The sequence below is a fragment of the Bradyrhizobium sp. AZCC 1693 genome, from assembly GCF_036924745.1.
Lineage (GTDB): Bacteria > Pseudomonadota > Alphaproteobacteria > Rhizobiales > Xanthobacteraceae > Bradyrhizobium.
In genome coordinates, this window is record NZ_JAZHSD010000001.1 from 3,919,609 (window position 1) to 3,975,871 (window position 56,263).

Here is a 56,263-nt window from a genome sequence, read left to right on the forward strand (position 1 = left end):
CGACCGCGTCCTGCCTTCCATCCAGGATCCAATCCAGAAAAGCGATCCGCGCATCGCGTTCTGCGTCGCCTGGGCCAAAGGCGGTTATCTGCCGACCCACAATCCGAACTACCGCCTGCCGCAGGGCAAGGACCCGGTCTGGAACAACGCCAATTGCCGCAACCGCCGCCTGTTCAACGACCGCGCGGTGAAGAAGGTGGCGGCGAACACAAAACCGTTCCTGCTGCAGACCTACCGGCGCGACATGGGCGGCGGCAATTTCGTGCTGATGAAGGACCTGTCGTCACCGATCTTCATCCGCGGCCGCCACTGGGGCGCATTCCGGATAGGCTTTCGGCAGAGCTAGCTACCGGTAGATTGTGGCACCGGAAGACGGGTCATGTCTTGCGTGACGCGGACGCGTACATGTCGCGCGTTCCGCCTGCGGCTCGGCCAGCAAATCCCGAGCGCTAGCGCAGGCTCGCCGGCAGTTCGAACCCCTGATACTCGCGCGTCAGCAACGCCTTCAGCGCCGGCATGTTCGGCGCCGCATCCTTGGCCGGCATCGGGTCATTATCCGCCTTGACGAAGTCCGGCGGCGTACCCGGCAGCTTATAGAGATTGAAATTGGTTCGCCTGATCGCGAAGTCGGCCTGCAGATAGCCATCGCTCATCATCAGGCCGGCGGGCGCGACATAGAATCCATCCTCGCGAAACGGGCCGAGGATCGAGAACGTGGTCGATCCTTTCCTGACGTCGCGGCGCTCGCTTGAGAGCCTGACCAGTTCGGTCTGCTCGCCGTTAACCGTTACGTAGACGCGGCGCAACGGCAGTTCGGCCGCGTCCTGGGTGACCACGCTGACCAGCACCAGCACGTACTTGCCGATGTCCCGATATTCCTCGACGTTCGACGGCCAGCAGAAATCGATCGACGATCCACGCGCTGCGCCTTTTGGCGCCTGCCCTTTGGTTCGCACCGCGGCCTTCTCGAGCCGCTCTGTCATCTCAGCAGGCGTCACCTCGCCTTGCGAGACCGGCCGCTGGTTGAGCGTCTGGGCGTCGACCGCGGTAGATAGGAAAAAAGCCAGCGCAACAGTCAACAGCCAGCGCATCGACATTCTCTCCACGTTCGTACTCGTCAGACCCAGAATCCCGGCACGGCCGGCTCGAGCCTGCCGCCGGCCCGCACCGGCGCAACACGCAGCGCAAGGCCGGTGGCATCATCGGTCTCGACCGCAACGCCGCTGAGGGTCGCCACACCGGCCGCCGGTTCGAAGCGCCCTGAGGGAATGCCCGTTGTGAAGCGCCGCAGCGGCTCTTCCTTCTGCATGCCGATGATGGAATCATAGTCGCCGGTCATGCCGGCATCGGTCATGTAGGCGGTGCCGCCGTTGAGGATCTGATGATCGGCGGTCGGCACATGGGTGTGGGTGCCGACGACGAGGCTGGCGCGGCCGTCGCAGAAGAAACCGATGCCCTGTTTCTCGCTCGACGCCTCGCCGTGGAAGTCGACCACGATCGCGTCAGCCGCCTCGCGCAGCGGGCAGGCCTCGAGTTCGCGATTGAGAACCTGGAAGGGATCGTCGTACGGCGTCATGAAGACGCGGCCGATGGCGTTGATAACAAGCGCGCGCTTGCCGTTCTTGGTATCGACCAGCGCCGCGCCGCGGCCCGGCGTCCCCTTTGGATAATTGGCGGGACGGACCAGCTTCGGCGCGCGCTCGATGAACACCAGCGCCTCGCGCTGGTCCCAGGCGTGATTGCCAAGCGTGATGGCATCCGCTCCCGCATCGAGGAATTCCTGATAGATCGTCTCGGTGATGCCAAAGCCGCCGGCGGAATTCTCGCCATTGACGACGACGAGATCGAGGGCCCAGTCTCTGACCATGCCGGGCAGATATTCTGCGATCGCGGCGCGGCCTGCCCGGCCGACCACGTCGCCAACGAAGAGAATGCGCAAAGTTCAGCTCCGGAAATCGAACACTTTCTTTTCCGTTAGCACATAATCCAGCGCCACGTCGTGCGGCAGCGCGGGAACGGCTTTTATTTCCTGCAGCGAGAAGGCGGTGCCGACCGCCGTGATGGCTTTCACCTTGCGCAAATGGGCGAGCGTATAGTCGTAATGTCCGGCGCCATAGCCGATGCGGTGGCCCTCGCGGTCGAACGCCGCCAGCGGCACCAGCATGATATCGGGAATGAGCTCTTCCGCCGCCGGCGACGGCTCGAGGATGCCGAGCGGCCCCATCATCAGCCGGTTGTCTGGCGACCAGGCGCGAAACGCCAGCGATTTTCCGCGCGCCATCACCGCCGGCAGCGCCAGCTTCGCGCCCTGTTCGGCGAGCTTGCGCATCAAGGGCGCGGGATCGATCTCGCTGCGGATTGGCGAATAGCCTGACACGACCATGCCGGGAAGAATCGCGAACGGCACGCCGTGCTTGGCCATCGCCTGCGCTGCGGCGGCGCGCTGCTCGTCGCTCAACGCATCGCGCTTTGCGAGCGCGGCGGCACGGAAGTCGGCTTTCGACAGGGTTGCCGTCATGCAGTATCTTTCCGCTGTCATCACCCCGCCTTGTGCGCAATTGCGCACTGGAGCGGGTGATCCAGTATTCCAGAGACTTCAGTGATTCAACCGAGACGCCGCGGCGTACCGGATACCCCGCATTCGCGGAGTATGACGGGACGTGCGCGGGTAGGACAAAGTCGCAGGCAACCAAAAACAAAGCGCGAAGCCGCGAACGCCGTTGAAGCACTCGATCCCGGAGTTCCCTACGAAAGTAGGTGGGCACCATATGTCCGGATCCACGGACCCGGCCAGGGACAGTTCCCTAAAGGATCGATAAGGCCCCGGGGATATATGGCTCCTGACGCACGACGCAGCTTCGCGGAACCAATGTAGGGCTTAAGGACCGAATCCGCCAGCACTAACCCAGCCCGTCACCCGATCGCGACGCCACTGCCGATGGTGCGGTTCAGCATCTGCGTGGTCTTCTCGATGCGGTCGGCGGCGGCGTTGAGTGCGTTGGCGACCGCGACCTGCGTGGCCTTGGCGCGGTCGGCGGCGGCGACGCGAACGTTGCGCAGGGTTTCGAGCTCGCCCTCCAGCGCGCGAATCCGCGCGTTGGCGTCGAGCAGCTCATCGCACACAGTGAGCGCCGCCATCACCGTCAGCCGCGCATCGCCGATCTCACCGAACTTGCCGCGCAACTCGCCGACCCGCGTTTCCAGGCTCTCGGCGAGCTTTAAGAGCCGCACTTCCTGCCCTTCCTCGCAGGCCATGCGGTACTGCCGGCCGTTGATGGTGACGTTGATGTGGCTCATTCATCCTCTCCGGCATCGAGCACCGCACGGATGGTGCCGATCGCGACATCCAGTTTTTCGGCGATCTCGCGGTTGGTTCGCTCCAGCCGCCGCGTCTTCACCAGCGAGCCGTCGAGTTCGTCGGCGAGCCGCGAGCGATCGGCGCCGAGCGCCTGGATCCGGCTCGCCAGTTCGTTCTCGTCGCGGTCGGCATCGCGTCGCCGCTCCGCCGCCGCCTCGAGCGCATCGAGCGCCAGCATCAGGCGCCGTGTGGCGGCGTCGATGTCGACTTGGACCGGCTCGGCATTGCCGACACCGTTAGTGTGACGATCGCTCATGAGAGGCAGCGCGCACCTTCGCGTAGGCCCGCCGCACGGCAGCAAAATCCGCGGTTCGGCAAGCGGTTAGAGCACGAAATTTACGTGGCAAGCGAGCGAATCGCAACGCCCGCGCGAAGCTATGCACTGCTAAGCAACTTTTCGCACCAAAAGGGCGATTCCTCGCCTTGGACTCACGGGGATTGAGGTGCTATCCAGCCCCGACTTTCCCCTAATCCACGCCCGTATTGCGGCCCTTCGCCCGGTACGTACCCCGTAACCAAGCACCTCATTTCAGGCGGAATTTCATCATGACGCAGGTCGATCATACCCGTATGGCCAATGCGATTCGCGGGCTTGCCATGGATGCCGTCGAAAAGGCGAAATCTGGCCACCCGGGCTTGCCGATGGGCGCGGCCGACGTCGCGACCGTGCTGTTCACACAGTTCCTCAAATTCGACGCCAGTGCCCCGAACTGGCCGGACCGCGACCGCTTCGTGCTGTCGGCCGGACACGGCTCGATGCTGCTCTATGCCTTGCTGTACCTGACCGGCAACAAGGACATGACGCTCGATCAGATCAGGAATTTCCGTCAGCTCGGCTCCAAGACGCCGGGACACCCCGAGAACTTCGAGACCAGCGGCGTCGAGACCACCACCGGCCCGCTCGGCCAGGGCATCGCCGCCGCGGTCGGCATGGCGCTGGCGGAGAAGATGCTGGTCGCCGAGTTCGGCAAGAAGGTGGTGGGGCATCACACCTACGTGCTCGCGTCCGACGGCGACCTGATGGAAGGCGTGTCGCAGGAAGCGATCGCGATGGCCGGACACTGGAAGCTCAACAAGATGATCGTGCTGTACGACGATAACGGCATCTCGATCGACGGCCCGACATCGCTCGCCGATTCGGTCGACCAGGTGAAGCGCTTCAAGTCCGCCGGCTGGGCAGCCGAGCTGATCGACGGCCATGATCCGAAGGCGATTGCAGCGGCAATCACCCGCGCGCAGAAATCCAGCAAGCCGTCGCTGATCGCCTGCAAGACCACCATCGGCTATGGCGCGCCGACGCGGGCGGGCACCGCAAAGGCCCATGGCGAGGCGCTCGGCGCCGACGAGCTCAAAGGCGCCAAGGAAAAGCTCGGCATTTCGCTGGAAGCCTTTTCGGTGCCCGACGACGTGCTGAAAGCCTGGCGCGCCGCCGGCAGCCGCGGCGCCAGCGCACGCGAAGAGTGGCAGGCCCGCTTCGACGAACTCGGCAGTCGCAAGCGCGCCGAGTTCGAGCGGCGGATGCGGCACGAGCGGCCGGCTTCGCTTGCGAAGGCGCTGCGGGCGCACAAGAAGGCGCTGCTGGAAACGCCGCAGAATGTCGCCACGCGGAAATCCTCCGAATCGGCGATCGAGGCGATTGCATCGGCGATGCCGATGGAATTCCTCGCCGGCTCCGCCGACCTCACCGGCTCCAACAACAACAAGGCCAAATCGGCGGTGGCGTTCTCGGCCAAGACGCCGAAGGGCCGCTTCATCCATTACGGCATCCGCGAGCACGGCATGGCTGCATGCATGAACGGCATCTTCCTGCACGGCGGTTTTGCGCCGAACGGCGCCACCTTCCTGGTGTTCACCGACTACGCGCGGCCGGCGATACGGCTGGCCGCGCTGATGGGCGCGGGCGTCGTCTACGTGATGACCCATGATTCGATCGGGCTCGGCGAGGACGGCCCGACGCATCAGCCGGTTGAACATCTCGCCGCCCTGCGTGCGATTCCCAACATGCGCGTATTCCGGCCCTGCGATGCCGTCGAGGTAACCGAATGCTGGGAACTGGCGCTCAATCGTGTGGACGGTCCGACGGTGCTGGCGCTGACCCGCCAGAACCTGCCGCAACTCCGCACCTCGGCGCCGAACGATAATCCTTGCGCGCATGGCGCCTATGAGCTGGTCGCGGCACAGGGCGAGGCCAAAGTGTCGCTGTTCGCCTCGGGCTCCGAGGTCGAGATCGCGGTGGCCGCCCAGAAACAGCTCGCTGAGCGCGGCATCGCGTCGCGGGTGGTCTCGGTACCCTCGCTCGAATTGCTGCTGGCGCAGCCGGCGGACCGGCGGAAGGCCATCATCGGCAACGCGCCGGTCAAGGTCGCCATCGAGGCCGCGGTACGCTGGGGCTGGGACGCCGTGATCGGCCAGGATGGTGAATTCGTGGGCATGCACGGTTTCGGCGGCAGCGCCCCCGCCAAGGACCTTTTCAAGCACTTCGGAATTACCGCCGAGGCCGCCGTTAATGCTGCCCTGAAGCGCTTGGGGTGACGGTTGAGATTGCTGGGAAAAAGGATTACCTAGACCCCCATCTTGACCGTTCCCGCCCGGCCGAACCGGGCGTTCCGCCGTAAGCACCTCCGTGGAACGTCTCCGCGGGGCCGGCACCGGCTATAAGAGGAGAAACGAGCATGGCAGTCCGGGTCGCGATCAACGGATTTGGCCGCATCGGCCGCAATATCTTGCGGGCCATCGCGGAATCCGGCCGCAAGGATATCGAGGTGGTCGGCATCAACGATCTCGGCCCGGTCGAGACCAACGCCCATCTGCTGCGTTTCGACTCCGTGCATGGCCGGTTCCCCGGCATCGTCACCGTCGACGGCGACTCGATCAGCGTCGGCAATGGCAGGATCAAGGTTTCCGCCGAGCGCGATCCGTCAAAGCTGCCGTGGAAAGAACTCGGCGTCGACATCGCGATGGAATGCACGGGTATCTTCAGCGCCAAGGCCAAGGCCACCGCGCACCTGACCGCCGGCGCCAAGCGCGTGCTGGTCTCGGCCCCCTCAGACGGCGCCGACGCGACCATCGTCTACGGCGTCAATCACGACAAGCTGACCAAGGATCATCTGGTCGTCTCCAACGGCTCCTGCACCACCAACTGCCTGGCGCCGGTCGCCAAGGTGCTGAACGACACCGTCGGCATCGAGACCGGCTTCATGACCACGATCCACGCCTATACCGGCGACCAGCCGACGCTCGACACCCTGCACAGTGATCTCTACCGCGGCCGGGCTGCTGCGATGTCGATGATCCCGACCTCCACCGGTGCGGCCAAGGCCATCGGCCTGGTGCTGCCGGAATTGCAGGGCAAGCTCGACGGCGTCGCGATCCGCGTGCCGACCCCGAACGTCTCGGTGGTCGATCTGAAGATCGTCGCGCAGCGCAAGACCGACGTGAAGGAAATCAACGAGGCGATGAAGCGCGCCTCGGAGCAGCAGCTCAAGGGCATCCTTGGCTACACCACGGCGCCGAACGTCTCGATCGACTTCAACCACGATCCCCACTCGTCCACGTTCCACATGGACCAGACCAAGGTGCAGAACGGCACGCTGGTGCGGGTGATGTCCTGGTACGACAATGAATGGGGTTTTTCGAACCGCATGGCAGACACCGCCGTCGCAATGGGCAAGCTCCTGTAAGTCTCGTGTCCCGGACGCGGCGCGGCACGAAGTGACGCGACGCAGAGCCGGGACCCATGCAATGTAGGTCCCGGTTCTGCACAGCGGCACTTCGTGCCGCAGTGCGCCGGGACAAGAGACCCGCCAATGACAAAATCATTCCGCACCCTCGATGACGTCGACGTGAAGGGCAAGCGCGTCCTGCTGCGCGTCGACCTCAACGTGCCCATGGAGAACGGCCGCGTCTCCGACGCGACCAGGCTCGAGCGCGTCGCGCCGACCATCACCGAAATTTCGGACAAGGGCGGCAAGGTCGTCCTGCTCGCCCATTTCGGCCGGCCGAAGGGACGCGACGCCAAGGATTCGCTCAAACCCGTCGCAGCGGCGCTGGGACAGGTCATCAAGAAGCCGGTTGCCTTCGCCGAGGATTGCATCGGCGAGGCCGCGGCCAAGGCCGTGGCCGCAATGAAGGACGGCGACATCCTCTGCCTGGAAAACACCCGCTTCCACAAGGAGGAAGAGAAGAACGATCCGGCGTTCGTAGCCGAACTCGCCAAGCTCGGCGACATCTGGGTCAACGACGCGTTCTCGGCCGCGCACCGCGCGCATGCTACGACCGAAGGCCTCGGCCACAAGCTGCCCGCCTATGCCGGCCGCACCATGCAGGCCGAACTCGACGCACTTGGCAAAGCGCTGGACGCGCCGACCAAGCCCGTGATCGCGATCATCGGCGGCGCCAAGGTATCGACCAAGATCGATCTGCTGGAAAACCTGGTGACAAAGGTCGATGCGCTGGTCATCGGCGGCGGCATGGCCAACACCTTCCTGCACGCGCAGGGCGTCGGCGTCGGCAAGTCGCTGGCGGAGAAAGATCTCGCGGCAACCGCGCTGCGCATCATGGAAAAGGCCAGTGCGGCGAACTGCGCCATCATCCTCCCCGTCGATGCCGTGGTCGCGTATCACTTCGCGGCCAACTCGCCCTCGCACGCCTATGGCCTCGACGCCATTCCGGCCGACGGCATGATCCTCGACGTCGGCCCGCAATCAACCGCGCGGATTCATGCCGCGATCGACGACGCCAAGACGCTGGTCTGGAACGGCCCGCTCGGCGCGTTCGAAATGACGCCGTTCGACCGCGGCACAATGGTAGCGGCCAAGCATGCGGCCGAGCGGACCAAGGCCAAGAAACTGATCTCGGTTGCCGGCGGCGGCGACACCGTCGCGGCGCTGAACCAGGCCAGCGTGGCCGACGATTTTTCCTATGTTTCGACGGCTGGCGGCGCGTTTCTCGAATGGATGGAAGGCAAACCGCTGCCCGGCGTGGAAGTTCTGAAACTGCGTTAGACCAGGACTAATGGAGCGCCAAAGGCGCGGCAACTACAGGAGAATTTGAATGGCTCGCATTACCTTGCGTCAACTGCTCGATCATGCGGCAGAGCACGATTACGGGGTGCCGGCGTTCAACATCAACAACATGGAGCAGGCGCTGGCCATCATGGAGGCCGCCTCCTCGCTCGATGCTCCCGTCATCATCCAGGCTTCGCGCGGCGCGCGCTCCTACGCCAATGACGTGATGCTCAGGCACATGATGGACGCCGTCACCGAAATCTATCCGCAGATCCCGGTCTGCGTGCATCTCGATCACGGCAATGAACCCGCCACCTGCATGACTGCGATCCAGTCCGGCTTCACGTCGGTGATGATGGACGGCTCGCTGAAGGCCGACGGCAAGACCCCCGGCGACTGGGACTACAATGTCGGCGTGACCAAGACCGTCACCGACATGGCCCATCTCGGCGGCATCTCGGTGGAAGGCGAACTCGGCGTACTCGGCTCGCTCGAGACCGGCATGGGCGACAAGGAAGACGGCCATGGCGCCGAAGGCAAGCTGTCGCACGACCAGTTGCTCACCAATCCCGATGAAGCCGTGAAGTTCGTCAAGGAGACAAAGGTCGACGCACTGGCGATCGCGATGGGCACTTCGCACGGCGCCTACAAGTTCACTCGCAAGCCGGACGGCGACATCCTCGCCATGAAGGTGATCGAGGAAATCCATCGCAAGCTGCCGAACACGCATCTCGTGATGCACGGCTCGTCCTCGGTGCCGCAGGACCTGCAGGAGATCATCAACGCCAATGGCGGCAAGATGAAGCCGACCTGGGGCGTGCCGGTGTCCGAAATTCAGCGCGGCATCAAGAACGGCGTGCGCAAGATCAACATCGACACCGACAACCGCATGGCGATGACTGGGCAGATCCGCAAAGTGCTGAAGGACAATCCGGAAGAGTTCGATCCGCGCAAATATCTCAAGCCGGCGATGGAAGCGATGGCCAAGCTGTGCAAGCAGCGGCTGCAGGAATTCAATACCGCGGGCCAGGCCGGCAAGATCAAGAAGGTGCTGACGACGGCCGAAATGGCCAAGCGCTACACCAAGGGTGAACTGGACCCGCGGGTTGCCTGAGCAGGCCGCCGGCGCCTCGCAAACACCCCCGCTGCGACGAACGTTTTCTAGGCAATTGCCCGAGAACCGCCTATTTTGGTGCGCAAGGGCATGATGTTTCTGGAGAACTTCGATGAATCTTGCTGACCTCAACAAGGTTGCCCTCGCCATGGTCACCCCGGGCAAGGGCATTCTCGCCGCCGACGAATCCTCGGGCACGATCAAGAAGCGTTTCGACGCCATCAAGGTCGAATCGACCGAGGAGAACCGCCGCGACTATCGCGAGATGCTGTTCCGCTCCACCGAGGCGATGAGCAAGTACGTCTCGGGCGTGATCCTGTACGACGAGACGATCTGGCAGAACGCAAAGGACGGCACGCCGCTGGTCAAGCTGATCGAGCAGTCCGGCGCGATCCCCGGCATCAAGGTCGATGAGGGGACGCAAGCGCTGCCGCAATGTCCGGGCGAACTGGTGACTGTCGGCCTCGACAAGCTCGCCGAGCGCCTGAAGAAATATTACGAGCGCGGCGCGCGCTTTGCCAAATGGCGCGCGGTGATCGATATCGGCGGCGGCACTGACGGCCGGGGCATTCCGACGATGACCGCCATCAGCGTCAACGCGCACGCGCTGGCGCGCTATGCGGCGCTGTGCCAGGCGGCGCAGATCGTGCCGATCGTGGAACCGGAAGTGCTGATGGACGGCGATCACGATATCGACCGCTGCTATGACGTGACCCAGCGTGTGCTGAACGAGACGTTCCAGGAATTGCGGGTGCAGCGCGTCGAACTCGAAGGCATGGTGCTGAAACCCAACATGGCGATTTCAGGCAAGAAGTGCGCGAAGCAGGCTCCCGTCGAGGAAGTCGCCGACAAGACCGTGCGGCTGTTGAAGGCGTGCGTTCCCGCGGCGGTGCCGGGCATCGCCTTCCTCTCCGGCGGACAGTCCGACGAGGACGCGACCGCACATCTGAACGCCATGAACCGGATCGGCGGCTTGCCCTGGAAGCTGACGTTCTCCTATGGCCGCGCGCTGCAGGCGGCGCCGCAAAAGGCGTGGTCGGGTAAGGCCGAGAATATCGCCGCGGGCCAGCGCGCCTTCACGCACCGTGCGCGGATGAATGCGCTGGCGAGCAAGGGCGAGTGGGAAACCGGCCTTGAAAAGAAGGTCGCCTAGACTTGGCTAACAAACACTTGGCCAACAAACCCGTTCCGCCGCGCCCGGCGCCGCGCCTCTATCTCGCGACTTCAGAGGTGGACGATCCGTCGCAGCTCGCAAGCCTGCTTCCGGAGCTGTTGGCGGCGGCCGACGTCGCGGCGGTGCTGCTGCGACTGAAGCCGACCGATCAGCGCACCATGATTTCGCACGTGAAGACACTGGCGCCCGTGATCCAGAATGCCGGCGCAGCGCTGCTGCTCGACGGTCATACCGAACTGGTGGCGCGCGCCGGCGCCGATGGCGCGCATCTGAACGGCCTCGCCGCGCTGGAAGATGCGTTGCCGTCGCTGAAGCCTGACCGCATTGCCGGCGTCGGCGGCCTTGCGACGCGGCACGATTCGATGGCCGCGGGCGAAAGCGGCGCGGACTACGTGCTGTTCGGCGAGCCCGACGCCAAGGGGCAGCGGCCCTCGACCGAGGCGATCGCCGAGCGCCTGCAATGGTGGGACGAACTGTTCGAACCGCCTTGCATCGGCTTTGCCGCATCGCGCGAGGAGGCTGCCGAATTCGCCGCCGCCGGCGCGGATTTTGTGCTGGTCGGCGATTTCATCTGGACCGATCCGCGCGGCGCCAAGGCGGCGCTGACCGATGCCGGGCAGGCAATCGCGCAAGCGTACGACACAGCGTTCGGAAAGGCCAAGGCTGGTACGGACAAGGCTGGGCACGGATAACGCCGGACCATGAAACTCCTGCGTCCCATATCGCTGCTTGCGAGCCTGTTGATGACGATGGCCGGCGCCACCGCGCAGATCTCGCTGACGCCGCCTGCCGCGCAGCCGCCCGCGAGCCCTCCGGCTGCGAAAAAGGAAGCGCCCAAACCAAAGGCGCCGACCGCTGCGAAAAAGCCCGCTGCGACACCGACGCCGACGCCGGCACCGGCACCGTCGGCGCCGCTCAAGCCGGCGGTAACGACCAAGCCCGCGGCAACGCCTGCGCCCTCCCCCTCGCCGACGGCCGCCTTCGAGGATCCGAACGTCGACAGCGTCTACGGCGCCTATCAGCGCGGCCTCTACAAGACGGCCTTCGATCTCGCCATCACGCGCGCGCAGTATAACGGCGACGCCAAGGCGATGACGATGCTGGGCGAGCTCTATGCCAACGGGCTCGGCATCAAGCGCGACTATGCGAAGGCCACTGACTGGTACCAGCGCGCGGCGGACGCCGGCGACCGCGAAGGCATGTTCGCGCTCGCCATGATGCGACTGTCCGGCCGCGGCGGCGCCACCAACCGCGACCAGGCGGTGAAGCTGCTGGCCTCCGCGGCCAAGCTCGGCAGCCCCAAGGCGGCCTACAATCTGGCGCTGCTCTATCTCGACGGCAACACGCTGCCGCAGGACGTCAAGCGCGCCGCCGAGCTGCTGCGCGCCGCGGCCGACGCCGGCAACCCGGAGGCGCAGTACGCGCTCGCGACCTTCTACAAGGAAGGTAATGGCGTGCCGAAGGACCTCGAGCGGGCGGTGCGGCTGTTGCAGGCGGCTTCGCTGGCCGACAATGTCGACGCCGAGGTCGAGTACGCCATCGCGCTGTTCAACGGCACCGGCACGCCGAAGAACCAGGCCGCGGCGGTCGCGCTGCTGCGCAAGGCGGCACGGCAGAACTCGCCGATCGCGCAGAACCGCCTCGCCCGCGTGCTGGTGAGCGGACTGGGGGTGCCGGTGGACAAGATCGAAGGCCTGAAGTGGCACCTTGTCGCCAAGACCGCCGGCAAGGGCGACCCCGAGCTCGATGAGCGGTTCTCGGAGCTCAGCCCCGAGGATCGCGCCAAGGTCGAGGCGGCGGCGAAAAAATGGACCGGCACCGCCGGCAAATGGACGCCTTGACGGCGGCACATCTGCAGGGCACCCAGTCCCCAACCCCCTGACGGCATTGGGCCGTTCCCTCGCACCATAAGCTCACATCATGCTGTATTCAGCCCTTATCAACGTCATGGTGAAAGCCGCGCGCCGCGCCGGCCGCAACCTCAAGCGCGACCTCGGCGAGATCGAGCATCTCCAGGTGTCGCTGAAGGGACCCGCGAACTTCGTCACCAAGGCCGACAAGCGCGCCGAGGAAATGCTGTACGAGGATCTCGCCAAGGCGCGGCCGGGCTACGGCTTCATCGGCGAGGAAGGCGGCAGCCGCGAAGGCGCCGACAAGACCCACACCTGGATCGTCGATCCGCTGGACGGCACCACCAACTTCCTGCACGGCATCCCGCAATTTGCGATCTCGATCGGCTTGCGGCGCGAAGACACCATCATTGCCGGCGTGATCTACAACCCCGCCAATGACGAGCTCTACATCGCCGAACGCGGCAAGGGCGCGTTCCTCAACGACCAGCGGCTGCGCGTCGCCGGCCGCCGCCAGCTCAACGAATGCGTGGTTGCCTGCGGCCTGCCGCATATCGGCCGCGGCGATCATGAGCTGGCGCTGAAGGAAATGGCGGCGCTACAGAACAAGGTCGCCGGCTTCCGCCGCTTCGGCGCCGCCTCCCTCGACCTCGCCTTCGTCGCCGCCGGCCGCCTCGACGGCTACTGGGAACGCAATCTCTCGCCTTGGGACATCGCGGCGGGGCAGATCATGGTGCGGGAGGCGGGCGGGACGATCTCGGACATCGGCGGCAAGGACGACGCGCTGAAGACGGGGAATGTGTTGTGCGGGAATGAGTTCGTGCACGGGGAATTGGTGAAGATTCTGGGGCCGCTGGGGAAGTAGGGCGACGGTTCCAAGCCACGCGCCGTCGTCATCACCCGCGATCGGGTGATGCATCCCTCCGGGAGCGGCGAAAGGACACGGAGGAGCCTCGGCGCTCCCAGCCAAAATATTGAAAACAACCCCATGCACAGTAGCCGGCACTCGTCGAGTGCCGAAGTAGTCATTTGACACGTCGGGCAAATCAGCGAGACAAGATCATCATCCACCGAACGAAGCGATTGTAACAAGTCGTGCGGGGACCATCGGTCGCTGGCAGGTCGCGTCATGGCGCGCCTGAACGCAGCACCCAAACGATGGCATCGAGCACGCGGCGGTCATCTACCCACCGAACGCCGCGCGGCTTGTTCGGCAGCATCGGCTTAATGGCGGTCCACTCATGTTCGCTGAATTCGCAGCGCATGATTTGAGGCTCCGGTTTCGAAGCTTGAATCACGTCTGCGGTAGCGCCATCAACCCGCACCGGCCTATAGCGAAACCGCTCTGAATTTACTTCCGCTTTGGGGGCATAGCCGAAATAGCCGGACTTGCCGCTGGGTCGCTCGTGTAGCCATTGACCCAAATAAGACTCTCGGCGGCGGCGCCTTCTCGCATCTTTCAGGGCAGCCTGTGTGCTCAATGGCAACCCATTGGCGGTCTACATTGCGCGCGGATGGCGCCTCGTCGAGTACGCCATCCGCACCCGCAATGGGTCTCTTAGGAAGAAACGAGCCTTAAGCCTTCAGGTCCGTGATCCGCATGATTGCGACCACGTTCCCATCGTTGAACGCCTGCTCTTTTGTGTCCTTGTTGCAGGTCCAGACAAAGTTCTTCTTGGCCGTAAAGGTCTTTCCCTCCTGCTCGAGCCGCATCTCCCCTTCAGTGATATGGCAGACCATGGCATTCTCCATCGGGGGACCCATAGTCTTCGATCCCGGCTGCATAATGACATCGCGCATTGAGACGGTCTTAAAACCGGGGATGATGGATGGTGTCTCGCCATCGTAAGCGCGCACCACGACACCTGGCCACGGCGTCGCATCCTTGTAGCCCGTGGTTTGAGCAGCGGCGGGCTTCATCATAGCCGCCGAAGCCGCTGCCAACCCGATTCCCAATGCTGACCTTCGATCGATCTTGTTCATCGCTTTTCTCCAGAGGTCACGCGACAGCCGCCGCAGAAGCGGCGTGCGCATTTCGTGGAATGTGAATGGTGGTGCGAAACCGAAAAAAGGGTCGGTCTCTTCAGAGCGCGCGCCTGCCGATGGCACCAATGCTGCTTGTCCGCCCCGAACGATGATTTCGGCACGTCCCGCTTCAAGGGCAACTACATTCTGCGCGACTTAACGCGCCTGAGAAACAGGTGGTTCCGCCCGGAGATCCGATTGCCATCCCGTCCGAGGCGATGACTGCGGCTCCCAGGAATGTCGGGAGTTGGCACATAGCGTCGTTTCGCTGCTATGCAGCAGCACGTAGGCTAATGTGAAGGTTTGCGGATGCCGGCCCCATGAAGGTGGCGCGGCGCACACGGGGGCCGGCGTACGCAAACCTCCGAGGGAGGAAACCGCGGGAGGGGGACGTGGATGGCGCGGCGTGAGCTATGGGGATTTGAGTGCCGCGGATGAGGTGCTGTGGCACTTCTCGGACCTCCAATGATGTCCGCGTTCGCGCCGCTTTTAGGAGCTGAGCGGACATCGACCCGAGTTTCATGTTTCTGATTTGTGAAAGCACGCCCCAGTTCGCGCGATCGCCCGATCTATTCGGCGGCGTTGGCCCGGAGCGGCGCGGCGCCGGCCTCGCTGCGCGCCCGCAGACGCTAGCGCTCGCGCCAGGCGCGCATCAGCTGATCGGAGAGCGGCTTGGCGAGGTAGGACATCACCGTGCGCTGGCCGGTCTGAATGAAGGCTTCGACCGGCATGCCGGCGATCAGCCTCAAGTCGCCGAGGCGCGCGAGCTCCACCTCGGGAACGGCGATGCGGACCACATAGAAGCTCACCCCGCTCTTCTGGTCGACTGCGACGTCGGCGGACACGTTGCTCACTGCGCCGTTGAGCTGCGGAGTGGTGCGCTGGTTGAAGGCCGTAAAGCGCAACAGCACCGGCTGGCCGACCGACACGCGGTCGATCTCATGCGGGGGGATGCGCACCTCGACGACGAGCGCGTCGTGGGTGGGGACGATGAGCATGATCTGCTCGCCGGCGCTGATGACGCCGCCGACGGTGTGCAGGGCCAGCTGATGCACGGTGCCGTCCTGCGGCGCGCGGATATCGATGCGTTTGAGCTGATCCTCGGCGGCCACCCGTTTCTCGACCAGCTCCGAGGTTTTCGCGCGAATCTCCGCGAGGTCCCGTCCCACCTCGCTGCGCAGGTCCTGATCGATCTGCATGATCTGCAGCGCGGTCTCGGTGATTCGGCCCTTGGTTTCGGCGGTGGCGGCAATTAAAGCGCCGCGTTCGCCATGCAGGCGCGCCGCATCGCGCTCAAGCGCCGTCAGGCGCGAGATCTGGACCAGGTTCTTGCGCCACAGGTCGCGCACGCCCACGAGTTCCTGGTCGATGAAGGTGGTCTCGCGGTCTTTCGCCAGGATCTGCTCTTCGAGCCCGCGGATCTGCTCCCGAAGCTGGCCGACGCGCTCGTTGAGCTGCGCCTTCTTGCCGGCGCGGGCGGCGCGGCGGAGCTCGAACAGCTTGTGCTCGCCGACGATCAGCCGATTGACGTCCGGATCGGACGCACGCGCGGTGAGGTCCGCGGGAAAGTCGAGACGGTCCTGGTCGTCGCGTTCCGCCTCGAGCCGTGCCCGGCGCGCCGCCAGCTCGTCGAGGCTTTTTACAACGATCAGGAGATTGGCCCGCGTTACCGTCTCGTCGAGGTGCACAACCACGTCGCCGGCCTTCACCTTGGCGCCCTCGCGGACGTTGAGTTCGCCGACCACGCCGCCGGTCGGGTGCTGCACCTTCTTGGTGTAGCTGTCGACCACCAGCGTGCCGGAGCCAATGACGGCGCCGGCCAGTTCCGTGGTGGCGGCCCAGCCGCCGACGCCGCCGGCGAGAACGATGACCGCCGTGAGGCCAGCGCGCAAATGCTGGCGGATCGTGGTCGGGATCGCGCTCACCGGCTCGCGGATCATGGGTTCGCCCCCTCGGCCACGACCTTGAGCGGCACCGGCGTTGGCCGCGGCTGCATCATCTTGGCCAGCAGCGTGTCCTTGGGTCCGAACGCCTGCACGCGCCCTTCGGCCATCACGATCAGCTGGTCAACGCCGGCGAGCACGCTGGTGCGATGCGCGACGACGATGATAATGCCGCCTCGCGCGCGTACGCCCATAATGGCTTGCGTCAGGGCCTGATCGCCGTCGGCGTCGAGATTGGAATTGGGCTCGTCGAGCACAACCAGGAAGGGATCGCGGTAGAGTGCGCGGGCGAGCGCGATGCGCTGCCGCTGTCCGGCCGAGAGCGCCGTGCCGCCTTCGCCGATCTGTGTATCGTAGCCGTTCGGCAGTCGCAGCACCATCTCGTTCACACCGGCGGCGCTCGCTGCGGCGATCATCGCCTCCGCATCGGGCTCAGGCTCGAAGCGGGCGATATTCTGCGCCACCGTGCCGGCGAACAGCTCGACGTCCTGCGGCAGATAGCCGATATGGCGGCCGAGCGCCTCCGAGCTCCATTGTTCGAGCGCGGCGCCGTCCAGCCGCACCTTGCCGCGTGCCGGCACCCACACGCCGACGATGGCGCGCACCAGCGACGACTTGCCCGACGCGCTCGGGCCGACGATGCCGAGCCCCTGTCCCGGCTTGAGCGCGAAAGAGGCCTCCTGCACCACGACGTGCTGCTCGCCCGGCGGCGCCACGGTGACGGCCTCGACGGCGAGGGCCTTGCACGGGCAGCGACCATGCCTTTCCAGTGGGCGATGGCGAGTTCGACCGGAGCGAGCGCGCGGGACGTGAGGATCGCGCCGGCGATGATGATTCCGGCGCTCGCCTCCTGGATGATAACGAGATAGCCGCCGACGCCGAGCACCGCCGATTGCAGCACCATGCGCAGCACTTTGGAAACGGAGCCGAAACCGCCGGCGATATCGGCGGCGCGCCGCTGGGTGGCCATGTAGCTTTCATTGGCCTCCGCCCAGCGCGCGGCAAGGCGCCCGCGCATGCCCATGGCCTGCAATACCTCGGCGTTGCGGCGGCTGGCCTCGGCGAGTGCGTTGCGCTGGGCGATTAGGTCTTTAGAGGGTACCTCTTTGGGATGAGCCGCGGCAGCGAGCGTATTTGTTCTGGCAAGCGCTGTATGATCAATGTTTGTGTCGGCCAGCTTGAGCACAGAGTGAATGCGCGCGGTGTTGTAATGACATCGCCTGGACATCGGCTCGTCTAGTCCGCGATCGTTTGCGCGCGGTCGTCAGCCCGAGCGCCCGTAAGGCGGTCCACGTTGGCGTTCGACGACGTCGTGGCGCGGGACGCCGCAGGCAAGGTACGGCGGATCGGGCTTATTGCTGGCGGCTCTCGCACCATATCATTCCCTATCGTTGCTGCATTCCCCAGGGTATGCGCGAGCTGGGCTACGTCGAAGGCAAAGATTTCATCACATGGAGTGGCGCTTGCGGAGGGAAGCTATGGGCGCATCCCAGGCTTTGCCGCCGAGCTCGTACAATCGAGAGTCGACGTCTTCGTGCTGGCGACGGGAGCAGCGATTCGCCCGGTTCAGCAGGCAACCAGCACCATTCCCATCGTCATGGCTTACTCGATCGATCCGGTCGGCAACGGCTTCGTCGCGAGCCTGGCGCGTCCCGGCGGCAACACCACTAGGCTGGCCGGGTCAGCGGATGACACTTCGCCGAAGCAAATTGAGCTTGCCCACCATTATTCCAAAACCGCCTTGCATCGGATTTCTCGTAAATACCGGCAATCCAAACTCGTCCGCCGTCCTTACGAGTGCAGGGGCAGCGGCCCGGATCGCAGGCCTCGCCATCGTGCCTGTGGAAGCGCGCAACTTGCCGGAAATTGAGAGCGCGTTCGCCACGTTCGCCGGCCAACGTGTTGGCGCGATCATGGCCGGTGCGGACGCAACCTTGTTGCTCCATCGGCAACGGATCGCGGAGCTGGCACTCCAGGCAGTCTGCCTTCCATGTTCGTGAACCGCGAATATGTCGAGGCCGGCGGGTTGATGCGTTATGGTGAAAGCATCAAGGATTTCTTGCGGCGTGCTGCGACCTTCGTGACAAGATTTTCAGGGGTGCAAAGCCAGGTGAACTGCCAATCGAGCAGCCCACGAGGTTCCATCTCACCATCAATCGCAAGACCGCCCACGCCCTTGGTGTCACCATCCCGCCGCAACTCTACATGTTCGCCGACGAATGAAGCTGTTACCTGCTGCGATGCATCAGTCCGCCAATGGCACATAGCGTCGTTTCGCTGCTAGGCAGCGGCACGTCGGCTATCGGGGCATGGCGGACTCTGGCGCGGTGTCAGCCCGGCAACTTTATGAGTTCACGGACTGGATGCATCGGCCGCCGCCTACGCCAAAGTTTCTCGACGGCCCAAGACCGCAAGTCCCGGCGAAGCCCTGGCGTCGCGGGGTCACGGAGCATCACAGTGTCTACGGCTTCACCGGCGCAGGCGGCCCGTATGGCTCGCTCACGGCCGCCGCCTCCTCCACCTTCTCCCGGTCCCCCGCCAGCACGCGCTGCACTGAGACAAAGAACACCGGCACCATCAATAGCGCCAGAATCACCACCGCGATCATGCCACCCATGACGCTGGTGCCGAGCGCTTGCTGGCTGGCGCCGCCGGCGCCGGTCGCGATCGCCATCGGCAGCACGCCGCAGACGAAGGCGAGGCCCGTCATCAGGATCGGGCGAAAGCGCAACGAACACGCTTCGATCGTTGCCTCGATCAGCGGCTTGCCTTGCGCGCGCAGATCCTTGGCGAATTCGATGATGAGGATGGCGTCCTTTGCCGCCAGGCCAATGATCGTGATCAGGCCGACGGTGAAATAGACGTCGTTCGGCAGGCCGCGCATCGTGGCGGCAATCACCGCGCCGCAGATGCCGAGCGGCACCGTCAGCAGGACTGCAAGCGGAATGGTCCAGCTCTCATAGAGCGCGGCGAGCAGCAGAAACACCACCAGCACCGAGAGGCCGAGCAGGAACGGCGCCTGCGAGCCCGACAGCTTTTCCTGCAGCGACTGCCCGGTCCATTCGAAACCGAAGCCGCGCGGCAGCTTGTTCGCAAGCCTCTCCATCTCGGCGATGGCGTCGCCGGAGGTGAAGCCGGGTTTGGCCTCGCCCGAGATGCGCACGGCGGGATAATAGTTGAAGCCCGCAATCTGCGTCGGCCCCTTCGACCACTGCACCGTGGCGAAGGCGGAGAACGGCACCAACTGCCCGCGGCTGTTCTTGACGTTGTAATTGAGGATGTCGTCGGCGTTCATGCGGCTGGCGCGGTCGGCCTGCACGATGACGCGCTGCATCCGCCCGCGGTTCGGGAAGTCGTTGATGTAGTTCGAGCCGAGATTGGTCGAAATCGTCTGGTTGATGTCCTCGAAAGTGACACCGAATGCGCCGGCCTTTTCGCGGTCGATCATCAGATTGACCTGCGGCGCCTGCGGCAGGCCCTCGACATAGACCTTCTGCAGCACCGGGCTGGCATTGGCTTCCGCGATCAGGCGATCGGACGCAGCGACCAGCGCCGGATAGCCCTTCTGGCCGCGGTCCTGCAGGCGGAACGAGAAGCCCGAGGAATTGCCGAGATTGTCGATTGGCGGCGGCTGCAGCGCGGAAATCCTGGCGTCGCGGATCGACGACAGCTCGCGGTTGATGTCGGCGACGATGGCGGACGCGGCATCCTTCGGCCCCCGCTCCGACCAGTCCTTCAGCGTAATGAAAGCCTGCGCGGTGTTCATGCCCTGGCCGAGGAAGCTGAAGCCGGTCAGGAAGGTGACATCCTCGACGCCCGCACGGTTGAGCAGATACTTCTCCACGCCCTCGACGGCAGCCTCGGTGCGGGCATAGGAGGAGTCGGACGGCGTCTGCACGTCGGTCGTGATAAAGCCCTGGTCGTCGACCGGCAGGAAGCCGCCGGGCAGCCGGACGAACGCCCAGCCGAGGCCAATCAGCAGTGCGGCATAGATCAGCATCAAGCGCCCGGTGCGCTTCAGCGAACCCTTGACGGTGCGCGTGTAGCCGCCGCGGCCGGAATCCAGCACGCGGTTGAACCAGCCGAACACGCCCTTGCGCGCATGGCCGTGGCCGGCTTCGACCGGCTTCAGCAGCGTCGCGCACAAAGCCGGCGTCAGCGACAGCGCCAGCAGCGCGGAGAAGGCGATCGCGGACACCATCGTGACCGAGAACTGGCGGTAGATGATACCGACCGATCCCGGAAAGAACGCCATCGGCACGAACACCGCCATCAGCACCAGCGTGATGCCGATGATGGCGCTGGTAATCTGCGTCATCGCCTTGCGGGTCGCTTCCTTCGGCGGCAGGCCCTCTTCCGCCATGATGCGCTCGACGTTCTCGACCACGACGATGGCGTCGTCGACGAGGATGCCGACCGCCAGCACCATGCCGAACATGGTCAGCATGTTGATGGAATAGCCGGCCGCCATCAGCATCGCGCAGGTGCCGAGCAGCGCCACCGGCACCACAATGGTCGGGATGATGGTGTAGCGGATGTTCTGCAGGAACAGGAACATCACGATGAAGACCAGCACCACCGCCTCGACCAGCGTCATCAGCACCTTGTTGATCGAGGCCTTGACGACCGGGGTGATGTTGTAGGGGATTTCGTAGCCGATATTGGCCGGAAAGAATTTTGACAGTTCTTTCATCTTGGCTTCGACGGCGCTCGCGGTCGCGAGCGCGTTGCCGGTCGGCGACAGCAGCACCGAAAGGCCCGCGGTCGGCTTGCCGTTGAGCCGCGTGTTGAACTGATAGCTCAAGCCGCCGATCTCGATGCGCGCGACGTCGCGCAGCCGCACGGTAGATCCGTCCGGATTGGCGCGCAGCGTGATCGCGCCGAACTCGTCGGGCGAGGAGAGCTGGCCCTTCACCAGCACCAGCGCGGAAATCTTCTGCTCCGGCGTGCTCGGCTCGGCGCCGACGCTGCCGGAGGCGACCTGCGCGTTCTGCGCCGATATCGCCTTGTTGACGTCGTCGGCGGTGAGGCCGTAGCCGACGAGTTTTGCCGGATCGACCCAGATCCGCAGGGAACGCTCGGTGGAATAGAGCGTGGCGCGGCCAACGCCGGGAATGCGCCTGATTTCGCCGAGCACGTTGCGGATCATGAAATCGCCGAGGCCGATTTCATCGAGCGAGCCGTCGGTCGAGTTCAGCGTGATGATCTGCAGCACGGCGGAGGAAGCTTCCTCGACCAGGATGCCCTGCTGGATCACGGCGCGCGGAAGCCGCGCCTCGACGCGCTTGAGGCGGTTCTGCACTTCGACCGAAGCCGCGCCGGTTTCGGTGCCCGGCACGAAATTGGCGATGATTTCGACCTGCCCCAGCGAGTCAGAGGTGGATTCGAAATTGAGGATGCCGGAAGCGCCGTTCAGCTCCTCCTCGATCAGCCGCGTGACGCTGTTGTAGAGGTTTTCCGGCGACGCGCCGGGATAGCTGGTCGAGATCGAGATCGAGGGCGGCGCGATGATCGGATATTGCGCGACCGCCAAGAGCGGAATCGAAATCGCGCCGATCAAACAGATGAAAAGCGCAACCACCCAGGCGAAGATCGGCCTGTCAATGAAGAAGGAGGGCATATCTCGATCTCAGCGCGCGGCTTGCGCCGCCGGTGCGCCCGGTATCGTACCAACCGAGGCATCCGCATCGATCCACGACTTTGACTTGACCTTGTCGCCGGGCACGAATTTCTGGAACCCGTCGACGATGACGCGGTCGCCGTCCTTGAGGCCCTCGCTGACCAGCCACAGGCCGTCCTGCACCGCGCCGGTGCGCACCGGCTGCGTCGCCACGCGGCCGTCGTCCTTGACCACGAACACCTCGCTGCCGCCGCCGGCGTCGCGCTGGATCGCCTGCTGCGGCACCGCGATGGCGTCGGAATCGATACCCTGTTCTATCAGGACGCGGACATACATGCCCGGCAGCAGCTCGCGATGCGGATTCGGAAACTGTCCGCGCAGCGTGACCTGCCCGGTATAGGCATCGACCTTGGCTTCCGAGAACAAGAGCTTGCCCGGGATCGGGTAGAGCGTGCCGTCGTCGAGCACGAGGCGGACCTTGGCCGCGTCGGGCGCGATCCGGTCGAGATCGCCGCTGTCAAACGCACGGCGCAGCTTGTGCATCTCCGAGACCGATTGGGTGAAGTCGGCGTAGATCGGGTCGAGCTGCTGGATGGTGGCGAGGCTGGTGGTGTCGTTCTGGATCACCAGCGCGCCTTCGCTCACCAGCGCGGCGCCGACGACGCCGCTGATCGGCGCACGGATCGTCGCGTAATCGAGATTGAGTTTTGCGCGCGCGACTTCGGCCTTGCGGCTGCCGACTTCGGCCTCGGCCTGACGTTGCGCCGCGATCGCCTTTTCGTTCTCCACTTCCGGCGCCGCGCGCTGGCTGGTCAGTGTCGCGATACGCCGCGCATGCTGGGTGGCGAGATCAAACGCAGCCACTGCCTTGTCCAGCGCGGCCTCGCTCGCCTGCAGTTCCACCTCGAACGGCTTGGGGTCGATCCGGTACAGCGGATCGCCGGCTTTCACCTCGGTGCCCTGCTGGAACAGGCGCTCGACGACGATGCCCGAAACCCGCGCCCGAACTTCCGAAACCCGGGTGGGAGAGATCCGGCCCGGCAATTCGCGCACGAGGGCGCGGGACTGGGGCCGTACGGTAAAGGTGCCGACTTCAGGCTCGGCGGGTTTTGCCGCGGCGGTCGCCGCGATCGGTTCATTGCAGCCAGCCAAAAGCGGCGCCATCGCAGTCAACATCAAAACGATGCATGCCGATCGCGTTCGTAGTCCGGACATTGAAAGCATTGCCCCAGTTCAGGTTGGAAAGCGCGAATTGAGCATTCGCGACGTTTTCGTAAGAGGACGTCGTCAGGAGGTCTCGTAACTCACGGTTGATGGCATACAGGATAGGGGGAGCCTGCTGCGACGCAATACGGTTTCCCGGCGGCCCAATGTCACACGACGCTATCGCGCTGAATTAGCGCTGATTTCTCGGATTCACTCAATTGTGAGCCGGCTCCATCGCAACGTTTCGAAAGCAAGCGTAGGAACCTATCGTTGGCTGCATGAGACTGGAGCAGATGCCGGAACGCGCGGCGCCCAGCACGAATCAGTTAAGACCAGCTGCCGGCCGCCCTCAGCCAATGATGGCTGACTCCCGCTCGCTGCCATCAGCGTAACCACACAGGCCTGCGGTGGCGAAAATCCCGGTTGGACATCGAAGCGTTCCAAAATACGTTGATGTCAAAGCCGGGTTTCGGAAAGAGGTTCCATCATCGTCTACCCGAAATCGCGGCTTCCCAGCTTTTTTCTCCAGCCCGCTGTGCCATATTGGTTCCCCAGCGCGGCTTTTCGTAACGGATGACACCCGCAAATGCCCTCAGGCCACTCCTCCCGCTCCGAAATGGAGATCGAACTGAGCAAACTATCCTCGCCCCGGATCTTTTTGGTGCGGATGCTGGTCTTCCTGGTGCTGTGCGCGCTGATCACGGTCGTGCTCTACAAGCAGATCATCGCGGCGTTCTTTGCCAATCCCGGCCTCAACGCGCTGATTGGCGCGGTGCTCTTGATCGGCACCATCCTCGCCTTCCGGCAGGTGATCCGGCTCTATCCCGAGATCGCTTGGGTCAACAATTTCCGCATCGCGGATCCCGGGCTTGCGATCGACCGGCGGCCGAAGCTCTTGGCGCCGATGGCCGCGATCCTCGGCGGTGAGCGCGCTGGGCGGATGACGATCTCGCAGCAGACCATGCGGCATCTGCTCGACTCCATCGCGACCCGGCTGGACGAAGCGCGCGACATCTCCCGCTACATGACGGCACTTTTAGTGTTCCTCGGCCTGCTCGGCACCTTCTGGGGCCTGATCGAAACCGTCGGTTCCGTCGGCAAGGTGATCGAGGGCTTGAAGGTCGGCGGCGATGCCGGCTCCCTGTTCGACACCCTGAAGGAGGGGCTGGCGGCGCCGCTCGGCGGCATGGGCATTTCGTTCTCGTCCTCGCTGTTCGGCCTCGCCGGCTCCCTGATCCTGGGCTTTCTCGACCTGCAGTCGAGCCAGGCGCAGAACCGCTTCTATACCGACCTCGAGGACTGGCTCGCCTCCACCGTGCGTGAATATGGCGATGGCGCATCCGGCCTCGGCGGCGAATTGCAGCATGCGATGGAACGGATACGCACGGTGGTTGAAGAGAGCGGCGGCAGCCGCAGCACCACGGCGGCGATGGCCAACCTCGCCGAGGCCATCCAGGGCCTGGTCGCGCATATGCGCACCGAGCAGCAGATGATCCGCGAATGGGCCGACGGCCAGGGCGAGCAGAACCGCGAGATCAAGAAGCTGCTGGAGCGGATCGCCAAACAGCCCGAGAAGAGCTGAAGCGGAAGGTTCGCGTCCCGGACGCGGCGCAGCACGCCGGTGATGCGACGCAGAGCCGGGACACGATAGTGGAGACAACCAATGGCCCTCGCCCGTGCACGCCGCAATGATTCCGGTTTCAACTACTGGCCGGGGTTCGTCGACGCACTGTCGACGCTGGTGCTGTCGATCGTGTTCCTGCTGTCGGTGTTTTTGGTGGTGCAGTTCTTCCTGTCGCAGGAAGTCACCGGCAAGGACAAGGCGCTGGAGCAGCTCAACGCCAAGATTGCGCAGCTCAACGACCTGCTGTCGCTGGAAAAGCTCGGCAAGATCGCGCTCGACGACCAGATCGGGCAATTGCGCGCCGGCCTCGCCGCCGCGGAGGGCGAGCGCGACCGCATCAAGGGACTTTACGACGGGCTGGCCGGCGCCGGCGGCGACGCCCAGGGCCGCGCCAACGAGCTCAACAAGGCGCTGGAATCCGAAAAGACGGTGAGTTCGCGGGCGCTCGCCCAGATCGAGGTGCTGAACCAGCAGATCAGCGCGCTGCGCCGCCAGCTCGCAGCGCTTGAGGAAGCACTGGAGGCTTCCGAGAAGCGCGACAAGGAATCGCAGGGGCGGATCGCCGATCTCGGCCAGCGCCTGAACGTCGCGCTGGCGCAGCGCGTGCAGGAATTGTCGCGCTACCGTTCGGAATTCTTCGGCCGCCTGCGCGCTATTCTGGGCAATCGCCCCGATATCCGCATCGTCGGCGACCGTTTTGTGTTTCAGTCGGAAGTATTTTTCGACACCGGTCAGGCTTTGCTGCTGCCCGAGGGCCGCGCCGAGCTCGACAAGCTCGCCACCGCGCTGATCGATCTGGACAAGCAGATTCCGAGCGAGATCGCCTGGGTGCTGCGGGTCGACGGCCACACCGACATGCGGCCGATCAACTCGCCGCTGTTCAAGTCGAACTGGGAATTGTCGTCGGCGCGCGCCATCTCCGTGGTGCAATATCTGGTTTTCCTCGGCGTCCCCGCGCAGCGGCTGGTCGCCGCCGGTTTTGCCGAATTCCAGCCGCTCGATCCCGCTCCCAACGAAGACGCCTACAAGCGTAACCGCCGCATCGAACTGAAGCTGACGGAACGGTAGTGACCGCAGATTTCACGCTCCGTCCCTATCGCGCCGAGGACGAAGACGCGGCGATCGAGCTGTGGCGGCTGACGTGGCAGCAGGCCTACCCTTCGATTGATTTCACCGCCCGCGTGGCATGGTGGCGCGAACGCTGGCGCAACGAGTTGGTGCCGAACGCCCAGATCATCGTCGCCGAACAGGCGGATGCGCTGACAGGCTTCGTGACGATCGATGGCAGCGGCTATCTCGACCAGCTCGTGGTCAGCCCGAATCACTGGGGCTCGAAACTTGCCGGCGCGCTGGTCGACGAGGCGAAACGCCTGTCGCCCGATCGCATCACGCTTCTGGTCAACAAGGATAACACGCGCACCATCCGCTTCTACGAACGCAACGGCTTTGCGCATGCCGGCGAGGACGTGAACCCGACGTCGGGAAGGCCGGTACTGAAGATGGCGTGGAAGGGATAGTCGTCATTGCCCACTCCAACGGCGCAATTGTAGCAATGTCGGCGAGACTCAAATCCCCTCGAACTGCAGCCGCGCCAGCCGCGCGTACAGCCCGTTCGCTGCAACCAGCTCCGCATGCGTGCCCTGTTCGACGATCCTGCCCTGCTCCATCACCAGGATGCGGTCGCAGGACAATACGGTGGCAAGGCGATGGGCGATGACGAGCGTGGTGCGGTGGCGCATCAATTCTTCCAGCGCGGTCTGTACCAGCGTCTCGCTTTCGGCATCGAGCGCGGAAGTGGCTTCGTCGAGCAGTAATAGTGGCGCGTCGCGCAGGATCGCGCGCGCGATCGCGATGCGCTGGCGCTGGCCGCCGGACAGCGTCACGCCGCGCTCGCCGAGCTGTGCCTCGAATCCATCAGGCAGCCGGCGCAGGAATTCGGTGGCATGGGCCAGATCGGCGGCGCGCTCGACTTCGGCATCAGTCGCATCTGGCCGGCCAAAGCGGATGTTTTCGCGCGCGCTAGCTGCGAACACGACCGAATCCTGCGGCACCAGCGCGATGCGCGAGCGCACGTCAACCGGATCGGCCGACTTGACCGGCACGCCGTCGAGCGAAATCGTGCCGAGTGCGGGATCGTAGAAGCGCAGCAGGAGATGAAACAGCGTGCTCTTGCCCGCCCCTGACGGTCCGACGATCGCGACTTTTTCTCCTGCCTTGACCGCGAGCGAGACGTTGTCGATCGCAAGCACGTCGGGCCGCGCCGGATAGGCGAAGCTGACATTTTCAAACCCGACGTCGCCGCGCGCAGGCTGCGGCAGCGCTGCCGGCTGCGGCGGGGCCGCGATCTGCGATTTGACCCGCAGGATTTCGAACAGCCGCTCGGCGGCGCCCGAGGCGGCCGACACTTCGCCCCAGACTTCGCTGAGCTGGCCGAGACCGGTGGCCGCGAACGCCGCATACAGCACGAACTGGCCGAGCCGGCCCGGCGTGATCTGGCCGGTCAGTACGTCGTGCGAGCCGACCCAGAGAATCGCCACGACGCTGGAGAACACGATGAAGATGATGATCAGCGTCAGCACCGCCCGCGCCCGCGTCGAGCTGCGCGCCGCCTCATAGGCCTGCTCGACCTCGCCGCCGAAGCGGGCCGTCGCCATCCGCTCGCTGGTATAGGCCTGCACGGTCCTGATCGCGCCGATCAGTTCGGAGGCGTAGGCGCTGGCGTCCGCCAGCGTATCCTGGGCGTTGCGCGACAGCCGCCGCACCCAGCGCCCAAACGCGACAAGCGGAATCACGATCAGCGGAATCGCCAGCAGCACGAAGCCCGACAATTTCGGGCTCGTGATCACCATCATGGCGGTGGCGCCGATGAACAGCATCATGTTGCGCAGCGCGATCGATAGCGACGCGCCGACCGCGGATTTGATCTGGGTGGTATCGGCGGTCAGCCGCGACACCAGTTCGCCCGAGCGCGCGGAATCGAAGAACGCGGGCGACAGCGAGACCAGATGCGCGAACACGTCGCGCCTGATATCGGCGACGATGCGCTCGCCGATCGTCATGACGAGGTAGTAGCGCGACGCGCTTGCCGCAGCCAGCACCGCGACAATGGCGATCATGACGCTGAAATAGCTGTTGATCAGGGCGATGCCTTCGGGGCTGAAGCCGAAATCGATCATGCGCCTGACGGCGATCGGCACCACCAGCGTGGTGATCGCCGCAACCGTCAGCGAGATGAAGGCAAGCGCCGCGCGTCCGCGGTAGCGCGCGACGTAGGGTGCCAGTTCCAGCAGCGGGCGGAGCCTGGCGCTCGTCCTGGCCGGCGACTGCGTCAGCTGAGCTTCGATGAAGGCCTCTTCCTCGAGCAGGGCATCACGCCGTGGAGGCGTGGTTTTGACGTCTTCAAGCTGTTCCGCTGCGCTCATGAAATCCGACCGGTTTTGCCGCCCCCAGATAGGCCCCGCGGCCCCCTCTGGCAAATCCGGGCGATTCCCAATCAGGGCTTATACGTAGCTTGTTTTGGCGGGCGGCTTACGTTATAGAGCCGCCAAATCCCGTATCCCCTGACTTTTGCGACGGGCGCCGGCGCGCCGAAGGATATGCCATGAAAGCCGAAATTCACCCGAATTATCATACGATTACGGTCGTAATGACCGACGGGACCGAGTACCAGACCCGCTCCACCTGGGGCAAGGAAGGCGACAAGCTGAACCTCGATATCGACCCCAAGTCGCATCCCGCCTGGACCGGCGGTTCGCAGCAGCTCCTTGACCGCGGCGGCCGTGTGTCGCGCTTCCAGAAGAAGTTTTCGGGCTTCCTCAAGAAGGACTGAGGGTTTTCGGACCGCTCTCCTACCCCCGAAATGCAAAACGCCCCGGTCAGCCGGGGCGTTTTTTGTTGTGCTGTTCGCTGTCGTCATTCCGGGATGGTCCGAAGGACCAGACCTCAGGTGCGCAGTTGCGCACCGGGGAATCTCGAGATTCTCAGGTGCGCAATTGCGCACCTTAGTTCGATGCTTCGCATCGCCCCGGAATGACGGATGTAACTACTGCTCGAACGCCGCCTTCAGGCGGTTGAGCTGCGGCACCAGCGGATTGCCGATCGGGGCCCGTTCAGCAACGGGCGCGTGGATCGAGGTGTCGAGCCGGCGGACCCGCGTCTGCAGGCTCATCGAGCGCGCAATCAGATCCTGCAATTGCTGCGGCAGCTTTGCGATCATGTCCTCAGCGCCGGGATCGGCAGCCGTGAGCTTGACCTTGGTCTTTTCCCGATTGGCCTGGGTCAGCGTCATCTCGCCTTCCTTGACCGCGCGATGCAGCAGCAGCCAGGACGCGAGCTGCATCAGGCGGGTGGTGAGGCGCATGCTTTCGGTGGCGTAAGTGAGGCTGACGGAACGTTCCAGCGCCTTGGCCTCGTTGCGGCCGTCGCCATCGAGATAGGCGGCGGTTTCCTCGACCAGATCCATGCCTTCCCGGAACAGGGTTCCGAACGCCGCAGAATTGGTGAGCCGCTCGCTGAACAGAACGAGCGCGGATTCGCTTTGCGAACGGTCCGCCATGGTTAACGCCCTCACGCCACTATTTGCCCCACCGGCTGTGAACCACCGGCTTATGATGAACAAATCATTGCTCGGGCGAAGTCGAGAGTCCAGCGGCAACCGGATTTATGGTTTCCAGCGTATGGGGGCACAAAATAGCCGCGCTGCGCACAAAAAAGAGCCGCCGTTGCCGGCGGCTTTTGAAGTTGATAACAGGGAGGCGTCAAACAGAGTGGACAGGAGCCACTCGGTGTCCAAACGAGGACGATGCCAGTCATAAAGGAGAAAGCTTAATCCTTCGTAAACGAACGATTTTCTTCAGGGATTATTTGCCATGTCGGCCAGTGGCCGAGTTTTGAAATTGACTCCAGCCGCTGGTCGTCCCTGCGAACGCAGGGACCCATACCGCGTGATCTATCGAGGAGACGCGGTCAGAGACGCTCTGCGTTCTCCAACACCCGCTGTCGCTTGCTGAACCGAAGCCGTCTTCCAATGTGCCCCTTACATGGGCCGCGGCGTATGGGCCCCTGCGTTCGCAGGGGCGACAAGTTGATAGGTTTCGCCTCTTTCCCCACCGTCGTCCTTGCGAAAGCAGGGACCCAAAATCACCGGCGGATTTGATTGAGGGAAAGTCGGCCAACGGCCCTGCCACAAGGTGGGCCGCGGCGTATGGATCCCGGATCGCGTTCGCTACGCTCACTTGTCCGGGACGACGGGAGAGGAGATCGGTTTCTAGAAGTCCTACGTCTTGAAGAAACTATTCGCCGCATCCTTCGACGCGCGCTTTTTGGTGACCGCTTCTTGCAGCCGCTCGATTTCCGAATTCAACAGCGCGATGCGCTCGGTCAATTCTTCGACCGACAATAGCGAGAGGTCCTGGCCGATTTCGTGGGTGATCTTCTTCCGCGGCTTGTCGTCATCCTCGATCGCCATGCGTTTCTCCTTGCGCTGGGCGGTCCCCGGAGCGGTTGCCAGCCGGGGCCGGGCTGGCTAATCAGGGGCCGCCTTCAAATTCTTGAGCATTTCGCAAGGACAAATCATGGAAAAGCTGCCCGCGCAAATGACCGTCGTCGGCATCAGCAAGCCCGGCGGCCCCGAGGTGCTGTTGCCGGAAACCCGCGCCGTGCCCGTCCCCGGTCCGGGCGAAATCCTGGTCAAGGTGATGGCCGCCGGCGTCAATCGCCCTGATGTCGCGCAGCGCTCCGGCGCCTACCCGCCGCCGCCCGGCGCCAGCGACCTGCCCGGCCTCGAAATCGCGGGCGAAGTGGTAGCCCTCGGCGCGGGCGCGGCCAAGCACAAGCTCGGCGACAAGGTGATGTCGCTGGTGGCGGGCGGCGGCTACGCCCAATATTGCATCGCGCAAGACGCGCAGGCGATGGCCGTGCCGCCGTCGCTCTCGATCCAGGAAGCCGGCGCGCTCCCGGAAACGCTGATGACCGTCTGGCATAATGTGTTCGAGCGCGGCGCGCTGAAGCCGGGCGAAACCTTGCTGATCCATGGCGGCTCATCCGGCATCGGCACCATGGCAATCCAGCTTGCGAAAGCGTTCGGCTCGAAAGTGATCGTGACCGTCGGCTCGCAGGACAAGATCGACGCCTGCCTCAAGCTCGGCGCCGACCGCGCCATCAACTACAAGACCGAGGACTTCGTCGCCGCGGTCAAGGCGGAGACCAACAATGCGGGCGCCAACCTGATCCTCGACATGGTCGCCGGTGACTATGTCGATCGCAATTATGACGCCGCCGCGGTCGATGGCCGTATCGTACAGATCGCAACCCTCAACGGACCCAAGGTCACCGTCAACATTGCCAAGGTGATGGTGAAGCGGCTGACCCACACCGGCTCGACGCTGCGCCCCCGTACTAATGCGGATAAGGCGGCGATGGTCGCCGCAATCGAGGCCAAGGTGATGCCACTATTGCGCGAGGGACGGGTAAAACCGCTGATGGACAGCTCATTCCCGCTGGAAAAAGCCGCCGACGCACACCGGCGGATGGAGACCAGCGCACATATTGGCAAAATTGTGTTGGCGGTTTGACCGATCGCGCGCGGAGTCAAGGTGGAAACCCTTTGATTCGATTTGCTTTCATGTCATTTATCGCGGCTACGCCGACCCGTTCGCTGGGCCGGGTGAATCGTTGGTCGCGGAGTATTGACATTGCGTCTGATCAGGTGCCTGGCGCTGGTTGCGCTGGGCTTCATGATTGTTGCGGCGGCGCCTCCGGCGCACGCCATTGACGCGGTCAGCGTCCGCAGTGACGCGCCTGCCATCGATCTGACCGCCGTCCTCGACCACCAGCGCAGCGAAACCGACCGCATCCAGGTTTCGACAGCGCCGGGAACCGACGGCATCGTCCGCCGCATCGAGGTCCGCGCCCGCGAGGGTGGGCAGAATTGGGTGGTGTTCGCGCTGGCCAACAACACCGACGACCAGCTCGACCGCCTGATCGTCGCCCCGCATTATCGCATCGTGTCATCAGGTCTGTTGTGGCCCGACCTCGGCCTGTCGCGCATCGCCACCATCACGCCGTCGACCGGCGATCGTCCGGAGCGGCAGGAAAGCGCGACTGCCGACATCTTCCGCATCACGCTCGATCCCGGCGCCGTCATCACCTTCGTGGCGGAACTGCGCACCGACAAGCTGCCGCAGCTCTATCTGTGGGAACCCGACGCCTACAAGGACAAGGTCAACTCGTTCACGCTCTATCAAGGCATCGTGATCGGCATCTCCGGACTCCTGGCGTTGGTGCTCACCATTCTGTTCGTGGTCAAGGGCAGCATCATGTTCCCCGCTGCCGCAGCACTTGCCTGGGCGGTGCTGGTCTATATCGGCGTCGATTTCGGCTTCTGGGGCAAGGTGCTCGACATGTCGAACAACGCCGAGCGCGTCTGGCGCGCGGCGGGCGAAGCGATTTTGGCGGCGACGCTACTGGTGTTCCTGTTCGCCTATCTCAATCTCAGCCGCTGGCATGTGCGCTATTCCCACATCACCGTCGGCTGGCTGGCCTTCCTCGGCTCGCTGGTGGCGCTGGCGCTGTTCGATCCCGCGGTCGCCTCGGGCATTGCGCGGATCTCGCTGGTGCTGATCGCCTTCGCAGGCTTCGCGCTGATCGTCTATCTCTCGACGCATGGTTTCGACCGCGCGGTGCTGTTGATCCCGACCTGGTTCCTGCTGGTGGTCTGGGTGATCGCGGCTGGCATGACGGTCGGGGGCTCCGTCACCAACGACATCGTCGGCCCCGCTTTGCTCGGCGGCCTCGTGCTGATCGTGATGCTGATCGGATTTACGGTGATGCAGCACGCCTTCGCCGGCGGCGGCGCGACCACCGGCATCGTCTCCGACGTCGAGCGTCGCGCGCTGGCACTGACGGGTTCAGGCGACCTGATCTGGGACTGGGACGTCTCCGCCGACAAGGTGTTCACGAGTCCCGAAACCGAAAGCCTGCTCGGGCTCAAACGCGGCACGCTGGAAGGTCCCGCCGCGAAATGGCTCGAGGTGCTGCATCCGCTCGATCAGGATCGTTTCCGCGCAGCGCTCGACAGCGTGCTCGACCAGCGCCGCGGCCGGCTGGTGCAGGATTTCCGCCTGCGCACGCCCGACGGCCATTTCATGTGGTTCGCACTGAAGGCGCGCCCGGTGGTCGGCTCCGACGGCGAGGTCTCGCGCGTGGTCGGAACGCTCACCGACGTCACCGACATCAAGAACGCCGAAGAGCGCATGCTCCATGACTCCGTGCATGACAACCTCACGGGCCTTCCGAACCGCAAATTGTTCATGGACCGCCTCGGCGCGGTGGCCAATTTCACCAAGAGCATGCCGACCCTGCGGCCGACGCTGATGGTGATCGACCTCGACCGCTTCAAGCAGGTCAATGATTCCGTCGGCATCGCGGTCGGCGACTCCATCCTGCTGACGCTGGCGCGGCGGCTGACGCGCATCCTGAAACCGCAGGACACGCTGGCGCGGCTGGCCGGCGACCAGTTCGGCCTGATCCTGATATCGGAACAGGACCCGGCGCGCATTACCGCGTTCGCCGAAACCATCCGCAAGACCATCCGCGCGCCGATCGCCTTCAACGACCGCGAGATCTTCCTGACCGCCTCCATCGGACTCGCGCTATCAGATCCGCAGACGCAATTGTCCGAGGAGATCATCAAGGACGCCGAGCTTGCGATGTATCACTCCAAGCGCATCGGCGGCGACCGCATCGACGTCTACAAGCCCGCCATGCGCGCCCGAAAAACCGACCGCCTGACGCTGGAAAGCGAACTGCGCCGCGCCATCGAGCGGCAGGAAATCACCATTCTGTACCAGCCGATTGTGCGGCTGGAGGACCGCTCCATCGCCGGCTTCGAGGCCCTGGCGCGGTGGGACCACCCCAAGCTCGGCCGGATGTCGCCGTCGGAATTCATCACGATTGCCGAGGAAATCGGCCTGATCGTCGATCTCGGCATGTTCGTGCTCGACCAGACCGCGCGGCAGCTTTCGGTGTGGCAGCGCGCGATGCGCTCGCGCGAGCCGATCTTTGCCTCCGTCAACGTCTCCTCGCGGCAATTGCTGCGCCACGACCTGATCCACGATATCCGCACCGTGCTATCACGCTCCTCGGTGGCGCGCGGCACGCTGAAACTGGAACTGACGGAATCGCTTGTCATGGAGAACCCGGAGCACGCGGCGCAGATGCTGACGCGCATCCGCGAGCTCGGCACCGGGCTGTCGCTCGACGATTTCGGCACCGGCCATTCATCGCTGGCCTATCTGCAGCGTTTTCCGTTCGACACCATCAAGATCGACCAGTCCTTCGTGCGCACCACCAGCCGCGGCACGCGCCCGGTGATCCTGAAATCGATCATCGCGCTGGCCCACGACCTCGGCATGGACGTGGTGGCCGAGGGCGCTGAGACGGATTCGGATGCGGTCGAGCTCTATCAACTCGGCTGCGAATATGCCCAGGGCTTTGCCTTCGGCGAGCCGATGGACGCCGACGCCGCGATGCGGCTGCTTACGGAAGAGCGGCTGGAAGCGGCGAGCTGAGCACCCTCCATACCCTCGAAAGGGCGCAGGGATGCCGGGTGCACGGTGGTCTGGTCTGGCTTGTCGGCGCGCAGCGCAACGAAACACGCGCACGAAAAACAAACACGCGGCCATTCACGTTACCGAGGGAGCGGAGCTCTAGCGTTTCATCCGTTTGAGCCGGTCGGAAAAAGAATCCCGGAGCCTGTTCGACGTTGTCGAGCGAAATATCGTCGTAGATCCAGCAGGAGTCTGGATTTTTGTCGATCCGAAAAATTTCCTGCTCGCATTTCGTGCCGTCACACGGTTCCGTCGGCTGCGTGAAGACGTAGGCGATGTTACCGTTGTTGTTAGATGCAGGAACAAGGGTAGTTCCGCCGACAATGGGTGGATTGGCGATCAGTGCGCCTACATAGAAGAACTTGGAAGCGATCTGCACAGGGTCGGCCATGTTCTTAACCTCCAGATATCACCGCAAAGCACGACATCAATTCTTACGTACCGGAACGCCGCAAGCGTCGTTTCTATCAAAGTTCAGCAATCGACCGTCGGGCCTGTACGGGCTTGTCCGGATCCGTGAGCATCTGTGCGGGTCGCGGCCGGTGATCCTGAAATCGATCATCGCGCTGGCCCACGACCTCGGCATGGACGTGGTGGCGGAAGGCGCGGAGACGGATTCGGATGCGGTCGAGCTCTATCAGCTCGGCTGCGAATATGCCCAGGGCTTTGCCTTCGGCGAGCCGATGGACGCCGACGCCGCGATGCGGCTGCTCACGGAAGAGCGGCTGGAAGCGGCGAGCTGAGCGGCCCGGCGAAGGCGACGGACCATACGCCGCGGCTTTTCTGTGAGGCGATGGGGCCAGCTGCCTTTGCTACAGCAACGCCCCGTGGTTACGGGTCCCCGACTTCCCTACGTGCGGCGTGCCGTGTCTTAGGCAACTTCCGCTTAGTCTTGCCACCAGCCCGGTTGCACCGGACGATAGTATTGGCCGCCACGGCGGCGCGTATTGCCGGTTTGCGGGGCTAGATCGCGCTGGAAATTGAAGAAGCCGAAGCCGTCGCCGCCCTGGACGTCGTCGCCCGCGATGAGGACGTCGGCCGTCGGCTGGCGCGTTATGAAGCCGCCTTGGGGCTGGTTGTTCAGCACCGCGACGAACTCGGTGCGATAGTTGGTCTCGCGGCTCAGCGGCTCGTCCGAGATGACGATCGAGGATCGCGGCAATGCGGTCGGCGCGATGCGATCGAGCACCTCCTGCGGGATGGTGATGCGGTCGAGCGCGGCTTTGGCGTTGTCGCCGTTGTCGATCGTGACCGCGGTCCAGCGCAAGCCCGCCTCGTTGCGCGCCACCGCCGTGAACACATGCGTGCCGATCGGTCTTTCGGGATTGCGGATCGTGACCGGAACCTCAATCGTCGCATCGAACACGATGCCGCCGCCGTCAGGTGCCGGCTTATGCGTGGGACGGCGCACGTAAAGCTTCTGCGTCGCGCGGCTGATGTAGATCGAGACCGGCTCGAGCGCGAGCTTCGCCTCGCTCGCCGCTTTGGCGGTGTCGGCCTTCCGCGTCTGCGCCGTCTTGGCGGCTTCCTTCGCGACGGCGGCGGCGTCGAGCTTCGATTTCGCGTCGGCCTTGGCGGTGTCGAGCTGGTTCCCCAGTTCCGCGGCCTTGGTGGCGGCCTTTTGCTTGAGGTCCTCGGCCCGCGCCTTGGCCTCGTCCGTCTTGGCGGCGGCGAGCGCCTTGTCGGCGTAGGCGAGCTCGGCGGCGGCGCGGGTCTTGAGCCCTTCCAGCTTGCGCAGCGACGCCGACAGCGACGCCGTCTCGCGCGTCGCTGTCGCGGCGGCCTTCTTCGCCTCGTCGGCCGTCTTGGCAGCCTCGGCCGCCTCGCGGGAGAGCGCCTCGGCCCTGGCCGGCGCGGCCGCGATGGCCTCTGCCTTCGGCACCAACAGCGCCGGATGGGAGAACTCGACCGGCTCGGCGTTATCAGGCGAGATGATCACCCGCATCCCGATCCGCGTCCTGTCGAACAAATTCTCGGCAAAACCAAAGGGCATCCGCACGCAGCCGTGCGAGGCCGCATATCCGGGCAGCGGCCCGCCGTGCAGCGCGATGCCGTTCCAGGTGATGCGCTGCATGTTCGGCATCTCGGCATCGTCATACATGGTCGAGCGGTGGTCCTTGTCCTTCTCCAGGACGGCGAAGACGCCGGCCGGCGTCTCGCGTCCCGTGGTGCCGGTCGATACCGGCGCGCGCATGATCCAGCCGTCGGCGTCGTAGAAAGTGACCTGCTGGGTCTTGATCGACACGATCGCCATGATCGGCTCGCCTGCATCGCGCGGCGCCGTCGCCTCGGTGGGGGGCTTGGGGCGCGCCTCTTTCGCCGCAGCGTCGGCGGTCAGCGCCGTCAGTGCGGCCATCACCGCGAGCGTCACAATGGCAGGGGAACCCCAACGCCACATCGCCATGGTGGATCGCGCCGCTGTAAATCGATTCACCATGCCATGCCCCGGTTGAAATGCCTGTCCGCGCCTGCCTCGATCAAGTGTCAGATCGCGACTTTTGGGATCAACTAACCGCCGCCACCATCCACGCCGCCAATTCGCTCGCGGGACTATCGGCATGTTCCGCTGGCAATTCTTTCATATACGACAGGCCGCGTAGCCGGAAGGGTGGCTCGCTGAAATTGGCACTTTTTGGACGTGCAGCATGAAGCGAGACGACGTCTACTCTACAGCTAGATTTAACTCAGGCAGCCAGCACCATCATCCGCTAATCCTTGGCTCGCAATATGCTGATCCGCGTTTCGTCGACGAAACTCTGGATGTCCTGACCGGGCCGGCGGAACAGATTACGTTCGACAATGAGCGAACGGCCGCTGACCGTCTTGGTGCAACGCTCCTTCAGGTAGACGCCACCCACCGGCTGGTCTCCTGCTTCAGGCCGACCTTCACTGCACGTCCAGCCTTCCGGGCCGTAGCGCGATCTGGCCTGTATCCCGAGCAGAAACGCCTTCTTCCGGATATAGAGACGCGCCTTCGGATCGGTCTCGATCTGCAAACCGGCGACGTGCCCGGTATCGTCGATCAGCAAGGTCAGGATCGCAGGATGGCCCGCCACCATCGTGCCGTCGCGGCTGGTCGAGGGATCGTAACCAAATCGGATCGCCCGTGTTCCACTCTTCTCGACAGGACAGTCGTGCCAATCCTTCCAGCCAGCCAGTGTTCGCTTCGGATCCGCCGCGCAAGAAAAGTCGACGTAGCCGGACTCCGCCAGTTCGGTCGCGGCCATTCCGAGGCGAATGTCGCGCAGATCGCTGCCGCCGAACTCTTCCGCCCGTGCCGGAGACTGCGCAAGTGCGACGCCCTGCCAGACAAGCAGGCCCGCGGCAAGAACGCCCGATAGCGTTAGTCTGTCCATCACTGGCCCTTCCCCGTGCTGGCGGTCGCATGATCCGGCTGCTGCGGCTGTGCCTTGTAGACGTCGCAGACCCGCGACGTGCTTGAGAAGAAGGTGACGCATTCCGCGTAAGTGGGTTCGCCGGCTCCCTTGATGTGAGCGATCACGTAGTCGGCGACGGCTTCGATATCCTTCGGGCGCAGAAACGTTCCGCCCTCGGGCGGCATCTGTGCCCCCGCGTCCTGGAGGTTCATGCCGTGGCATTTCACCTCATCGTAGGCGCCGCGCATGAAGAACGGCATCCCGGTGCCCGGCCGCCCGCAGCCGACGGTTTCAATGATCTGATCCCGCGTCAGCTCGGTCTTGCGCAGCGACAGCGCATCACCGCCGTAGCCGCCGCCGCCATTGCCGTGCCATTTGTGGCAGCCAATGCAGTTTGCGCGACTGAACACCGCCTTGCCGGCATTGGTCGGATCCGAGGCTGGCGGCTGCGCCGACTGACCGTAGGCAGCGGTTAGCATCGAAAAATTCAGGGCGACGACGCTCGCGAGCAGCATGCCCGCCGGCGCGGTGAGTCTGTTGAAGATCATCATTGCGTCTCTTGCCGAGGAAGCGGAGGCCCGCGGTTGACGGGCCTCCACTTTCGAGAATGTCAGAGCGAGAATACGTAGAGCATCGATCCCGGCTGTATCTTCTTCAGTTCGGGCGTCGAATCGATGAACCACTTGTCCCAGGCGCCGCCGAGGCCGACCAGAATGGCGACGTACTGTTTGCCATCGACCGTAAAGGTCATCGGCGGTGCGTTGACGCCGCCGCCCGTGTTGAACTCCCAGAGCTTCTGCAATGACTTGGCGTCAAGCGCCATCACTTCGCCGGATGGCTGACCGGTGAAGACGAGGTCGGGAGTCGCAAGGATGCCGCCCAGATTGGGGAACGGCGTTTCCATTTTGCCGGCGATCTTGCCGGTGGTTACGTCGATCGCCGTCACGCTGCCGGTGATCTTGACCGGCTGGCTCGGGCCGCCGCCGGTCCAGAACTCCCGTGGTTTCAGTTTTTCCGGCGTCATCACCTCAACTTTGATGCGATTGCAGCTCTCGATCACAGGGATGTACCAGAGCTTGAGATCCGGATTGTAGGCCGTCGGCGGCCAGTTCTTGCCGCCCATGTTGCCGGGGCAGATGTCGGTTTCCATGTTGGTGCGGCTTGGAGTCACCGACGCGATATAGGTCTGCACGGCCTTGTTCGGGTCATACTCGATCGGCTTGCCGCTCTCCGCGTCGAGCCCTTTGGTCCATGTGACTTTCTTCACGAACGGGAGGCCCCAGACGAACTTGCCGGTGGTGCGGTCGATCGCATAGGCGAAGCCGTTGCGGTCCGCTTCGAGCGCGAGCTTCCGCGGACCACTGGGCCCGGGGATATCGACCAGCACGTTTTCCGCCACGCTGTCATAGTCGTAGGGGTCGTTTGGCGTGTGCTGATAGTGCCACTTGATCTTGCCGGTCGTGGCGTCAAGGGCCAGCGAGCTGTCGGTGTAGAGGTTGTCGCCCGGCCGATAGGCGTTATCCCAGTCCGGTCCGGGATTGCCGGTGCCCCAGACGATGGTGTCGGTTGCGGGATCGTAGGTGCCGGTTACCCAGGTCGAGCCGCCGCCGGCGGCAGCCGCGTTGTTGCTGTCTTTCCAGGTATCGCTGCCGGGCTCGCCCTTGCCTGGGATTGTGTGGGTGCGCCAGACCTCCTTCTGGGTCGTGAGGTCGGTGGCGGCGATCCAGCCACGGATGCCGTACTCCGCACCCGCGACGCCGGTGATCGCCATGTTCTTGACGATCAACGGCGCGCCGGTGATGACCTCGCCCTTGTCCGGATCGGCCACATTACGCTGCCACGCGACCTGGCCGGTTTCCTTGTTGGTCGCGATCAGCCGGCCATCCAGCGTGTGGGAAATGACGAGATCCCCCCACAGCGCGACGCCGCGATTGTCGACGCCGCAGCACGCCACAGCACCAGCCCAGTCACGGTCCGTCTTGGGATCCATCTTCCAGACCAGCACGCCGCGGCCGCCATGCGCATCGATCTTGTAGACGGAGCCCCATCCATCGGTGACGTAGAGAAAGCCGTTCTCGGCAATCGGAGTGCCTTCCAGCCCGCCATGGCTCCAGATACCACCGCCTTCGATGCCGCCGAGATGCATGGTCCAGGCGACCTTCAGGTTCTTCACGTTATCGCGGTTGACCTCCTTCAGACTGGAGAACCGGTGACCCGAGTAATTTTGATGATGATGAAGCCAGTTGCCCGGCTCCTTGTCGACGTTGAGCAGCCGCTCCTGATTGACCTGGTCTGCAGCGAAGACTGACGGTGCGCCCATCCCGCTTGCGGCAGCACCTGCTACGACAAGCAGACAGGCTCGCGTCAACATTTTAGTGTGACCTGAAGATCGCTCCATGAGTAATGCCCTCCCTGTTGGCAAGTTCTTGTGGCAGTTCATGTTGGATTGAACGTCCGGCATATCCGGGCGTTTCGCTGTCGGGCCCCATTCAGCGGGCTTCAGCAGCCCGCTGTCGCGATCACGGCGTTCGCGAAATCTGCACCTCCGTTTCCTTGGTTCCGGCTTTCTGGAAAACGACGGCGCATGTGAACCTCTCGCCGTCGACGAGCTTCTGCCGCGTCTGCAGCAGCATCACGTGATATCCGTCTCGCTTGAGTTCGACCGTCTTGTTCTCTGGAATCGGAATCGACTTGACTTCGCGCATGGCAGGCGCGCCTTCGCCGCGATCGACGGTGTGTTTTTCGGAGAAATTCGCGAACGGACAGCGGACGCGCAGTATCGCGTCGGCCTCAGTCGCATCGTTTCTGATCGTCATCAGCAGCGGGAGATCGATACCAATCTCGTCGGACGCGGGTACCCGGGCGCTCGTCACCTGAAGTGTGTCGCCTGCAGCAGCGAAACCGGGCGTCAGCCCAAGACCAGCACCAAGTCCGGCAACAAGTCCGAGCGCGAGAAACCGGGATCTGTCGGGCAGCGGAGCCCACCCTGCCCGATCAAGAGCACCATCAAGGCTCGATGTCGCTGTGGCGGTCATCGGCTATCGCCGCGGCCGTCAGAGATTTACAGGCGTGGGACGCCCAAACGACCATGTCGTCGGAATCATCGGCGGCCATCCTCCCACTATCGATTTTCTTCTTGTCTTTTTAGTTGCGCCCCAAGGAGAACCAGATCATCCCAAATTGAGGCGACGGTAGGGCCGGTGTTTGGAAAATGATTCCAACAGCAACTGGTCCACCGTATTCCATACCAATCGATATCCTGCACGGAACACCGGCGCTGCATGCGCCGGTGTGAGCGGCACGCGCTCACCGCCGCACCGGCATCTTCTTGAACTTCACGCTCTTGCCGTCCGCCTGCCGCGTCGCGATGTAGCCGGCCTCGAGACAGGCCTCGCGCTGCGGCATCTTCTCCTGCGGGCTGCGCAGCGTCTCCCACCATGATGCGCGGTGCGCGGCGCGCGGCAGGGCTGCATCGATGATCTCCTCGATCTGTTCGAAGCTCAGCACGAATTCGGCGCGCTTCTGCGCCCTCAGATAGTCCCGCAACGGATCGTAAACGTGCACGCGTGCCCTCAATGGTGATTTGCATAAAACCGTCGGCGCCGGCAACCAGGCGTTAACTCTCTATCATATCGCCGTCGCCGCCTGAGGCCGCAACCATTTATCCGGCGCATACCGGAAGGTCTGGAGCGGATGATGCTGTTCGGACGGCAAAGCGACTTGGCCAGGAAAGATTCCGGTCAGAAAGGGCTGGTTCGGGAAAGACTCCGGCCGCCGGCCCTGGCGATTGTCCGGGAAGCTGTTGATCGCGTCGTCGATCGCGACCGTGATCGGCTTCTCCACGATTTGCGCCAGCGTCATGCTCGACATGCGCCGCGGCGAGGAAGCGCTCGCACGCCAGACTCTGGAAAATCTCGCAACCGGCATCGATGCCGATACCGGCCGGAAGATCGAACTCTATGACCTCGCGCTGCGCAACGTCGCCAGCAATCTGGTGATACCGGAGATCAACGGCGTCAGTATAGAAATCCAGCACCTGATCCTGTTCGATCATGCCGCCACCGCCAAGCGTCTCGAAGTTCGCTCATCCGGATCTACGAAGTCTACTCGATGATAGATGGTGGGCGGCGCAAGCGCGCCTTTGCCTACCCTACGAAGCTGTCCGCTTCGCCGCGACGATGCCCCACGCGGCGATCGCCGCCATCAACAGCGAGATCAGCACATTGTAGCCGGCGAGCGAGAGGCCGAGGAAGCGCCACTGCACCTCGTCGCAGCGGATCACCTTGACGGTGTCGAGGCGCTGCAGCAGCGTGCCGGCGCTGCCGAGATCGGCGACCGGCCCGGAGCAATCGGTCGGGCCCTGCCAGAATTGCCACTCGACGCCCGCGTGATAGGCGCCAAGCCCGGCATTGGCGAGCGCGGCGAGCGCGAGGATGGCAAGGCCGGCCAGCAGGACCGGGCGTGGCGCCCCGCGGGAAGCGGCGAAGGCGACGACGAGGCCGAGCGGGAGAGCCAGATAATAGGCGTAGCGCTGTTCGAGGCAGAGCGGACAGGGCCGGATGTCCAGCACGAGCTGGAAGAACCAGGCGCCCGCCAGCGTAACCGCCGCGATGAACGCAATCGCCAGCGCTGCGACCAGCGCGGGATCGGCGGAAAGGCGCGCAGGCGACCAATGGGCGGCGGCGTTGAGCGTCACGGTCGTCCTCCCGGAGCATCACGATGCTCAAAACCAGACCATAGCGTCCTATCCCGACGCCACTAAACTGTCGAGGCAGGCCACAATCACATCCGCGCGGGTTGACCCGCGCAGGCCGCCCGCTATATTCCCGCCCGCTTCGCCGCACCGGCCCTCCGGCCCGCGACCGAAGGCCCCTGTGGCGGAACTGGTAGACGCGCTCGACTCAAAATCGAGTTCCGCAAGGAGTGCTGGTTCGATTCCGGCCAGGGGCACCACGCTCGTATTCATCCATCCATGGTTGTATCTCGAGCGGGCATGCAGCGTCATGGCAAAATGTTGCGTGCCGCATCTGCCCTGGCTCAGCCGTTTAGCGAGACGCTCCCTCTCCGCCAATCGCGCGGTCCAGGGCGTCGATCAGCACCTGAATCTCGATGAACTTGTTGCGGGCCCGTTCGGCCTTGTCACGGTCAAACGGCGCGGCCAGCACTTTCGCATGTGTGTCCCTATCCTCGATCATGCGTTCACGGGCTTTCTTCAGCGTTTCAAGTCGCTCGCTCATTTTGGTTTCTTTCAAGAGAGGAATCGGCGCCACGCTGTCAGCGCGAACCCCATGCGTACACCGATCCAGCTGCTGGCACCATCGATCAATGGCGCGGCGTCGCGGCTGCACGATCAACCCAGCGGCGCCGCCGCAGCCGTCGCCCATAACGGCATGATCCATATCATTGGCGGCCTCTTCAACACGTTTGAGTACAACACCGATCTTCACCACGTTTACCTGCCGTCGCTCGACACATGGAAGGAGCGCGCGCCGCTGCCCACGGCGCGTTCCGGCCACGGTCTCGTCGTCTACCGCGACCGCTTCTTCGCAATGGGCGGCGAATACGGCGTGCAGGATAGAGGTCAGATTTCGCAAGCCGCCGTATTCGGGCAGATGGAGAGTTACGATCCGCAGACGAACACCTTGTCTCATGCGCCGATGACGACGCCGAGGCACGCGGTGGGCGCCACGACCATTGACGATGCCATCTATGTTGCGGGCGGAGGAGCCGTGACCGGCGGCTCGGTCCAATCGTCCGTGCACGAAGCTTTTACGCTGGCCGCTTGACCACGTCCGCCACCGCCATTGTCAATTCAGTATTGCAAAGCCGCGTTGTGCTGCGTTGTGACACTGCATTGAACTCTGCACGCGGGAACCTTCAACCCGTTCGGTAATACTACGGGTCAGAAAACACGGCTCTGCCGCAGTTCATCCGCGAAATGTCCACATCCCGCTTCTATCCGACCGGCCTTCTCACCATGGATGGAAGTTGATGCGATATCTTTTCGCCGCCGTGATTGCTGTGCTTGTGGTTACGGTGGATTTTGAACGTTCCGACGTCCGGTCAGTGTGGACGGAACCCTCCTTCGTCGTTGCCCAAGCGCAATCGGAACCCGCCACGACATCGAACAACCAAACTGGAACCGTGGCCGCGTCGGCTGAGTATTCGCAAGCGTTGGACGCGACGAATATTGTCGGCGCGCCATACGAGGCCGCAACGGCAACCGATGCCGCAGCTCATGCAGCAGCCTCGTTCCATGACGAGTCCGCGTCACCGAATCCGGTCTGCGAAGCGGTCAAGACTGCGGCCGAGGAGAACGATATCCCGATCGGATTTCTCGCGCGCCTGCTGTGGCAGGAAAGCAGGTTTCGTGCCGGAGAGGTCAGCTCGGCAGGCGCGCAGGGCATCGCGCAATTCATGCCGCAAACGGCGGTCGAAATGGGATTGAGAAATCCGTTCGACCCGCTGCAGGCGATCCCTGCGTCGGCCAAATTTCTTCGCAAGCTTCACGATCAGTTCGGAAATCTCGGGCTTGCGGCGGCCGCCTACAATGCCGGCGGGGGCAGGATTCAGAAGTGGCTCTCACGCCGCAGCACGCTCCCTAAGGAAACGCGCGCTTACGTCAAGATCATCACCGGCCACAAGGCAGAAGCGTGGACCGACGAAGAGAATACCGTCTACATGCCGACCGACCTGCCGCAGAAAGCGCCATGCGAAGGCGTCGGCGGCCTGTCGCGGCAAGACCAGATCGCCGCTGTCAATGTCGACCTGACGCCTTCCGCCAGCGCGCTGTTGCGCAAGGCGGAGGCTGACGAAGCCGAGGACAAGAAGAACGCAGCTGCCAGGAAACTGCGCGTGGCCGCAAGTTCGATGGCTGCACGTGGCGGCGTGGCATCCCGAAGGACAAATGCCCACGCTGTGCTGCTGGCTAGAAAGGGATCGGCGCGCAAGCCGGGGAAACAGGCCGTCACGCGTCTCGCGTCAGCTTCTTCGGGCCGCACGAAGTTATCGAGGGCGGCACGGGAATTGTAGTGGCCGATCTGTCGCCAAACGAAAGAAGTCCGCGGCGACGCGGGCTTCCTTGTCTCGGAGCTTCGCCCGCCACATCCGAAACCCTGGCCTCACGCCTCCCGGTACCAGCTCGCGAGCTGCCACAGATCGTTGTCCCAGCCCGAGATATGCGCGGTCAGCTTGGCGCCGAGCGCCGCCACCCGGGTGCGGGAGATGATGGGCTGGATGTAATTGTCCGACACGACGAGGTCGTTGAGCCTGATGAACAGCGCCGCGCGCTTCACCGCGTCGAGCTCCTGTTCGACCTGCTTGTAGATCTCGTCGTATTCCTTGCTTTGCCAGCGCGAGACATTGCGCCCCTGCCACTTGTTTTCCTTGTTCGCCACCTGCCACGACACATACTGGTTCATGAAGAACTGCGGATCGGCCTGCGGCATGGTGGTGTTGTACATCTGCGCGTCGCAATAGAAATGCGGGTAGGTGTCGGGATTGCCGGTGTCGGAAGAGAAGAACACCGATCCCACCACCGACTTCAGTTCGACGTCGATGCCCGCTTTCTGGCACGCCTGCTTGACGATGGACTGGGTCTTCTGCCGGGGCGCATTGATCGAGGTCTGGAATACGAACTTCAGCGGCTTGCCGTCCCTGGCGCGAATGCCGTCGCCGCCCTTTTTCCAGCCCGCGGCTTCGAGGATCTGGTTGGCCTTCTCGATGTTGAATTCGAATTTGGTGTTCTTCGACCGGAAGCGCGGCGGGTTGTTGAGGAAGTTCGCGGTGGCCAGCGCCGTGCGACCATAGATGAATTTCTCGATCGAGGCGCGATCGATCAGGAGATTGATGGCCTGGCGCACGGCCGGATCGCTGAACAGCGGATGTTTGGTCTTGATGCTGGCGCGCTCGCCATCGACTTCGACCGCAGGATCGGTCGAGTTGAGCTGCATGAATTCGACATTGCCTGACGGCGTGATGTTGATCCTGCCCTTTCCGAGGGCTTCCATCTTCAGCAGGATCTCGTCTTCGACCTGCATGTTCCAGGCATAGTCATATTCGCCGGTCTGCAGCACCGCGCGCGCCGCCGACACCGCGTCGCCGCCGCCCTTGACCTCCACCTCGTCGAAATGCGGCCGGTTGGCGACGTGGTAATTGGGATTGATTTTTGCGCGAAGCATGTCGCCCGGCTTGAAATCCACGAACAGATAAGGGCCGGTGCCGACCGGCTTCAGGTTGTTCGGCGCCTCGCGCGACCTGGCGCCGACGTAATCCTTGAACAAGTGTTTTGGGATGATCATGCCGTAGGCGCTAACAAAGGCATCGGCCCAGAATGGCGTCGGCTTGGCAAAAACGATGCGGACGGTGAAGTCGTCGATCTTCTCGACCGTGATGTCCTTGTAGCTGCCGATCGAGACCGACGCGGTCTCCGGCGTTTTGGCATATTCCCAATTGAAGACGACATCGTCTGCCGTGAACGGCATGCCGTCATGCCATTTGACGCCGCGTTTCAGCTTCCAGATCACCGAGCGGCCGTCCTCGGCCAGCCCGTCATTCTCCTTGCTCGGAATTTCGGCCGCGAGGATCGGAACCAGGTTGCCGTCATTGTCCCATCCCGCCAGCGGCTCGTAAAATATCCGGGAGCCTTCCTGGTCCTTGGTGCCGACGGCGAAATGCGGATTGAGCAGGGTCACGGCCTGCCAATACATCAGCTTCAGCACGCCGCCGCCGCCGGCCTTGGCCGGCTTGTAGGGAAGCGGGGTCGCAGCCATCGCCACCCCGGACTGGCTCAGCATCATCCCGGCGATCGGCGCCGAAAGGCCCGCGGCGATCATTCGCTGGACAAAGGCCCGCCGCGACAGCCGGCCGGTCTTGACGTCTGCAATCAGGTCTCGAAGTTCCCGCTCTTTCATGGGGCCGGCTCCTTAACTGTGCTGAATGTCTCGTCGCGCTCGATGCCGGAAATGGATCAGTTCGGCGCGAACCTGTCAAAGCAGGATCCGGGCCATCCCGTCATGCCGGGTCAAACCGAGACAAGGTGTCGCGGCGTCAGCCGGCGATGGGGAGCACGCCCACAAAAAAGCCCGCGTAGCTCGCGGGCTTCTCTGTCTCATCAGCGTCCTTACCAGCCGCGATAGCCGCCGCTGCCGAAGCTGAAGGTGACGCCGGGGCCACCGCCATAGTAGCGGGGACCGTAATAGCCGTACGGGCGCGGGGCATAGTAGTTGTAGCTCCCGTAGTACGGCCGGTAATGACGGTGGCGCCAGTGGTGATGGTGATAGCCATGCCAATGGCGATGGCGGTATTGCGCGCTGATGTCGGTCGGGGATTGCGTAGCAATCCGGGATTGCGCGGCATCCGTCGAAGATTTCGACTTCACCGCATTGTCGGCGGCGTAGGCGGAGCCCCCCATCAACGCGGCGGCACCAACGGCGAACACGATAGCTAGCTTCTTCATCATCGAACTCCAGTAGAACGTGTGAAGGCTAACCGGCCCGCGCGCGTGACGTTCCGGCGTGCGACATAAAGACCGCGATCGCCGCTTGAACGAATGTTCATGAAACTGAACGGGTTCGATCCAGCACGCACCCTGTTGATTGACAAACTCTTGGACGCAGATGTTCTGAACAATTGACCATCGCGAAGCTCGCGTTGGTTTCGGCGGCATATCAAGCCCACGAAACCTCCGGTTTCCACTTCCAGTTTCCAGCTTGCAATTACACCCGTTCCGGTTCAGACTTGTACTTCATTTTTAGAAGCAACCATTAATTGCCAGCGACTCCAGCGGTGCCGCTTACCAGCCGGCCGGAGGATATTATGGGCAGTTGTTTTGTCATTATGGGCTTCGGCGAGAAGACCGACTTCCAGTCGAACCCGCAGCGTGTTCTGAACCTGAACAGAACCTACGAAGACATCATCAAACCGGTCGTGGAAGAGGCCGGCCATATCTGTGTTCGCGCGGACGAGATCATCCATTCCACCGTTATCGACAAGCCGATGTACGACAATCTGCTTTCGGCGGATCTGGTCATTGCGGACCTGTCCACCGCGAACGTCAACGCGGTGTATGAGCTCGGCGTTCGTCACGCGCTGCGGCCACAACGGACAATCGTGCTGGCGGAGAACAATTTCAGCTTCCCGTTCGATCTCAATCATCTCAGCATCCTGAAATACGAACACCTCGGAAAGGAGATCGGGTTCAAGGAGGTGATGCGCGTCAGGCAGGAACTGACAAAAAAGATCACGGCGCTGATGGACAGTCCCGAGCCCGACAGCCCGGTCTTCCTGTTCATCCCCTCGCTTCAGCCTGCCAGCCTTCCCAAGGCGCCGGCGATCGCAGCCGCGGCGCCGCCCGCGCCTTCCTCTGCGCCGATGGACCAGGAGCAGAAGAGCTTCGCCGAACTGCTCGCAAGCTTTCGCGCCGCGAGAGACCAAGTCAAGGCGGCCGAAGACTGGGCTCTGCCGTTGGCCCTCCTGAAGCGCCTGAAGGCGATGCAGCCTGACGACCCCTACATCCTGCAGCAGTTGGCGCTCGCAACCTACAAATTCCAACAACCGGACAAGAAGGCATCGCTGATCAATGCAAAGAACATCCTGAGCGCGCTCGTGCCGCAAACGTCGAGCGATGCCGAGACGGTCGGGCTGTGGGGCGCCATCCACAAACGGCTATGGGACGCGACCGAAGATCGGGAACATCTCGATGAAGCGGTGCGGGCCTATTCGAGAGGCTACTACATCAGGACAGACTATTATAACGGCATCAACTACGCATTCGTGCTCGACGTTCGCGCGTCCCGTAGCGAGGGTGATGAGGCTTTGGTGGATCGGCTTCTCGCGCGACGGGTCCGTAAGGACGTCCTGAAGATTTGCGATCGTCTGTTGCAAGCTACATCCGTTGCTGCTGAACCGGGGCTGAAGCACTTCGGTCCCGGCCCCGGCGGCGACGAACCGTTCTGGATCGGAGCAACGAAGGTTGAGGCTTTATTCGGATTAGGCCGCAGGGATGAGGCGGACCTTCTCAAAGTCCAGATTTTTGCCAAGGAACGCGAGCGGCTTGGCACGGCGAGTTGGAATGAGGCCAGCCTGAACGACCAGTTGAAGAAACTGGGCGAGCTATTGCCGCCCTAACGGGCTCGAAACACGACAGCAATCGGATCGACAAAATGGCTGATCTCAACGGGCAAGCAGAATCTTCGGCCGCAAAATCGCGCAAGCTGCTGGCACTCGATGGCGGCGGAATCCGCGGCGTGATGTCGCTCGAAATCCTGCGCAAGATTGAACGGGATCTGGCGACGGCCACCGGCAAGGGCGCGTCATTCCGCCTCGGAGATTTCTTCGATTATATCGGCGGCACCAGCACCGGCGCCATCATTGCGGCCGGCCTTGCGATGGGAAAGTCAGTTCAGGAACTGATCGATTTCTACATCGAGGCGGGACCGCTGATGTTCGAAAAATCATCCCTGATCGGCCGGCTGCGCAGCTTCTATCAGGCCGATCCGCTGCGCAAGAAACTGAACAGCGTGTTCGGGGAGCGCACGCTTGGGGAAGAAGACCTGCGTTCGCTGCTGTTGGTCGTCACACGAAATGCAACGACGGATTCGCCGTGGCCCGTCTCCAACAATCCCCTTGCCCGATATAACGATCGCACCCGTGCGGACTGCAATCTGCAGATTCCGCTGTGGCAGCTGGTGCGGGCAAGTACCGCCGCACCGGTCTATTTCCCGCCCGAAATAGTCGAGTGGGATAAAAACGACCCGACAAAAACCTTCTTCTTCGTCGACGGCGGCGTCACGCCTTACAATAACCCGGCCTTCCTGCTGTTCCGGATGGCGACGCTGCCGCAGTACCGGCTGAACTGGCCCACCGGCGAGGGCCGCATGATGCTGATTTCGGTCGGCACGGGATCGGCGGCGGCGGTCAGCCGCGACCTCAACGCGCGCGGACAATTGGCGCCGGTCAACGCCGCGCACCTGCCCGGCGTGCTGATGGGTGGCGCCGCGATCGACCAGGACATCAATTGCCGCGCTATCGGCCGCTGCGTGTTCGGCGCGCCGATCGACCGCGAGATCGGCGACATGATTCCGCGGCGGCCGGATCCGCTCAAGGGGGATGTCATTCCGCTCGAAGAAGATCGCGGCCGCCAGTTCCTTTATGCCCGCTACAATCCCGATGTGAGTCGAGACGGCCTCGATGCCCTGGGGCTGAACGAGATCGATCCGGATCACGTCCAGGCGCTGGATCAGATCGAGTACATCAAGGAGATGCAATCCGTAGGACGGGCGTATGCCGCGAAGTTCGTGGACGTGACGCCATTCCGGCGATTCGTGTCGAAGGACTGAGCAGGCACAACGGCCGTCTCACGACCACAGCTGCCGCGTGTCCAGCCAATGGGTCCGGCCACCCTTTTGTTGCACCTCCTGCATCAGGTGCTGGGTTCCGCCCGGGCCGTCGCCGCCTGCTCCGTTCCACAGGCAGAGAAAATCGACCTTTTCGGCGCCGTACCCCGTGGCCACCTGCAGCATCCACAAATTGTTGCGTTCGTAGGGATTTTCATCAGGCTTGAGCGGGCCAAGCTCTTCGGGCGCGATGTGCAACGCGGCCTGTGACTTCGCTGCAAAATAGCGCGAACGCCAGTCCGCATCGGCAAAGTCGACGGATTCCGCAAGAAACTTCTCTTCCTCAAACGGAAGATAGATCGCGATGCTCAATCCTCGGGCCAGCGCAGCCTCGGCGAACAGTAAATCCCCGCCACACGCGCCGCCACAAATTGCCAGATCGCCGCGCTCCACCGCGATCTGATCGAGCAGATCTCCGATCGCTCTGGCGGCGATCGGCTCCTTGTCTGCCGGGAACCGGGGCTCCTTACGGGTCGTGCTATCGATCATGTGGCCGCTGAAAAGCAGCACCTTGCGCGGTTTGATCTCGCCCGAAGTTTGAGACGCCATCACTGATCCCTCACCTTGCGCTAACGGCAAGTTTGACAGAGAAGCCGATCCTCCACAGCGCAATAAGTGCGAGCGCGGATACTAATTCTCTCTTGGCTCCGTGGCGCCAGTTGAGACAATCAGGCATCAACATGCCGCATCACGCGCCGGCGTTCGCAAGCGCCGCCGAAAGCCGCCTCCGCATCACGCGCCGGAATCGCTGGCGTTGGGATAGAACAACTGATCGCCGTTGATCTTGTAGTCGGCGATCGCCTTCTGGCCCTCCGCCGACACCAGCCAGTCGATCAACTGCTGGCCAAGATCCTTCTTGACGCTCGGATGTTTTTCCGGGTTCACCAGCATGACGCCATATTGGTTGAACAGCCGCTTGTCGCCTTCGACGGCAATCACGAGGTCGCCGCGGTTCTTGAACGACAGCCAGGTGCCGCGATCGGCGAGCACATAGGCGTTGGAGGCGGATGCGGTGTTCAGCGCCGCGCCCATGCCCTGCCCGATTTCCTTGTACCAGGGGCCCTTGTCCCTGGCGATGTCGACGCCGGCGACCTTCCATAGATTGAGCTCGGCCTGATGCGTGCCGGACTTGTCGCCGCGCGAGATGAAGTCGGCGCCCTTGGCCTTGATCGCACCGAGCGCTGCAACGATGTCCTTCGAGCCCTTGATGCCGGCCGGATCGGCCTTCGGGCCGATCAGGATGAAGTCGTTGTACATCACGGGGTAGCGCCTGACGCCAAAACCTTCGGAGAGAAATTTTTCTTCCGCCGGCTTGGCGTGGACCAACACGACGTCGGCATCGCCGCGGCGCGCGGTATCGAGCGCCTGTCCCGTGCCCTGCGCCACCACCTTCACGTCGATGCCGGTCTTGGCCTTGAACATCGGCAGGATGTGACCGAACAGGCCGGAGTCCTGCGTCGAGGTGGTCGAGGCCACCACGATCGATTTTTCCTGCGCGACGGCATGGCCGGCGAATACGAGAGCGGCGGCTGCGATCACCAGACGGCGCGTGAGCATGTTCATTTGTTATCCCTTCCATCAAACCAATAGTTCACCCGCGAGGAATGTCCTGGCCTCGGCGGTTTGCGGCGTATCGAAGAACGACGCGGCGGCGGCGGTTTCCACGATGCGGCCGCGGTGAAGCATGGCGACGTCGCCGGCGAGCCTGCGCGCTTCGCCGAGATCATGGGTCGCCATCACGACCTTGATGTTGCGTTCGCTCACAGTGCGGATGATGTCTTCCACCGCCTTGGTAGCTACCGGATCGAGGCTCGCGGTCGGCTCGTCCAGGAACAGCACCGCGGGATCGCGCGCGAGCGCCCGCGCCAGTGCCAACCGCTGCTGCTCGCCGCCGGATAACCTTCGCGCGGCGCGATCGGCGAGACTTCCAAGCCCGACCAGTTCGAGCAGCTCGCTGGTGCGGCGCGCATGCTCCGCGCGCGGCACGCCGGCGGCGCGCAGCGCGAAGCGGATATTGGCGGCAGCGCTGCGCCGGAGCATCGCCGGCCGCTGAAACACGATCGCACGCCTGAGCGGCGGGACATTTTCCAGCCCGCCCCAGGTGATGCGCCCGCGCGAAGGCGCGAGCAACCCCATCGCCACGCGCAGCAGCGTGGATTTTCCCGAGCCGTTGGGGCCGATCAGCACCGTGGGCGGACCCGGCAGCAGCGTGAGCGCGATATTGTCAAGGATCGTGACGCCACCTGCCGTCACCGTGACGCCATCGAATTCAATCGGCAGTTCGCTCGAAGGCGCGCGCATGGTCATCCCGCCAGTCGTTCGCCGGCGCGGCGGGCGGTCCAGGCCAGCGCGTTGACGGCGATCACGATCGCGATCAGCACGAGGCCGAGGCCGACCGCGAGCGGCAGATCGCCCTTGGAAGTTTCCAGCGCAATCGCCGTCGTCATCGTGCGGGTAAAGCCTTCGATATTGCCGCCGACGATGATGATGGCGCCGACCTCCGCCGCGGCACGGCCGAAGCCGGCGAGCAACGCGGTGACGAGGCTGAAGCGTGCGTCCCAGATCAGCGTCATGACGCGCCCGATCGGGCCGAGATTCATCGCGGTGAGTTCGTCGCGGTATTCGATCCAGAGATCCTCGATGGTCTGCCGCGCGAGCGCGGCGATGATCGGCGTGACCAGCACGGTCTGCGCGATGATCATGGCGCCCGCCGTAAACAACAGACCGAACGAGCCCAGCGGCCCGGAGCGCGACAGCGCCAGATAGACCGCGAGACCGACGACGACCGGCGGCAGGCCCATCAGGGCATTGAGCATGACAATGACGCCCTGGCGTCCGGGGAATCTTGTCAGCGCAATCCAGGCGCCCAGGGGAATACCGATCAGCGCAGCCAGCACCACCGCGGACAGGCTCACATAGAGCGACAGCCGCACGATGGCGAACAGCGCGGGATCGCCGCTGAGCACGAGTTGGAGGGCGGATACGTCGTCTGGCATTGATTATTCCGTTTCGCAGACATCTTGCGCAGATGGAACGGATATGGTCAATTTCCGTAGCATCTGCATTCATATGCATATAAGTGCCTATGCCGGAACTACTTACCACCGACGAAGCGGCCGACTATCTCAGGCTCTCGGAGCGCAAGCTTTACGAGCTGGTGGCGGAGCGCGCCGTGCCTTGCAGCAAGGTGACCGGGCGCTGGCTGTTTCCGCGCGCGGCGCTGGACCGCTGGGTCTCCGCCGGCCTGATCGCGCCTGCCGCGCTGGCGCAGGTGGCGGCGCCGCCGATCGTCGGCGGCAGCCATGATCCGCTCCTGGAATGGGGCTTACGCGAAAGCAATTCCGGCCTCGCCAGCCTGCCCGAAGGCAGCGAGGAAGGCCTGCGGCGGCTGACCAAGGCCGAGGTGATGATTGCCGCGATCCATCTGCACCGGCTCGATGGCGATGACGAAACGGCCAATCTCGAAGCGGTCACTGACGCGGCGGGGTTGCACGATGCGGTGGTGCTCAGCTTTGCACGGCGCGAGCAAGGCATTCTCGTTGCGCCAGGCAATCCCTTGGGCCTGAGCGACATGGCCTCGATCGCAACTTCCCGCGCGCGCATGGCGCAGCGCCCCACCGGGGCCGGCGCGCAATTGCTGCTGCTCGCGCTATTGGCGCGCGCCGGCATCGCGCTCGACGACGTGAGGCTGGCAAAACCCGCCTTTCCAACCGGACCGGATATCGCGCAGGCGATCCGTGCCGGCCGCATCGACTGCGGCATCGCCACCCGGTCGGTCGCGCGGTCGGCCGGGCTCGATTTCCTGCCGCTCACCTGGGAGCGTTTCGACCTCGTGATGCGCCAGCGCGACTATTTCATGAAGGGCCCGCAGGCGCTGTTTGGCTTCATGCGCACGTCCATACTGCGCGACCGCGCGGCCGAACTCGGCGGCTATGACGTCAGCGACGCCGGCGCGGTGCGGCTCGTGAACTAGGGATACCGATCGCCAGCGACGCCGCCCGTTTCCCTGCTGGTCCAACCCGAAACACGGATAAGCGGCGAAGTCGAAGTTTAATCGGGGGAACCGGAAACTTCAGGGCCTGGCCCCGGATCGCCACCGCCACGCCACCAAAACGCCTAACGACTCAACGAGGCCTATTGCAACGGGCCGCGGGCACCAACGGAGGAACTAATGGATACTCCAACCTCTGCCTCACCCGACGAGAAAACGCTTTCGTCGGAGCAGGCTGTGGCGACACAACCCAGCAAAGAGAAATCGAATCCCTCCAGCCCGCTGGAGATCACCGCCGAACGATTCAACTCTTCCGTCGCCCGGTTGACCACAAATTCAATAGACGAACTTCACAAGCTGGCTTTCGAGCTTCAAAAAATGCAAGAATTCCTGAAGTCCGAGGTCGACAGCGTACAGCGCCAAATCGACAGCGCGGTCGCCGGAATAAATATCATCGTCGAAACTATCGGTCCGTGGAAAAGCATGGCGAACTCCCAAACACTTCCATCAGGCACTCGCAGCGCCCGCGCAGGGGGACCGGCGGCCAACCTTGAGCAACGCATTCGCGCCGGGTCGTAACGGCCGAGGCGCCGCCCGGCGATATTTGCCGGCTGCGGTGGACTCTGGATGCATCGCGCTTCCCAACAATGCCATTCGCAATGCAGGCGTCGATGAAGCCGCTTGCTACGCCCGAAAACGCTATGCTTACCGCCGCCCCGGCAGCCACGCGGTATAGCCGGCCTCTTCGAGCCGCTTCATCACCTCGTTCAGATGCGCGCGGTCGCGCGTTTCGATCACGACTTCGAGCAGGGTGCCCTTGGCAGGCAGGTCGGAGAACGTGCGCTGGTGCGAGACCTCGATGATGTTGGCGCCGGCTTCAGCGAGTAGCGCCGAGACCGACGCAAGTTGCCCTGGTCTATCGACGATATCGATGGCGATCTGCGTCAGCCGCCCCTCGCGCGCGAGTTCGCGGGTCAGCACCGAGGCGATCAGCCGCGTATCGATGTTGCCGCCGGTGAGGACGAGGCCGACGTTGCGCCCGGCAAATCGCGCCGGCGTTGCCAGCACCGCGGCAAGGCCGGCGGCGCCGGCACCCTCGACCACGGTCTTTTCGATCGCAATCAGCATCGCCAGCGCGCGTTCGATATGATCCTCCGTGACGAGAACGATGTCGTCGACGAGATGACGGATGATTTCGGTGGTGATCCGGCCCGGCACCTTGACGGCGATGCCTTCGGCGAGCGTGTCGCCGCGCATCGGCAGGCTCTCGCCCTTGATGGCGTTGTACATCGAAGGATAGAGCTCGGCCTGCACGCCGACGATCTGCAACTCCGGCTTCAGCGACTTGGCAGCAATCGCCATGCCGGAAATCAGCCCGCCGCCGCCGATCGGAACCACCAGCGTATCGAGCTGCGGCACCGCAGCGAGCATTTCGAGCGCGATGGTGCCCTGCCCTGCGATGATCAGGGGATCGTCATAGGGATGGATCATGATGAGGTTTTTCGCCCTGCCATGCTCGCGCGCGAACTCGGCGGCCTCTTCAAGCGTCGCGCCGGAAACGATCGTCTCCGCGCCGTGACGTCTGGTGTTCTCGATCTTCACCATCGGGGTGCCGACCGGCATCACGATCGCGGCGGGAATACCAAGCCGGTTGGCGTGATAGGCCACGCCCTGCGCATGATTGCCAGCCGACATCGCGATCACGCCGCGCCGTCGCTCGTCCGGCGACAGCGCCAGCAGCCGATTGAGCGCGCCGCGCTCCTTGAAGGTCGAGGTGAACTGCAGGTTCTCGAATTTGAGCCAGAGATTGCAGCCGCAGATCTCGCTCAGCGTCCGGCTCTGGTCGCATTCGCTGACCATGACGGAACCGCGGATCGCAGCCGCCGCGGCCGTGATGTCGCCGGGCGTGACGGCAAGACCTGCTTCGAAAGCGTGCTGACGTGGCGGAGCGTTTTTGGGGGCTTTCGGCATC

Annotated in this window: 50 protein-coding genes, 1 tRNA gene, 1 other RNA gene and 5 pseudogenes (1 of these 57 cut by a window edge); 25 read left to right on the top strand and 32 right to left on the bottom strand. The window is 63.7% G+C overall.

All coding sequences use genetic code 11. The annotated features are described in order from the left end of the window. Nucleotides 1-346: the final stretch of a methyl-accepting chemotaxis protein gene (locus tag V1293_RS18705; RefSeq protein ID WP_334511330.1), read on the top strand. 1,079 nt of this gene lie to the left of the window's left edge; the window shows 346 of its 1,425 coding nt (coding positions 1,080-1,425); its start codon lies beyond the left edge, outside the window; it ends in the stop codon at nucleotides 344-346. Nucleotides 347-449: 103 nt separating this feature from the next. Here V1293_RS18705 and V1293_RS18710 read toward each other — a convergent pair whose 3' ends face one another. The 6 genes and pseudogenes from V1293_RS18710 to V1293_RS18735 form a co-directional block, all read right to left on the bottom strand. Then, entirely contained in the window at nucleotides 450-1,091 is a 642-nt protein-coding gene (locus V1293_RS18710) for a hypothetical protein (protein ID WP_334511331.1), read from the bottom strand. 26 nt (nucleotides 1,092-1,117) lie between these two features. Continuing rightward, nucleotides 1,118-1,939, bottom strand: coding sequence for a TIGR00282 family metallophosphoesterase (locus V1293_RS18715; RefSeq protein ID WP_334511332.1), 822 nt, complete (start codon nucleotides 1,937-1,939; stop codon nucleotides 1,118-1,120). Next, nucleotides 1,923-2,518 (bottom strand): annotated as a pseudogene (locus V1293_RS18720) (5-formyltetrahydrofolate cyclo-ligase); the annotation flags it as partial. The gene V1293_RS18715 and the pseudogene V1293_RS18720, both read right to left, overlap by 17 nt. A gap of 183 nt (nucleotides 2,519-2,701) precedes the next feature. Continuing rightward, a non-coding RNA gene (ssrS, locus tag V1293_RS18725) (6S RNA) lies at nucleotides 2,702-2,862 on the bottom strand. A gap of 51 nt (nucleotides 2,863-2,913) precedes the next feature. Further along, the gene (locus V1293_RS18730; RefSeq protein WP_247518535.1) at nucleotides 2,914-3,297 is read right to left on the bottom strand and encodes a cell division protein ZapA; all 384 of its coding nucleotides are present in this window, start codon (nucleotides 3,295-3,297) and stop codon (nucleotides 2,914-2,916) included. Next, nucleotides 3,294-3,614 carry a DUF4164 domain-containing protein gene (locus V1293_RS18735; protein WP_334511334.1) on the bottom strand — a complete coding sequence of 107 codons (321 nt, stop codon included), beginning with the start codon at nucleotides 3,612-3,614 and terminating at the stop codon, nucleotides 3,294-3,296. The genes V1293_RS18730 and V1293_RS18735 overlap by 4 nt, the downstream gene beginning before the upstream one ends. Before the next feature lie 290 nt (nucleotides 3,615-3,904). Here V1293_RS18735 and tkt point away from each other — a divergent pair, with 290 nt between their 5' ends. The 8 genes from tkt (at nucleotide 3,905) to V1293_RS18775 (ending at nucleotide 13,367) form a co-directional block, all read left to right on the top strand. Further along, a complete protein-coding gene (gene tkt, locus V1293_RS18740; RefSeq protein WP_334511335.1) occupies nucleotides 3,905-5,890 on the top strand; it encodes a transketolase in 1,986 nt (661 codons plus the stop codon). A 140-nt stretch (nucleotides 5,891-6,030) separates the two neighbouring features. Beyond that, nucleotides 6,031-7,038, top strand: a complete 1,008-nt coding sequence (gene gap / locus V1293_RS18745; RefSeq protein ID WP_334511336.1) for a type I glyceraldehyde-3-phosphate dehydrogenase — start codon at nucleotides 6,031-6,033, stop codon at nucleotides 7,036-7,038. A 126-nt stretch (nucleotides 7,039-7,164) separates the two neighbouring features. Then, a complete protein-coding gene (locus tag V1293_RS18750; protein WP_334511337.1) occupies nucleotides 7,165-8,361 on the top strand; it encodes a phosphoglycerate kinase in 1,197 nt (398 codons plus the stop codon). Nucleotides 8,362-8,410: 49 nt separating this feature from the next. Then, on the top strand, nucleotides 8,411-9,478 hold the full coding sequence (fba, locus tag V1293_RS18755) for a class II fructose-bisphosphate aldolase (protein ID WP_334511338.1): 1,068 nt from the start codon (nucleotides 8,411-8,413) through the stop codon (nucleotides 9,476-9,478). A gap of 112 nt (nucleotides 9,479-9,590) precedes the next feature. Continuing rightward, nucleotides 9,591-10,631, top strand: a complete 1,041-nt coding sequence (locus V1293_RS18760) for a class I fructose-bisphosphate aldolase (protein WP_334511339.1) — start codon at nucleotides 9,591-9,593, stop codon at nucleotides 10,629-10,631. A gap of 17 nt (nucleotides 10,632-10,648) precedes the next feature. After that, nucleotides 10,649-11,344, top strand: coding sequence for a thiamine phosphate synthase (locus V1293_RS18765; protein WP_334511340.1), 696 nt, complete (start codon nucleotides 10,649-10,651; stop codon nucleotides 11,342-11,344). A 9-nt stretch (nucleotides 11,345-11,353) separates the two neighbouring features. After that, nucleotides 11,354-12,493, top strand: coding sequence for a tetratricopeptide repeat protein (locus V1293_RS18770; protein WP_334511341.1), 1,140 nt, complete (start codon nucleotides 11,354-11,356; stop codon nucleotides 12,491-12,493). Nucleotides 12,494-12,572: 79 nt separating this feature from the next. Continuing rightward, nucleotides 12,573-13,367 carry an inositol monophosphatase family protein gene (locus tag V1293_RS18775; protein WP_334511342.1) on the top strand — a complete coding sequence of 265 codons (795 nt, stop codon included), beginning with the start codon at nucleotides 12,573-12,575 and terminating at the stop codon, nucleotides 13,365-13,367. A 202-nt stretch (nucleotides 13,368-13,569) separates the two neighbouring features. On the opposite strand, the pseudogene V1293_RS18780 reads toward V1293_RS18775, so the two are convergent. The 4 genes and pseudogenes from V1293_RS18780 to V1293_RS18795 all read right to left on the bottom strand — a co-directional run. Next, nucleotides 13,570-13,767 (bottom strand): annotated as a pseudogene (locus V1293_RS18780) (transposase); the annotation flags it as partial. A 310-nt stretch (nucleotides 13,768-14,077) separates the two neighbouring features. Beyond that, nucleotides 14,078-14,485, bottom strand: a complete 408-nt coding sequence (locus V1293_RS18785; RefSeq protein WP_334511343.1) for a hypothetical protein — start codon at nucleotides 14,483-14,485, stop codon at nucleotides 14,078-14,080. Between the two features lie 671 nt (nucleotides 14,486-15,156). Continuing rightward, on the bottom strand, nucleotides 15,157-16,467 hold the full coding sequence (locus V1293_RS18790) for an HlyD family type I secretion periplasmic adaptor subunit (RefSeq protein ID WP_334511344.1): 1,311 nt from the start codon (nucleotides 16,465-16,467) through the stop codon (nucleotides 15,157-15,159). Beyond that, nucleotides 16,464-17,557, bottom strand: a pseudogene (locus V1293_RS18795) (type I secretion system permease/ATPase); the annotation flags it as partial. The pseudogene V1293_RS18795 and the gene V1293_RS18790, both read right to left, overlap by 4 nt. A 207-nt stretch (nucleotides 17,558-17,764) precedes the next feature. On the opposite strand from V1293_RS18795, the gene V1293_RS18800 reads away from it, so the two are divergent. After that, the gene (locus tag V1293_RS18800; RefSeq protein WP_334511345.1) at nucleotides 17,765-18,340 is read left to right on the top strand and encodes an ABC transporter substrate binding protein; all 576 of its coding nucleotides are present in this window, start codon (nucleotides 17,765-17,767) and stop codon (nucleotides 18,338-18,340) included. Between the two features lie 591 nt (nucleotides 18,341-18,931). On the opposite strand, the gene V1293_RS18805 is transcribed toward V1293_RS18800, so the two are convergent. Then, the gene (locus V1293_RS18805; RefSeq protein WP_334511346.1) at nucleotides 18,932-22,090 is read right to left on the bottom strand and encodes a multidrug efflux RND transporter permease subunit; all 3,159 of its coding nucleotides are present in this window, start codon (nucleotides 22,088-22,090) and stop codon (nucleotides 18,932-18,934) included. Nucleotides 22,091-22,099: 9 nt separating this feature from the next. Next, complete coding sequence (locus tag V1293_RS18810) at nucleotides 22,100-23,305, bottom strand: efflux RND transporter periplasmic adaptor subunit (protein WP_334511347.1); 1,206 nt, start codon at nucleotides 23,303-23,305, stop codon at nucleotides 22,100-22,102. Between the two features lie 577 nt (nucleotides 23,306-23,882). Here V1293_RS18810 and V1293_RS18815 point away from each other — a divergent pair. The 3 genes from V1293_RS18815 (at nucleotide 23,883) to V1293_RS18825 (ending at nucleotide 26,437) form a co-directional block, all read left to right on the top strand. Then, nucleotides 23,883-24,878, top strand: coding sequence for a flagellar motor protein MotA (locus tag V1293_RS18815; protein ID WP_334511348.1), 996 nt, complete (start codon nucleotides 23,883-23,885; stop codon nucleotides 24,876-24,878). Between the two features lie 81 nt (nucleotides 24,879-24,959). Beyond that, nucleotides 24,960-25,988, top strand: a complete 1,029-nt coding sequence (locus tag V1293_RS18820; protein ID WP_334511349.1) for a peptidoglycan -binding protein — start codon at nucleotides 24,960-24,962, stop codon at nucleotides 25,986-25,988. Then, nucleotides 25,988-26,437, top strand: a complete 450-nt coding sequence (locus V1293_RS18825) for a GNAT family N-acetyltransferase (protein WP_334511350.1) — start codon at nucleotides 25,988-25,990, stop codon at nucleotides 26,435-26,437. Before V1293_RS18820 ends, V1293_RS18825 begins: the two co-directional genes overlap by 1 nt. 48 nt (nucleotides 26,438-26,485) lie before the next feature. On the opposite strand, the gene V1293_RS18830 is transcribed toward V1293_RS18825, so the two are convergent. Further along, nucleotides 26,486-28,342, bottom strand: coding sequence for an ABC transporter transmembrane domain-containing protein (locus tag V1293_RS18830; protein ID WP_334511351.1), 1,857 nt, complete (start codon nucleotides 28,340-28,342; stop codon nucleotides 26,486-26,488). Nucleotides 28,343-28,521: 179 nt separating this feature from the next. Between V1293_RS18830 and rpmE the strand changes: the two genes are divergently transcribed. Next, nucleotides 28,522-28,749 (top strand): 50S ribosomal protein L31, encoded by a 228-nt coding sequence (rpmE, locus tag V1293_RS18835; protein ID WP_108514241.1) that lies wholly within the window; start codon nucleotides 28,522-28,524, stop codon nucleotides 28,747-28,749. Between the two features lie 213 nt (nucleotides 28,750-28,962). Here the strand turns inward: rpmE and rcdA are convergent, their stop codons facing one another. Together rcdA and V1293_RS18845 are read right to left on the bottom strand one after the other, a co-directional pair. Beyond that, nucleotides 28,963-29,475 carry a protease adaptor protein RcdA gene (gene rcdA, locus V1293_RS18840; protein WP_334511352.1) on the bottom strand — a complete coding sequence of 171 codons (513 nt, stop codon included), beginning with the start codon at nucleotides 29,473-29,475 and terminating at the stop codon, nucleotides 28,963-28,965. A gap of 720 nt (nucleotides 29,476-30,195) precedes the next feature. Next, nucleotides 30,196-30,387 (bottom strand): DUF1192 domain-containing protein, encoded by a 192-nt coding sequence (locus tag V1293_RS18845; RefSeq protein ID WP_334511353.1) that lies wholly within the window; start codon nucleotides 30,385-30,387, stop codon nucleotides 30,196-30,198. A 106-nt stretch (nucleotides 30,388-30,493) separates the two neighbouring features. Here V1293_RS18845 and V1293_RS18850 point away from each other — a divergent pair, with 106 nt between their 5' ends. Beyond that, a complete protein-coding gene (locus V1293_RS18850; RefSeq protein WP_334511354.1) occupies nucleotides 30,494-31,492 on the top strand; it encodes an NAD(P)H-quinone oxidoreductase in 999 nt (332 codons plus the stop codon). 120 nt (nucleotides 31,493-31,612) lie between these two features. Further along, the gene (locus V1293_RS18855) at nucleotides 31,613-34,489 is read left to right on the top strand and encodes an EAL domain-containing protein (protein WP_334511355.1); all 2,877 of its coding nucleotides are present in this window, start codon (nucleotides 31,613-31,615) and stop codon (nucleotides 34,487-34,489) included. Here the strand turns inward: V1293_RS18855 and V1293_RS18860 are convergent. After that, nucleotides 34,458-34,919, bottom strand: coding sequence for a hypothetical protein (locus V1293_RS18860; protein ID WP_334511356.1), 462 nt, complete (start codon nucleotides 34,917-34,919; stop codon nucleotides 34,458-34,460). The genes V1293_RS18855 and V1293_RS18860 overlap by 32 nt on opposite strands. A 139-nt stretch (nucleotides 34,920-35,058) precedes the next feature. On the opposite strand from V1293_RS18860, the pseudogene V1293_RS18865 reads away from it, so the two are divergent. After that, a pseudogene (locus tag V1293_RS18865) lies at nucleotides 35,059-35,271 on the top strand (EAL domain-containing protein); the annotation flags it as partial. 143 nt (nucleotides 35,272-35,414) lie between these two features. Here V1293_RS18865 and V1293_RS18870 read toward each other — a convergent pair. The 7 genes from V1293_RS18870 to V1293_RS18900 all read right to left on the bottom strand — a co-directional run bounded on the left by V1293_RS18870 (nucleotide 35,415) and on the right by V1293_RS18900 (nucleotide 41,766). Then, nucleotides 35,415-36,965 carry a L,D-transpeptidase gene (locus V1293_RS18870; protein WP_334511358.1) on the bottom strand — a complete coding sequence of 517 codons (1,551 nt, stop codon included), beginning with the start codon at nucleotides 36,963-36,965 and terminating at the stop codon, nucleotides 35,415-35,417. Nucleotides 36,966-37,236: 271 nt separating this feature from the next. Next, nucleotides 37,237-37,884, bottom strand: coding sequence for a hypothetical protein (locus V1293_RS18875; protein ID WP_334516788.1), 648 nt, complete (start codon nucleotides 37,882-37,884; stop codon nucleotides 37,237-37,239). Next, entirely contained in the window at nucleotides 37,884-38,384 is a 501-nt protein-coding gene (locus tag V1293_RS18880; protein ID WP_334516790.1) for a c-type cytochrome, read from the bottom strand. The genes V1293_RS18875 and V1293_RS18880 overlap by 1 nt, the downstream gene beginning before the upstream one ends. Nucleotides 38,385-38,515: 131 nt before the next feature. Beyond that, nucleotides 38,516-40,225, bottom strand: a complete 1,710-nt coding sequence (locus V1293_RS18885; RefSeq protein ID WP_334511359.1) for a PQQ-dependent dehydrogenase, methanol/ethanol family — start codon at nucleotides 40,223-40,225, stop codon at nucleotides 38,516-38,518. 199 nt (nucleotides 40,226-40,424) lie between these two features. Beyond that, nucleotides 40,425-40,940: a copper chaperone PCu(A)C gene (locus V1293_RS18890; RefSeq protein WP_334511360.1), complete on the bottom strand. Its 516-nt coding sequence runs from the start codon at nucleotides 40,938-40,940 to the stop codon at nucleotides 40,425-40,427. 271 nt (nucleotides 40,941-41,211) lie between these two features. Beyond that, complete coding sequence (locus tag V1293_RS18895; protein WP_334511361.1) at nucleotides 41,212-41,469, bottom strand: DUF7662 domain-containing protein; 258 nt, start codon at nucleotides 41,467-41,469, stop codon at nucleotides 41,212-41,214. 63 nt (nucleotides 41,470-41,532) lie between these two features. After that, complete coding sequence (locus V1293_RS18900) at nucleotides 41,533-41,766, bottom strand: hypothetical protein (RefSeq protein ID WP_334517081.1); 234 nt, start codon at nucleotides 41,764-41,766, stop codon at nucleotides 41,533-41,535. Between V1293_RS18900 and V1293_RS18905 the strand changes: the two are divergent. Further along, nucleotides 41,693-41,974 (top strand): annotated as a pseudogene (locus V1293_RS18905) (GGDEF domain-containing protein); the annotation flags it as partial. The gene V1293_RS18900 and the pseudogene V1293_RS18905 sit on opposite strands and share 74 nt — an antisense overlap. An 81-nt stretch (nucleotides 41,975-42,055) precedes the next feature. Here V1293_RS18905 and V1293_RS18910 read toward each other — a convergent pair. Further along, on the bottom strand, nucleotides 42,056-42,601 hold the full coding sequence (locus V1293_RS18910; RefSeq protein WP_334511362.1) for a disulfide bond formation protein B: 546 nt from the start codon (nucleotides 42,599-42,601) through the stop codon (nucleotides 42,056-42,058). A gap of 172 nt (nucleotides 42,602-42,773) precedes the next feature. Here V1293_RS18910 and V1293_RS18915 point away from each other — a divergent pair. Continuing rightward, a tRNA-Leu gene (locus tag V1293_RS18915) sits at nucleotides 42,774-42,858 on the top strand. Between the two features lie 92 nt (nucleotides 42,859-42,950). Here the strand turns inward: V1293_RS18915 and V1293_RS18920 are convergent. Further along, a complete protein-coding gene (locus tag V1293_RS18920) occupies nucleotides 42,951-43,142 on the bottom strand; it encodes a hypothetical protein (protein WP_334511363.1) in 192 nt (63 codons plus the stop codon). Between the two features lie 51 nt (nucleotides 43,143-43,193). Here V1293_RS18920 and V1293_RS18925 point away from each other — a divergent pair, with 51 nt between their 5' ends. Together V1293_RS18925 and V1293_RS18930 are read left to right on the top strand one after the other, a co-directional pair. Beyond that, nucleotides 43,194-43,691, top strand: coding sequence for a hypothetical protein (locus V1293_RS18925; RefSeq protein WP_334511364.1), 498 nt, complete (start codon nucleotides 43,194-43,196; stop codon nucleotides 43,689-43,691). A 388-nt stretch (nucleotides 43,692-44,079) separates the two neighbouring features. Next, on the top strand, nucleotides 44,080-44,937 hold the full coding sequence (locus tag V1293_RS18930) for a lytic transglycosylase domain-containing protein (RefSeq protein WP_334511365.1): 858 nt from the start codon (nucleotides 44,080-44,082) through the stop codon (nucleotides 44,935-44,937). An 89-nt stretch (nucleotides 44,938-45,026) separates the two neighbouring features. On the opposite strand, the gene V1293_RS18935 is transcribed toward V1293_RS18930, so the two are convergent. Both V1293_RS18935 and V1293_RS18940 read right to left on the bottom strand, forming a co-directional pair. Continuing rightward, nucleotides 45,027-46,817 carry a peptide ABC transporter substrate-binding protein gene (locus tag V1293_RS18935; protein ID WP_334511366.1) on the bottom strand — a complete coding sequence of 597 codons (1,791 nt, stop codon included), beginning with the start codon at nucleotides 46,815-46,817 and terminating at the stop codon, nucleotides 45,027-45,029. 209 nt (nucleotides 46,818-47,026) lie between these two features. Next, on the bottom strand, nucleotides 47,027-47,362 hold the full coding sequence (locus tag V1293_RS18940; protein WP_334511367.1) for a hypothetical protein: 336 nt from the start codon (nucleotides 47,360-47,362) through the stop codon (nucleotides 47,027-47,029). A 359-nt stretch (nucleotides 47,363-47,721) separates the two neighbouring features. Between V1293_RS18940 and V1293_RS18945 the strand changes: the two genes are divergently transcribed. Next, nucleotides 47,722-49,032: a TRAFs-binding domain-containing protein gene (locus tag V1293_RS18945; protein ID WP_334511368.1), complete on the top strand. Its 1,311-nt coding sequence runs from the start codon at nucleotides 47,722-47,724 to the stop codon at nucleotides 49,030-49,032. Nucleotides 49,033-49,067: 35 nt separating this feature from the next. Then, nucleotides 49,068-50,243, top strand: coding sequence for a patatin-like phospholipase family protein (locus tag V1293_RS18950; protein ID WP_334511369.1), 1,176 nt, complete (start codon nucleotides 49,068-49,070; stop codon nucleotides 50,241-50,243). An 18-nt stretch (nucleotides 50,244-50,261) separates the two neighbouring features. Here the strand turns inward: V1293_RS18950 and V1293_RS18955 are convergent, their stop codons facing one another. From V1293_RS18955 to V1293_RS18970, 4 genes are all read right to left on the bottom strand, one after another. Next, on the bottom strand, nucleotides 50,262-50,849 hold the full coding sequence (locus V1293_RS18955) for a hypothetical protein (RefSeq protein WP_334511370.1): 588 nt from the start codon (nucleotides 50,847-50,849) through the stop codon (nucleotides 50,262-50,264). A 183-nt stretch (nucleotides 50,850-51,032) separates the two neighbouring features. Continuing rightward, the gene (locus tag V1293_RS18960; protein WP_334516792.1) at nucleotides 51,033-51,857 is read right to left on the bottom strand and encodes a substrate-binding domain-containing protein; all 825 of its coding nucleotides are present in this window, start codon (nucleotides 51,855-51,857) and stop codon (nucleotides 51,033-51,035) included. A gap of 21 nt (nucleotides 51,858-51,878) precedes the next feature. Then, the gene (locus tag V1293_RS18965) at nucleotides 51,879-52,601 is read right to left on the bottom strand and encodes an energy-coupling factor ABC transporter ATP-binding protein (RefSeq protein ID WP_334511371.1); all 723 of its coding nucleotides are present in this window, start codon (nucleotides 52,599-52,601) and stop codon (nucleotides 51,879-51,881) included. 2 nt (nucleotides 52,602-52,603) lie between these two features. Then, entirely contained in the window at nucleotides 52,604-53,296 is a 693-nt protein-coding gene (locus V1293_RS18970) for an ABC transporter permease (protein WP_334511372.1), read from the bottom strand. Between the two features lie 89 nt (nucleotides 53,297-53,385). On the opposite strand from V1293_RS18970, the gene V1293_RS18975 reads away from it, so the two are divergent. Both V1293_RS18975 and V1293_RS18980 read left to right on the top strand, forming a co-directional pair. Further along, nucleotides 53,386-54,273, top strand: a complete 888-nt coding sequence (locus tag V1293_RS18975; protein WP_334511373.1) for a helix-turn-helix transcriptional regulator — start codon at nucleotides 53,386-53,388, stop codon at nucleotides 54,271-54,273. 198 nt (nucleotides 54,274-54,471) lie between these two features. Beyond that, complete coding sequence (locus V1293_RS18980) at nucleotides 54,472-54,870, top strand: hypothetical protein (protein WP_334511374.1); 399 nt, start codon at nucleotides 54,472-54,474, stop codon at nucleotides 54,868-54,870. A gap of 126 nt (nucleotides 54,871-54,996) precedes the next feature. Here the strand turns inward: V1293_RS18980 and V1293_RS18985 are convergent, their stop codons facing one another. Next, on the bottom strand, nucleotides 54,997-56,262 hold the full coding sequence (locus V1293_RS18985; RefSeq protein ID WP_334511375.1) for a threonine ammonia-lyase: 1,266 nt from the start codon (nucleotides 56,260-56,262) through the stop codon (nucleotides 54,997-54,999). Nucleotide 56,263: the final 1 nt, after the last annotated feature.

What these genes read in the sequence shown, in the direction of transcription:
- V1293_RS18935 (WP_334511366.1), bottom strand. Translation starts at nt 46,817, where the DNA reads ATGAAAGAGCGGGAACTTCGAGACCTGATTGCAGACGTCAAGACCGGC.
- V1293_RS18985 (WP_334511375.1), bottom strand. Translation starts at nt 56,262, where the DNA reads ATGCCGAAAGCCCCCAAAAACGCTCCGCCACGTCAGCACGCTTTCGAA.
- V1293_RS18830 (WP_334511351.1), bottom strand. Translation starts at nt 28,342, where the DNA reads ATGAGCGCAGCGGAACAGCTTGAAGACGTCAAAACCACGCCTCCACGG.
- V1293_RS18875 (WP_334516788.1), bottom strand. Translation starts at nt 37,884, where the DNA reads ATGGACAGACTAACGCTATCGGGCGTTCTTGCCGCGGGCCTGCTTGTC.
- V1293_RS18860 (WP_334511356.1), bottom strand. Translation starts at nt 34,919, where the DNA reads ATGGCCGACCCTGTGCAGATCGCTTCCAAGTTCTTCTATGTAGGCGCA.
- gap (WP_334511336.1), top strand. Translation starts at nt 6,031, where the DNA reads ATGGCAGTCCGGGTCGCGATCAACGGATTTGGCCGCATCGGCCGCAAT.
- V1293_RS18870 (WP_334511358.1), bottom strand. Translation starts at nt 36,965, where the DNA reads ATGGTGAATCGATTTACAGCGGCGCGATCCACCATGGCGATGTGGCGT.
- V1293_RS18730 (WP_247518535.1), bottom strand. Translation starts at nt 3,297, where the DNA reads ATGAGCCACATCAACGTCACCATCAACGGCCGGCAGTACCGCATGGCC.
- V1293_RS18810 (WP_334511347.1), bottom strand. Translation starts at nt 23,305, where the DNA reads ATGTCCGGACTACGAACGCGATCGGCATGCATCGTTTTGATGTTGACT.
- V1293_RS18960 (WP_334516792.1), bottom strand. Translation starts at nt 51,857, where the DNA reads ATGCTCACGCGCCGTCTGGTGATCGCAGCCGCCGCTCTCGTATTCGCC.
- V1293_RS18805 (WP_334511346.1), bottom strand. Translation starts at nt 22,090, where the DNA reads ATGCCCTCCTTCTTCATTGACAGGCCGATCTTCGCCTGGGTGGTTGCG.
- tkt (WP_334511335.1), top strand. Translation starts at nt 3,905, where the DNA reads ATGACGCAGGTCGATCATACCCGTATGGCCAATGCGATTCGCGGGCTT.
- V1293_RS18815 (WP_334511348.1), top strand. Translation starts at nt 23,883, where the DNA reads ATGCCCTCAGGCCACTCCTCCCGCTCCGAAATGGAGATCGAACTGAGC.
- V1293_RS18735 (WP_334511334.1), bottom strand. Translation starts at nt 3,614, where the DNA reads ATGAGCGATCGTCACACTAACGGTGTCGGCAATGCCGAGCCGGTCCAA.
- V1293_RS18970 (WP_334511372.1), bottom strand. Translation starts at nt 53,296, where the DNA reads ATGCCAGACGACGTATCCGCCCTCCAACTCGTGCTCAGCGGCGATCCC.
- V1293_RS18880 (WP_334516790.1), bottom strand. Translation starts at nt 38,384, where the DNA reads ATGCTAACCGCTGCCTACGGTCAGTCGGCGCAGCCGCCAGCCTCGGAT.
- V1293_RS18980 (WP_334511374.1), top strand. Translation starts at nt 54,472, where the DNA reads ATGGATACTCCAACCTCTGCCTCACCCGACGAGAAAACGCTTTCGTCG.
- V1293_RS18710 (WP_334511331.1), bottom strand. Translation starts at nt 1,091, where the DNA reads ATGCGCTGGCTGTTGACTGTTGCGCTGGCTTTTTTCCTATCTACCGCG.
- V1293_RS18885 (WP_334511359.1), bottom strand. Translation starts at nt 40,225, where the DNA reads ATGGGCGCACCGTCAGTCTTCGCTGCAGACCAGGTCAATCAGGAGCGG.
- V1293_RS18955 (WP_334511370.1), bottom strand. Translation starts at nt 50,849, where the DNA reads ATGGCGTCTCAAACTTCGGGCGAGATCAAACCGCGCAAGGTGCTGCTT.
- V1293_RS18820 (WP_334511349.1), top strand. Translation starts at nt 24,960, where the DNA reads ATGGCCCTCGCCCGTGCACGCCGCAATGATTCCGGTTTCAACTACTGG.
- V1293_RS18770 (WP_334511341.1), top strand. Translation starts at nt 11,354, where the DNA reads ATGAAACTCCTGCGTCCCATATCGCTGCTTGCGAGCCTGTTGATGACG.
- V1293_RS18890 (WP_334511360.1), bottom strand. Translation starts at nt 40,940, where the DNA reads ATGACCGCCACAGCGACATCGAGCCTTGATGGTGCTCTTGATCGGGCA.
- rcdA (WP_334511352.1), bottom strand. Translation starts at nt 29,475, where the DNA reads ATGGCGGACCGTTCGCAAAGCGAATCCGCGCTCGTTCTGTTCAGCGAG.
- V1293_RS18760 (WP_334511339.1), top strand. Translation starts at nt 9,591, where the DNA reads ATGAATCTTGCTGACCTCAACAAGGTTGCCCTCGCCATGGTCACCCCG.
- V1293_RS18950 (WP_334511369.1), top strand. Translation starts at nt 49,068, where the DNA reads ATGGCTGATCTCAACGGGCAAGCAGAATCTTCGGCCGCAAAATCGCGC.
- V1293_RS18845 (WP_334511353.1), bottom strand. Translation starts at nt 30,387, where the DNA reads ATGGCGATCGAGGATGACGACAAGCCGCGGAAGAAGATCACCCACGAA.
- rpmE (WP_108514241.1), top strand. Translation starts at nt 28,522, where the DNA reads ATGAAAGCCGAAATTCACCCGAATTATCATACGATTACGGTCGTAATG.
- V1293_RS18940 (WP_334511367.1), bottom strand. Translation starts at nt 47,362, where the DNA reads ATGAAGAAGCTAGCTATCGTGTTCGCCGTTGGTGCCGCCGCGTTGATG.
- V1293_RS18975 (WP_334511373.1), top strand. Translation starts at nt 53,386, where the DNA reads ATGCCGGAACTACTTACCACCGACGAAGCGGCCGACTATCTCAGGCTC.
- V1293_RS18920 (WP_334511363.1), bottom strand. Translation starts at nt 43,142, where the DNA reads ATGAGCGAGCGACTTGAAACGCTGAAGAAAGCCCGTGAACGCATGATC.
- V1293_RS18850 (WP_334511354.1), top strand. Translation starts at nt 30,494, where the DNA reads ATGGAAAAGCTGCCCGCGCAAATGACCGTCGTCGGCATCAGCAAGCCC.
- V1293_RS18945 (WP_334511368.1), top strand. Translation starts at nt 47,722, where the DNA reads ATGGGCAGTTGTTTTGTCATTATGGGCTTCGGCGAGAAGACCGACTTC.
- V1293_RS18925 (WP_334511364.1), top strand. Translation starts at nt 43,194, where the DNA reads ATGCGTACACCGATCCAGCTGCTGGCACCATCGATCAATGGCGCGGCG.
- V1293_RS18965 (WP_334511371.1), bottom strand. Translation starts at nt 52,601, where the DNA reads ATGCGCGCGCCTTCGAGCGAACTGCCGATTGAATTCGATGGCGTCACG.
- V1293_RS18900 (WP_334517081.1), bottom strand. Translation starts at nt 41,766, where the DNA reads ATGACGCTGGCGCAAATCGTGGAGAAGCCGATCACGGTCGCGATCGAC.
- V1293_RS18775 (WP_334511342.1), top strand. Translation starts at nt 12,573, where the DNA reads ATGCTGTATTCAGCCCTTATCAACGTCATGGTGAAAGCCGCGCGCCGC.
- V1293_RS18750 (WP_334511337.1), top strand. Translation starts at nt 7,165, where the DNA reads ATGACAAAATCATTCCGCACCCTCGATGACGTCGACGTGAAGGGCAAG.
- V1293_RS18785 (WP_334511343.1), bottom strand. Translation starts at nt 14,485, where the DNA reads ATGAACAAGATCGATCGAAGGTCAGCATTGGGAATCGGGTTGGCAGCG.
- V1293_RS18790 (WP_334511344.1), bottom strand. Translation starts at nt 16,467, where the DNA reads ATGATCCGCGAGCCGGTGAGCGCGATCCCGACCACGATCCGCCAGCAT.
- fba (WP_334511338.1), top strand. Translation starts at nt 8,411, where the DNA reads ATGGCTCGCATTACCTTGCGTCAACTGCTCGATCATGCGGCAGAGCAC.